The organism is Levilactobacillus mulengensis (genome assembly GCF_003946045.1).
GTDB lineage: Bacteria > Bacillota > Bacilli > Lactobacillales > Lactobacillaceae > Levilactobacillus > Levilactobacillus mulengensis.
Genome location: NZ_RHNW01000002.1, coordinates 1 through 57,139 on the forward strand (window position 1 = coordinate 1; position 57,139 = coordinate 57,139).

At 52.0% G+C, this 57,139-nt stretch carries 56 protein-coding genes, 1 tRNA gene, 1 pseudogene and 2 riboswitches; of the genes and pseudogenes, 32 read left to right on the forward strand and 26 right to left on the reverse strand.

Annotation, left to right across the window (positions count from 1 at the left end):
• Window positions 1-224: 224 nt before the first annotated feature.
• From EKM84_RS02315 to EKM84_RS02325, 3 genes are read left to right on the forward strand one after another with little or no spacing between them, the layout of a single operon-like run.
• Window positions 225-977: a DUF2087 domain-containing protein gene (locus EKM84_RS02315; RefSeq protein ID WP_125763269.1), complete on the forward strand. Its 753-nt coding sequence runs from the start codon at window positions 225-227 to the stop codon at window positions 975-977.
• A gap of 3 nt (window positions 978-980) precedes the next feature.
• The gene (locus tag EKM84_RS02320) at window positions 981-1,310 is read left to right on the forward strand and encodes a GIY-YIG nuclease family protein (protein ID WP_125763271.1); all 330 of its coding nucleotides are present in this window, start codon (window positions 981-983) and stop codon (window positions 1,308-1,310) included.
• Window positions 1,311-1,320: 10 nt separating this feature from the next.
• A complete protein-coding gene (locus tag EKM84_RS02325) occupies window positions 1,321-1,989 on the forward strand; it encodes a chloramphenicol acetyltransferase (protein WP_125763273.1) in 669 nt (222 codons plus the stop codon).
• 45 nt (window positions 1,990-2,034) lie between these two features.
• Here EKM84_RS02325 and EKM84_RS02330 read toward each other — a convergent pair whose 3' ends face one another.
• From EKM84_RS02330 to EKM84_RS02345, 4 genes are all read right to left on the reverse strand, one after another.
• Window positions 2,035-2,298: a helix-turn-helix transcriptional regulator gene (locus EKM84_RS02330; RefSeq protein WP_125763274.1), complete on the reverse strand. Its 264-nt coding sequence runs from the start codon at window positions 2,296-2,298 to the stop codon at window positions 2,035-2,037.
• Window positions 2,291-2,575, reverse strand: a complete 285-nt coding sequence (locus EKM84_RS02335) for a helix-turn-helix transcriptional regulator (RefSeq protein ID WP_125763276.1) — start codon at window positions 2,573-2,575, stop codon at window positions 2,291-2,293. Before EKM84_RS02335 ends, EKM84_RS02330 begins: the two co-directional genes overlap by 8 nt.
• A 499-nt stretch (window positions 2,576-3,074) precedes the next feature.
• Entirely contained in the window at window positions 3,075-4,244 is a 1,170-nt protein-coding gene (locus EKM84_RS02340) for a serine hydrolase (protein ID WP_125763855.1), read from the reverse strand.
• 571 nt (window positions 4,245-4,815) lie between these two features.
• Window positions 4,816-5,988, reverse strand: a complete 1,173-nt coding sequence (locus EKM84_RS02345; protein WP_125763278.1) for a D-alanyl-D-alanine carboxypeptidase family protein — start codon at window positions 5,986-5,988, stop codon at window positions 4,816-4,818.
• A 221-nt stretch (window positions 5,989-6,209) separates the two neighbouring features.
• Window positions 6,210-6,299: riboswitch (TPP riboswitch) on the forward strand.
• Window positions 6,300-6,385: 86 nt separating this feature from the next.
• Here EKM84_RS02345 and EKM84_RS02350 point away from each other — a divergent pair.
• The 6 genes and pseudogenes from EKM84_RS02350 (at window position 6,386) to EKM84_RS02370 (ending at window position 11,111) form a co-directional block, all read left to right on the forward strand.
• Window positions 6,386-6,946, forward strand: coding sequence for an ECF transporter S component (locus tag EKM84_RS02350; protein WP_125763280.1), 561 nt, complete (start codon window positions 6,386-6,388; stop codon window positions 6,944-6,946).
• A 597-nt stretch (window positions 6,947-7,543) separates the two neighbouring features.
• Window positions 7,544-7,882: pseudogene (locus EKM84_RS14545) on the forward strand (ATP-binding cassette domain-containing protein); the annotation flags it as partial.
• 21 nt (window positions 7,883-7,903) lie between these two features.
• Window positions 7,904-8,848, forward strand: a complete 945-nt coding sequence (locus tag EKM84_RS02355; RefSeq protein WP_449820603.1) for an ATP-binding cassette domain-containing protein — start codon at window positions 7,904-7,906, stop codon at window positions 8,846-8,848.
• On the forward strand, window positions 8,845-9,498 hold the full coding sequence (locus EKM84_RS02360; RefSeq protein ID WP_125763284.1) for an energy-coupling factor transporter transmembrane component T family protein: 654 nt from the start codon (window positions 8,845-8,847) through the stop codon (window positions 9,496-9,498). Before EKM84_RS02355 ends, EKM84_RS02360 begins: the two co-directional genes overlap by 4 nt.
• Window positions 9,499-9,519: 21 nt before the next feature.
• Entirely contained in the window at window positions 9,520-10,206 is a 687-nt protein-coding gene (gene tenA / locus EKM84_RS02365) for a thiaminase II (RefSeq protein ID WP_125763286.1), read from the forward strand.
• Window positions 10,207-10,754: 548 nt separating this feature from the next.
• Window positions 10,755-11,111, forward strand: a complete 357-nt coding sequence (locus EKM84_RS02370; RefSeq protein WP_125763287.1) for a hypothetical protein — start codon at window positions 10,755-10,757, stop codon at window positions 11,109-11,111.
• 593 nt (window positions 11,112-11,704) lie between these two features.
• Here the strand turns inward: EKM84_RS02370 and EKM84_RS14110 are convergent.
• A complete protein-coding gene (locus EKM84_RS14110; RefSeq protein ID WP_164511278.1) occupies window positions 11,705-11,872 on the reverse strand; it encodes a hypothetical protein in 168 nt (55 codons plus the stop codon).
• A 297-nt stretch (window positions 11,873-12,169) separates the two neighbouring features.
• Between EKM84_RS14110 and EKM84_RS02375 the strand changes: the two genes are divergently transcribed.
• The gene (locus tag EKM84_RS02375; protein ID WP_125763289.1) at window positions 12,170-12,364 is read left to right on the forward strand and encodes an LBP_cg2779 family protein; all 195 of its coding nucleotides are present in this window, start codon (window positions 12,170-12,172) and stop codon (window positions 12,362-12,364) included.
• Between the two features lie 102 nt (window positions 12,365-12,466).
• Here EKM84_RS02375 and EKM84_RS02380 read toward each other — a convergent pair whose 3' ends face one another.
• From EKM84_RS02380 to EKM84_RS02400, 5 genes are all read right to left on the reverse strand, one after another.
• Window positions 12,467-12,982 (reverse strand): O-acetyl-ADP-ribose deacetylase, encoded by a 516-nt coding sequence (locus EKM84_RS02380; RefSeq protein ID WP_125763291.1) that lies wholly within the window; start codon window positions 12,980-12,982, stop codon window positions 12,467-12,469.
• 4 nt (window positions 12,983-12,986) lie between these two features.
• Window positions 12,987-13,241, reverse strand: coding sequence for a zinc ribbon domain-containing protein (locus EKM84_RS02385; protein WP_125763293.1), 255 nt, complete (start codon window positions 13,239-13,241; stop codon window positions 12,987-12,989).
• A gap of 11 nt (window positions 13,242-13,252) precedes the next feature.
• Window positions 13,253-13,600 (reverse strand): hypothetical protein, encoded by a 348-nt coding sequence (locus tag EKM84_RS02390; protein WP_125763295.1) that lies wholly within the window; start codon window positions 13,598-13,600, stop codon window positions 13,253-13,255.
• Between the two features lie 453 nt (window positions 13,601-14,053).
• A complete protein-coding gene (locus tag EKM84_RS02395; RefSeq protein ID WP_125763297.1) occupies window positions 14,054-15,217 on the reverse strand; it encodes a hypothetical protein in 1,164 nt (387 codons plus the stop codon).
• 108 nt (window positions 15,218-15,325) lie between these two features.
• Window positions 15,326-16,309 carry an asparaginase gene (locus tag EKM84_RS02400; RefSeq protein ID WP_318531071.1) on the reverse strand — a complete coding sequence of 328 codons (984 nt, stop codon included), beginning with the start codon at window positions 16,307-16,309 and terminating at the stop codon, window positions 15,326-15,328.
• 631 nt (window positions 16,310-16,940) lie between these two features.
• Here EKM84_RS02400 and EKM84_RS02405 point away from each other — a divergent pair.
• From EKM84_RS02405 to EKM84_RS02425, 5 genes are all read left to right on the forward strand, one after another.
• Window positions 16,941-17,120 (forward strand): hypothetical protein, encoded by a 180-nt coding sequence (locus EKM84_RS02405; protein WP_125763301.1) that lies wholly within the window; start codon window positions 16,941-16,943, stop codon window positions 17,118-17,120.
• Window positions 17,121-17,169: 49 nt separating this feature from the next.
• Window positions 17,170-17,268: riboswitch (purine riboswitch) on the forward strand.
• 185 nt (window positions 17,269-17,453) lie between these two features.
• Window positions 17,454-18,767, forward strand: a complete 1,314-nt coding sequence (locus tag EKM84_RS02410) for a nucleobase:cation symporter-2 family protein (RefSeq protein WP_125763857.1) — start codon at window positions 17,454-17,456, stop codon at window positions 18,765-18,767.
• 929 nt (window positions 18,768-19,696) lie between these two features.
• Window positions 19,697-20,593 (forward strand): ABC transporter ATP-binding protein, encoded by an 897-nt coding sequence (locus EKM84_RS02415; RefSeq protein WP_125763303.1) that lies wholly within the window; start codon window positions 19,697-19,699, stop codon window positions 20,591-20,593.
• Complete coding sequence (locus EKM84_RS02420; RefSeq protein ID WP_125763305.1) at window positions 20,586-21,803, forward strand: ABC transporter permease; 1,218 nt, start codon at window positions 20,586-20,588, stop codon at window positions 21,801-21,803. Before EKM84_RS02415 ends, EKM84_RS02420 begins: the two co-directional genes overlap by 8 nt.
• A 66-nt stretch (window positions 21,804-21,869) precedes the next feature.
• A tRNA-Ala gene (locus EKM84_RS02425) sits at window positions 21,870-21,942 on the forward strand.
• A 99-nt stretch (window positions 21,943-22,041) separates the two neighbouring features.
• On the opposite strand, the gene EKM84_RS02430 is transcribed toward EKM84_RS02425, so the two are convergent.
• Window positions 22,042-23,043, reverse strand: a complete 1,002-nt coding sequence (locus EKM84_RS02430) for an NADP-dependent oxidoreductase (protein WP_125763307.1) — start codon at window positions 23,041-23,043, stop codon at window positions 22,042-22,044.
• 498 nt (window positions 23,044-23,541) lie between these two features.
• Between EKM84_RS02430 and EKM84_RS02435 the strand changes: the two genes are divergently transcribed.
• A complete protein-coding gene (locus EKM84_RS02435) occupies window positions 23,542-25,371 on the forward strand; it encodes a DUF5776 domain-containing protein (protein ID WP_125763309.1) in 1,830 nt (609 codons plus the stop codon).
• 75 nt (window positions 25,372-25,446) lie between these two features.
• Here the strand turns inward: EKM84_RS02435 and EKM84_RS02440 are convergent, their stop codons facing one another.
• On the reverse strand, window positions 25,447-25,947 hold the full coding sequence (locus EKM84_RS02440; protein WP_125763859.1) for a prolyl-tRNA synthetase associated domain-containing protein: 501 nt from the start codon (window positions 25,945-25,947) through the stop codon (window positions 25,447-25,449).
• Window positions 25,948-26,151: 204 nt separating this feature from the next.
• Between EKM84_RS02440 and EKM84_RS02445 the strand changes: the two genes are divergently transcribed.
• The 4 genes from EKM84_RS02445 to EKM84_RS02460 all read left to right on the forward strand — a co-directional run bounded on the left by EKM84_RS02445 (window position 26,152) and on the right by EKM84_RS02460 (window position 29,280).
• Window positions 26,152-26,577 (forward strand): MarR family winged helix-turn-helix transcriptional regulator, encoded by a 426-nt coding sequence (locus tag EKM84_RS02445; RefSeq protein ID WP_125763311.1) that lies wholly within the window; start codon window positions 26,152-26,154, stop codon window positions 26,575-26,577.
• A gap of 6 nt (window positions 26,578-26,583) precedes the next feature.
• Window positions 26,584-27,741 carry an MFS transporter gene (locus EKM84_RS02450; RefSeq protein ID WP_125763313.1) on the forward strand — a complete coding sequence of 386 codons (1,158 nt, stop codon included), beginning with the start codon at window positions 26,584-26,586 and terminating at the stop codon, window positions 27,739-27,741.
• Window positions 27,742-27,909: 168 nt separating this feature from the next.
• Window positions 27,910-28,329: a GNAT family N-acetyltransferase gene (locus tag EKM84_RS02455; RefSeq protein ID WP_125763315.1), complete on the forward strand. Its 420-nt coding sequence runs from the start codon at window positions 27,910-27,912 to the stop codon at window positions 28,327-28,329.
• A gap of 228 nt (window positions 28,330-28,557) precedes the next feature.
• Window positions 28,558-29,280, forward strand: coding sequence for an MIP/aquaporin family protein (locus tag EKM84_RS02460; protein WP_125763317.1), 723 nt, complete (start codon window positions 28,558-28,560; stop codon window positions 29,278-29,280).
• A gap of 84 nt (window positions 29,281-29,364) precedes the next feature.
• On the opposite strand, the gene EKM84_RS02465 is transcribed toward EKM84_RS02460, so the two are convergent.
• Window positions 29,365-30,354, reverse strand: a complete 990-nt coding sequence (locus EKM84_RS02465) for a nucleoid-associated protein (RefSeq protein WP_125763319.1) — start codon at window positions 30,352-30,354, stop codon at window positions 29,365-29,367.
• A gap of 254 nt (window positions 30,355-30,608) precedes the next feature.
• Here EKM84_RS02465 and EKM84_RS02470 point away from each other — a divergent pair, with 254 nt between their 5' ends.
• The 5 genes from EKM84_RS02470 to EKM84_RS02490 all read left to right on the forward strand — a co-directional run bounded on the left by EKM84_RS02470 (window position 30,609) and on the right by EKM84_RS02490 (window position 35,344).
• Window positions 30,609-31,355, forward strand: a complete 747-nt coding sequence (locus tag EKM84_RS02470; protein ID WP_125763321.1) for an alpha/beta hydrolase — start codon at window positions 30,609-30,611, stop codon at window positions 31,353-31,355.
• A gap of 210 nt (window positions 31,356-31,565) precedes the next feature.
• Window positions 31,566-32,675 (forward strand): ABC transporter ATP-binding protein, encoded by a 1,110-nt coding sequence (locus EKM84_RS02475; RefSeq protein ID WP_125763323.1) that lies wholly within the window; start codon window positions 31,566-31,568, stop codon window positions 32,673-32,675.
• A complete protein-coding gene (locus tag EKM84_RS02480; RefSeq protein ID WP_164511279.1) occupies window positions 32,662-33,477 on the forward strand; it encodes an ABC transporter permease in 816 nt (271 codons plus the stop codon). The genes EKM84_RS02475 and EKM84_RS02480 overlap by 14 nt, the downstream gene beginning before the upstream one ends.
• Window positions 33,474-34,277 carry an ABC transporter permease gene (locus EKM84_RS02485; RefSeq protein ID WP_125763327.1) on the forward strand — a complete coding sequence of 268 codons (804 nt, stop codon included), beginning with the start codon at window positions 33,474-33,476 and terminating at the stop codon, window positions 34,275-34,277. The genes EKM84_RS02480 and EKM84_RS02485 overlap by 4 nt, the downstream gene beginning before the upstream one ends.
• Window positions 34,274-35,344 (forward strand): ABC transporter substrate-binding protein, encoded by a 1,071-nt coding sequence (locus EKM84_RS02490; RefSeq protein WP_125763329.1) that lies wholly within the window; start codon window positions 34,274-34,276, stop codon window positions 35,342-35,344. The genes EKM84_RS02485 and EKM84_RS02490 overlap by 4 nt, the downstream gene beginning before the upstream one ends.
• Before the next feature lie 143 nt (window positions 35,345-35,487).
• Here EKM84_RS02490 and EKM84_RS02495 read toward each other — a convergent pair whose 3' ends face one another.
• From EKM84_RS02495 to EKM84_RS02515, 5 genes are all read right to left on the reverse strand, one after another.
• The gene (locus EKM84_RS02495) at window positions 35,488-36,315 is read right to left on the reverse strand and encodes a hypothetical protein (protein ID WP_125763331.1); all 828 of its coding nucleotides are present in this window, start codon (window positions 36,313-36,315) and stop codon (window positions 35,488-35,490) included.
• Window positions 36,316-36,426: 111 nt separating this feature from the next.
• The gene (gene pstB / locus EKM84_RS02500; RefSeq protein ID WP_125763333.1) at window positions 36,427-37,230 is read right to left on the reverse strand and encodes a phosphate ABC transporter ATP-binding protein PstB; all 804 of its coding nucleotides are present in this window, start codon (window positions 37,228-37,230) and stop codon (window positions 36,427-36,429) included.
• Window positions 37,231-37,242: 12 nt separating this feature from the next.
• The gene (pstA, locus tag EKM84_RS02505; protein ID WP_125763335.1) at window positions 37,243-38,130 is read right to left on the reverse strand and encodes a phosphate ABC transporter permease PstA; all 888 of its coding nucleotides are present in this window, start codon (window positions 38,128-38,130) and stop codon (window positions 37,243-37,245) included.
• Entirely contained in the window at window positions 38,120-38,974 is an 855-nt protein-coding gene (pstC, locus tag EKM84_RS02510) for a phosphate ABC transporter permease subunit PstC (protein WP_225418128.1), read from the reverse strand. The genes pstA and pstC overlap by 11 nt, the downstream gene beginning before the upstream one ends.
• 180 nt (window positions 38,975-39,154) lie before the next feature.
• Window positions 39,155-40,048: a phosphate ABC transporter substrate-binding protein PstS family protein gene (locus EKM84_RS02515; protein WP_125763339.1), complete on the reverse strand. Its 894-nt coding sequence runs from the start codon at window positions 40,046-40,048 to the stop codon at window positions 39,155-39,157.
• Window positions 40,049-40,334: 286 nt separating this feature from the next.
• Here EKM84_RS02515 and EKM84_RS02520 point away from each other — a divergent pair, with 286 nt between their 5' ends.
• Complete coding sequence (locus tag EKM84_RS02520; RefSeq protein ID WP_125763341.1) at window positions 40,335-40,685, forward strand: hypothetical protein; 351 nt, start codon at window positions 40,335-40,337, stop codon at window positions 40,683-40,685.
• 63 nt (window positions 40,686-40,748) lie between these two features.
• On the opposite strand, the gene EKM84_RS02525 is transcribed toward EKM84_RS02520, so the two are convergent.
• Window positions 40,749-40,952 carry a hypothetical protein gene (locus tag EKM84_RS02525; RefSeq protein WP_125763343.1) on the reverse strand — a complete coding sequence of 68 codons (204 nt, stop codon included), beginning with the start codon at window positions 40,950-40,952 and terminating at the stop codon, window positions 40,749-40,751.
• A 964-nt stretch (window positions 40,953-41,916) separates the two neighbouring features.
• Window positions 41,917-42,180 carry a PTS sugar transporter gene (locus tag EKM84_RS02530; RefSeq protein WP_125763345.1) on the reverse strand — a complete coding sequence of 88 codons (264 nt, stop codon included), beginning with the start codon at window positions 42,178-42,180 and terminating at the stop codon, window positions 41,917-41,919.
• A 384-nt stretch (window positions 42,181-42,564) separates the two neighbouring features.
• Between EKM84_RS02530 and EKM84_RS02535 the strand changes: the two genes are divergently transcribed.
• From EKM84_RS02535 to EKM84_RS02545, 3 genes are read left to right on the forward strand one after another with little or no spacing between them, the layout of a single operon-like run.
• On the forward strand, window positions 42,565-44,928 hold the full coding sequence (locus EKM84_RS02535) for an ATP-dependent DNA helicase (RefSeq protein WP_125763347.1): 2,364 nt from the start codon (window positions 42,565-42,567) through the stop codon (window positions 44,926-44,928).
• Window positions 44,925-45,617, forward strand: coding sequence for a hypothetical protein (locus EKM84_RS02540; RefSeq protein ID WP_125763349.1), 693 nt, complete (start codon window positions 44,925-44,927; stop codon window positions 45,615-45,617). Before EKM84_RS02535 ends, EKM84_RS02540 begins: the two co-directional genes overlap by 4 nt.
• Window positions 45,614-46,528, forward strand: coding sequence for a sce7725 family protein (locus tag EKM84_RS02545; RefSeq protein WP_125763351.1), 915 nt, complete (start codon window positions 45,614-45,616; stop codon window positions 46,526-46,528). Before EKM84_RS02540 ends, EKM84_RS02545 begins: the two co-directional genes overlap by 4 nt.
• Window positions 46,529-47,354: 826 nt before the next feature.
• On the opposite strand, the gene EKM84_RS02550 is transcribed toward EKM84_RS02545, so the two are convergent.
• Window positions 47,355-48,401, reverse strand: coding sequence for a lactonase family protein (locus EKM84_RS02550; RefSeq protein WP_125763353.1), 1,047 nt, complete (start codon window positions 48,399-48,401; stop codon window positions 47,355-47,357).
• A 265-nt stretch (window positions 48,402-48,666) separates the two neighbouring features.
• Here EKM84_RS02550 and EKM84_RS02555 point away from each other — a divergent pair, with 265 nt between their 5' ends.
• The gene (locus tag EKM84_RS02555) at window positions 48,667-49,116 is read left to right on the forward strand and encodes a GNAT family N-acetyltransferase (protein ID WP_125763355.1); all 450 of its coding nucleotides are present in this window, start codon (window positions 48,667-48,669) and stop codon (window positions 49,114-49,116) included.
• 48 nt (window positions 49,117-49,164) lie between these two features.
• On the opposite strand, the gene EKM84_RS14295 is transcribed toward EKM84_RS02555, so the two are convergent.
• The 5 genes from EKM84_RS14295 to EKM84_RS02580 all read right to left on the reverse strand — a co-directional run bounded on the left by EKM84_RS14295 (window position 49,165) and on the right by EKM84_RS02580 (window position 54,385).
• Complete coding sequence (locus EKM84_RS14295; protein ID WP_225418117.1) at window positions 49,165-49,962, reverse strand: hypothetical protein; 798 nt, start codon at window positions 49,960-49,962, stop codon at window positions 49,165-49,167.
• 241 nt (window positions 49,963-50,203) lie between these two features.
• Entirely contained in the window at window positions 50,204-50,491 is a 288-nt protein-coding gene (locus tag EKM84_RS02565) for a hypothetical protein (RefSeq protein WP_125763357.1), read from the reverse strand.
• Window positions 50,492-50,764: 273 nt separating this feature from the next.
• Window positions 50,765-52,354 (reverse strand): APC family permease, encoded by a 1,590-nt coding sequence (locus EKM84_RS02570; RefSeq protein WP_125763359.1) that lies wholly within the window; start codon window positions 52,352-52,354, stop codon window positions 50,765-50,767.
• 605 nt (window positions 52,355-52,959) lie between these two features.
• A complete protein-coding gene (locus EKM84_RS02575; protein WP_125763361.1) occupies window positions 52,960-53,667 on the reverse strand; it encodes a VIT1/CCC1 transporter family protein in 708 nt (235 codons plus the stop codon).
• 28 nt (window positions 53,668-53,695) lie between these two features.
• The gene (locus tag EKM84_RS02580; protein ID WP_125763363.1) at window positions 53,696-54,385 is read right to left on the reverse strand and encodes a VIT1/CCC1 transporter family protein; all 690 of its coding nucleotides are present in this window, start codon (window positions 54,383-54,385) and stop codon (window positions 53,696-53,698) included.
• A 373-nt stretch (window positions 54,386-54,758) separates the two neighbouring features.
• Between EKM84_RS02580 and EKM84_RS02585 the strand changes: the two genes are divergently transcribed.
• On the forward strand, window positions 54,759-55,247 hold the full coding sequence (locus EKM84_RS02585) for a Fur family transcriptional regulator (protein ID WP_225418118.1): 489 nt from the start codon (window positions 54,759-54,761) through the stop codon (window positions 55,245-55,247).
• Between the two features lie 750 nt (window positions 55,248-55,997).
• Complete coding sequence (locus EKM84_RS02590) at window positions 55,998-57,080, forward strand: peptidoglycan recognition protein family protein (protein WP_125763861.1); 1,083 nt, start codon at window positions 55,998-56,000, stop codon at window positions 57,078-57,080.
• Window positions 57,081-57,139: the final 59 nt, after the last annotated feature.

Here is a 57,139-nt window from a genome sequence, read left to right on the forward strand (position 1 = left end):
GCATAAAATCTAATTTAAGTTGCTCCAGTTCAAGTATCCCAAGGGCTGAAGCCTATTTGAGTACTTTCAACCTTTAGATATTAAATGACTAAGCGCTGAATCAATTGTCAGGCTTGGTTTGTCGGGCGCTTTATTTATTTGTTTATTACTGGTATACTATTTTTAAATAAATGTTGACAGTTTTGGTAAACATCTGTACACTAAGACCCATTGGAGGCATCATCATGAATTTACAAGACCTTTCCCTCACCGAAATTGAACAGGGATGGCACCAAACCACTACGGCTTACGTCTGCAACTACTGTCAGGCCAACTTTGCCACCGGCCAAGTCTTCCCGGTCGCGGACAAATTCTACCAGGCAGCCCAAATGATTCAACAGCACGTTGCCCAGGAGCACCCGGATGCCGTCCACCTGTTGATCAACGACGCTAGTAAGTACAACACCCTAACCGCCAAGCAACGCGACCTTCTCGCTGCCTTTAGTACCGGGCAAAAGGACGCCGAGATTGCCACCGCGACTGGCGTGGCCGCCGCCACCATTCGCCACCAGAAGTTTACCTTCCGGGAGAAGGCCAAGCAGGCCAAGCTGTACCTCGCCATTTACGACCAGGTCTTTAACCAACCGGCTGTGGCCGACAGTCTGGTGCGCTTCCCGAACCAGGCGGGTACGGAGGACGACCGCTTTGCCATGACGACTACCGAGTACCAACAGCTCGTCGCCAAGTTCTTCCAGTCGACCGAGCCGTTGCAGCTGAAACGGTGGCCCAAGCACCAAAAGGCGATTCTGGCCGTGCTCAAACGCATTACCAGCACGATTTCCCCCGACCAACACTTCACCGAGGTAGGCTTCAACGACCTGCTTCGCCCAATTTATCCGGATTACCCGCTGATTCGCCGTTACCTGGTCGACTACGACTTCTTCGAACGCACCACCGACGGCAGCGACTACTGGCGGAATCCCAGTTACAAGGAGTAGCTCATGAACAAAAAAGACTTGATCCAACAGTACAAAGCCACGCCCACCTTCTACGGCGTGATTCAAATTAAAAATGACCAGACCGGCCAAACCTTTATTGACGTCGCCCCCAACCTCCACAACCGGTGGGGCTACTACCAAACGAACCTGAACGGCAACTTTTACCATGACACGCCGCTCCAAGAGGATTGGAACGCGCTAGGCGCCGACCAGTTCAGTTACAGCGTGCTCTGGAAAAAGGACGCCACCGACGTCGACCATCTTCGCCAAAAACTACGTGACCTCAAAGCCGAGTGGCTCGACAAGCTGCACCCGGCCTATAACCAGCATTAAAGGAGCTTCCATGAAAACATTAAACACCACAACTACCCCTATCGACCTAGCCACCTGGTCACGACGGGAATACTTTTACTATTTCACCAAAATGATGCCGACCGGCTTTACCGTGAGCGCCGACCTCGACGTGACGGCCACCAAGGATTGGCTCGCCGCTCGCGATTTAAAATTCAACCCGGCGTACCTCTACCTAGTCTCCCGGTTGATCACCGAGATGCCCGAGTTCCGGGTGAGTCGGACCGACGACGGCCAACTGGTGCACTACGAGGTGCTCCACCCGAGTTATTCCGTCATGCACACCGACCACACCATCTCGAGTCTCTGGACGGCCTACGACGCCAGCTTTACGCAGTTTTACCAAAACTATCTGGCGGACCAGGCCCAATACGGCGACCTGCACACGCCAATGGCCAAGGCACCCCAGAGTGCTAACACCTACATGATTGGTAGCATCCCCTGGACGCACTTCACCAGCTACACGCCGCTCCCCTTCACGCCGCTGAACACGTTCTTCCCGGTCATTCAGGCTGGCAAGTTCGTCGACGAAAGTGACCACTGGCAAATGCCCCTCTCCGTGACCATCCACCACGCGGTCGCGGACGGCTACCACGTGAGTCAGTTCTTCACAAAATTACAAAACGCGTTCGATCACCCAGAAACTTGGTTGGTCGACTAACGAAAAAGCGTCCCACGAGATTTCTCGTGAGGCGCCTTTTGTGTACTATTGTTCGGCTAAAGCCTGGTGATAGTTCCAATCGTACCGAAGCCAAAACGCAGCGGGCACACCGATGACTGACGTCAATGCGTTGGCAAATTCGGGTGTGATGCGGACTTTACCGGCCAACACCCGCTGGACATAAGCGACAGGGACAGAAGTCTTTTCAGCCAAGACCGCTGGTGTGATTTGTAGAAGGTCGATGGATTCTTGTAGGGTTTCCCCGGGAGCTATTGGCACGGGGACTTTGTAGTTTTCTCGGTTAGTCATTGTCTGACACCCTTTCCTTCAGAGCTAGTTTCCGCTGATAAATGTCATCATACCGGAGCCAAAACGCAGCCGATACCCGCGTAATCGGTGATAATCGCTGCGCAAAAGCCGGAGTAAGTCTAGTCGTCCCAGCCAGCACAGCCGTCACGTACGAAAACGAGGTGTCCGTTCGCTGAGCTAACTGTTCTGGAGAGATACCCAACAGATCAATGGCCCCTTGTAAGGAATCCCCTGGCGCGACCGGCTCGGTGGATTCATGTTGATATCGTTTAACCATCTAATCGCTCATTTCCTGTAGCTGGCCCCATCATACCGGAGCCACCGGTGAAAAGATAGCAAACGTCCCAACAACCAAATCACCCCAATACTAGTTGAACGGAAAAACAAAAACGCCATCCCATTGTTTAAGGATGACGTTTAGTGGTTATTCAGTTCAAATGTAGCACAATCAATCCATCTGATCAGTCCGCCACACAAACGGGTGTCGCTTAATCGGGCTGCATCCGTGTCAGCAACAGCTACCTCTACGAAGCTGAACAGCTCAATCCGATGGGCTAAACCAGTGTGAGCCGCAGGGCTGGTGAAAATGGGCTCAGCCGTGGGAGTTGCCTTAGCGGGTTCCCCGCTTAGGCAACTGCTATCTTTGAGACTCGCTTCTCAGAGGCTCAAAGTAAGTCCGAAGACCGCTTCTCAGGCTTCGGGCGTGCGCCCACAGCGCCACGGCCCAGTTTTCACCAGCCCGGAGGCGCTGCACCAACACAAGTTTAACCCCAGGATTAAGCGTTCAAGCTGCTGTAGCTGTAGGCTTGCTTCATCAGGGATTGTGTTTCCGTGAACTCGTTAATATCATGCAGCACAACGGTAATCACCCGGTGTTTGCCAGCCTGTTGACCGGTCCCCACGAAGCAGTACCCAGCCAGCGGCGTGTACCCGGTCTTCAACCCATCAACGTTCAATGAAGCCTTGTAATATTTCCGACCAGACAGCATGTTGTTATAGTTGTAGCAAAGTTGACCATCAACGTTCTTTGAGCCAACCGCACCATCGGTCAAGATTTGCGGGTAGTCCTGGATCAGGTGCCGCGCAATCAGCGCCACATCCTTAGCGGAAACCATGTTGGCATTGGCTGTCCCGTAGGCGTAACCAAAGGCCTTCAAGTCACTGTTTTCCAAGCCAGATGCCGACACGAAGCTAGCCTTGCCCAGGTTCCAGCTCTTAGCTTGCGCGTTCATCTGTTGAATAAATTTGGCATTGCTACCGGCAACCCATTCGCCCAGGGCAATCGCCGCGTTGTTGGAAGAATCCAGCAGAGCCGCGTCATATAGCTCTCTGACGGTGTAAGTGTGCCCCGTTTGGAACACGAATCCGCCACAGGAAGAACTCTTGCTCATGGCAATCAGGCCCTTACTGCTGGTATCGACGACCTGGTTCCAAGTGGACGCGTTGCCATCAACCTTTTGCAGCACCAGGTACAGCGTCATCAACTTAGAAACGGAAGCGATGGGCCGCGCCGTGTTGGCCTTCTTGGACCAGACGGCCTTCCCCGTCGTGTAGTCCATGGCAATGGCGTTCTTGGCGTATTTCAGGCTAAATGGCGCCTTCCCCTTAGTCAGGTAGCCGTGCCAGATCCAACCCTTCACGGAACCAGACTTGTTGGCCACATAATAGTAAATACCCTTAGAATTACCATGCTTCAAGGTCGCCTTCTGCGTGGCATACCAAGTCGTATTAGGGTAACTCTTCAGCGGAGCAATCTTGCGATTATGCGCCTGATTATAAATGGCCCCCGCCGTGCTCTGCTTGTGGTAGGCCGTCTGGGTCATGGTCCCCGTCGACACCGTAGAATAAACGGCCGCATCGGCAGTCACCTGCAAGCTCAGCCCGGCACCCAATGTCAGCACAAACACAAATGTCAGCACCAGCCACTTGGCTTTTCCTGATTTCATCATATGTAGTCCTCTCCTCATTAAAATCATTATATGATTCACCCTAACACGATAAACGCCGTTCCCACAAGGATTCCGGGATATCTGTAACTTACTTGTTGGGGACGTAACTTTACCGTAATCCACAAGTTGGTGGCTAAATAACTCGGCAGGTTAACGATTAAGGATTGATCAGCAGATACCATCCAAGCCATGAAAAAGGTCCTACCAGGAAGAATTCTCGGTAGGACCTTTTCAAAACCAATTTATCTATATTAAATGCAAACGAGAACCATGAATCTGACCAGCCACCACACAATCCCAGCAGCGGTCAGCCACCTCTCACGAAGCAAAACCACCAATCCTGCGGGCTAAACCAGTGTCAGCCGCAGGGCTGGTGAAAATGGGCTCAGCCGTGGGAGTTGCCTTAGCGGTTTACCGCTTAGGCAACTGCTATCTTTGAGACGTGGTTTCCGGCTCAAAGTAAGTCTGGAGACCGCCTTTCGGCTCCAGACGTGCGCCCACAGCGCCACGGCCCATTTTCACCAGCCCGGAGGCGCTGACAACGACACAAATTTAACCCAACCCAGGATTAGTTGTTCATGCTGCTGAGGCGGTAGGCGTGATCCATCAAGGACTTCGTCTCCGTGAACTCGTTCTCATCATGCAACACAACGGTAATCACGCGTTGCTTGCCACGCTTCTGACCAGTACCCACGAAGCAGTACCCAGCCAGCGGCGTGTACCCGGTCTTCAATCCATCGACCTTCAGTGAGGCACGGTAGTACTTCCGCCCCTTCAACAGGTTGTTGTAGTTGTGGCAGACCTGACCGTTGACCTTCATCGAGCCAATCTTGCCGTCCTTTAAGATACGGGGGTAGCTGGTGATCAGGTGACGGGCGATGATGGCCACGTCCTTGGCGGAAACCTTGTTGGCGTTGGCCTTACCGTAGCCGTAACCGTACCGACGCAGGTCGCTGTTTTCCAAGCCGGAAGCTGAAACGAAGTGGGCCTTGCCCAATTTCCAGGACTTAGCTTGGGCGTTCATCTTCTTGATAAACTTGCCGTTGCTGCCGCTGACCCATTTGCCCAGCGCGATGGCGGAGTTGTTGGACGAATCCAAGAAGGCCGCGTAGTACAGTTGCTTGACGGTGTAGCTGTGATTTAATTTGAAATGGAAGCCACCACAGTCGGCACTCCGGCTCATGGAAACCAAGCCCCGGCTGGTAATCTTGACCTTGTGATTCCAGTTGCTGGTCTTGCCATCGACCTTCTTCAGGGCCAGATATAACGTCATTAATTTAGAAACGGACGCAATGGGCCGCGCGGTGTTGGCGTTCTTGGACCAAACGACCTTCCCCGTCTTGGCGTTCATGGCAACCGCTGCTCTGGCCTTGGTCAGAACGAATGGTGCCTTTCCCTTCTTCAGGTAGCCGTGCCAAACCCAACCCTTCACGCTGTTCTTGCTGTTCTTGACGTAGAGATAAATGCCGGTCGACTTGCCATGTTTCAACGTCGCCCGCTTGGTGGCGTACCACGTCGTGTGGGGGTGCGCCGCTAGGTTGCTGACCTTATGGGTATGCGCCTTGTTATAAATGGCCCCTTTAGCATGTTTCTTGTGGTAGGCCGTCTTCTTAACGGTTTTCGTGCTGACCGTTTTGTAGGCTGAAGCCGCATTGGCAGGCACGACAGCGCTGACAGTACCGCCGACCGTTAAGGCCACGGCAAATGCCATCAGACCGCGTTTGATATGTAAATTCCTCATGAGTTAAACCCTTCCTATCGTATAATAATTAAGCTAACCAACTATTAGAATAGCACTCTTGCCCGACAACGGATAGCCCGATTAACCGCTTTAGACGTGAAAAGGACCCGTCGTAACGAAATTGTAAAAAACGTTTCCATCCTGAATAAATCAACGACTAGGCACGATTATTTTAGGCAATGGTTGCATTTACCCAACAAATTAGTTACGCTAGAGTCAATCACATACGACTGGGGTGCCTCACGGCTGAGATCAAACCCATTGAACCTGCTCTGGTTAATACCAGCGAAGGGATGCGTACTTTTATGCTGTCAATGAACCCCACTAAGCAATTTCTTAGTGGGGATTTTTTTCACAATGAACGCCCCTGTCAAACAATTCTAGGAGGTATCGGGTTATGAAAGCTTGGCACATTAGAGATATTATTTTAGTCACAATTTTAGCAATTTTTATGGGCGTTATTTTCTGGGTCATCAATCCCGTCTACACATTACTGGCAGCGGCCCTCGCGCCATTTGGGCTCCAACCCCTGGCTAACGAAATTTTGCTGGGCGTCTGGGTCATGGCGGGTCCCCTGGCCGGCTTTATCATCCGGATTCCAGGGGCGGCAACGCTGGGCGAATTTCTCGGCGCCGTCGTGGAAATGTTCCTGGGGGGCATCTGGGGCGCTAGCACGCTGATCTCCGGCGCTGTCCAAGGACTGGGTGCCGAAATTGGCTTCGCGTCCATGCGCTACAAGAAATACAATTGGGTCACGCTGGTTCTGACCGCGCTGACCACCACGATTGTCACCTTCGCCTGGGACCTGGTCCGCAGCGGGTATTCCGCCTACCACTTTGGCTTCCTAATTCTCCTGTTCGCGGTCCGCTTCTGCTCGGTCTTCCTCTTTGGTGGCGTCTTAACCAAGCTGATCACCAACCTGCTGGCTCGCGCCCACGTCTTACCAAACGTCAAATAACGGTTGATTTTCCCATGCGCCTTACCGGGAAAAGAAAATTGGCCGACATGGTTTTCAACCAAGTTATCAGTCGTTTAACATTTTTCTAACCTTATTATTTAACCAATCTCTGACCGCACCAAGGGTCAAAGATTACCCAACCGAACACAAGCTTAACAGCTTCGATACCAAATTAATCACAGCTAAACGACTCACGACCACCCATCCAATAAAGTGAGGGTGGTCCCGGATCCAGTAACCACCAACGTTGCTGGTTACCGCCGTATCAGCCGTGAGGTCGGTGAAAATGGACTCAGCCGTGGGATTTTTCGAGTGACCTTCTCGGAAAATGGTGACTTTGAAACGCGTTTCTCAGCGGTTCAAAGCAAGCCTAAAGACCGCTTCTCAGGCTTTAGGCGTCCTCCCCACCGCGTTCCAGTCCATTTTCACCGACCGGTAAGGCGAGTAAAGAGCGTACCCTAGCAACATCATTGTAGAATTGGAGGAATCATTGTGGCCACCGTAACGGTTCATTCACTGACATTTACCTATCCCAAACGTTCCCGGCCCGTCCTCGATGGTCTGAACGTCACCTTTCCCAGTGGCAAGTTTTCCCTATTGACCGGGGTCTCCGGTGGCGGCAAGTCGACGCTGCTCAAACTGATTGCGGGGCTCACCCCACTGCCAACCGCCGGCAGCATCACCTTTAACGACCAGCCGCTGGCCGACATTGCCCCGACCAAGCGGGCAGCCACCGTCGCCATGCTCTTCCAGGAACCCAGCACGCAATTCACCATGGATACGGTGAACAACGAGTTGCGGTTCGCCCTGGAAAACCAGTGCGTTGACACGGCCGTCATCCCCGCCAAAATCACCGCCGCTCTCGACTTCATCGGCATTGCCGATCTGCAAGACCGACTACTGATGCAGCTGTCCGGTGGCGAACAACAGAAGGTGGCCCTCGCCATCATCGTGGCCATGGACAGCGACGTCATTTTGCTGGACGAACCCTTTGCCAGCATCGACCCGCCGACGCGACTGGCCCTGCTCGAAAAGCTGGTCGCCCTGTGTACCAAGCGTGGCAAGACCATCATTTTAGCCGACCACGACCTCAGCAATTACGACCGTTGGGTGGACCATCTGGCCGTGCTGGATATGGGGAAGCTGACCCTGTTGTCGCCGGCAGATACGCAGGCGCGCTTTGCGGCGTTTACCCCCGACAAGCTCCAGCTGACTCACGTTGGCTTACCGAGTGATCAGCCCGTCAGTCTGCAGGGCACGCAACTGCGCCTCGGTCACGGTGAGCGCGAATTATTGGCATCACAAGACCTTGCCTTATTTGCCCATCAAGCGACCCTGATCACCGGCCCCAATGGGAGTGGGAAATCCACCCTGTTCCGGGCACTGGTCCGCCTCGGCAAGTACCAGGGGCGCCTGACCTACGACGGGACCGACATCCAAAAGCTCCCTCGCAAGCAGTACGCCCGGTCCGTGGGCCTCATGTTCCAGGCGGCCAGCTCACAATTTCTCAATGTAACCGTGGCCGAGGAACTCGCCCTTTCCCGCAAGTTTGGCAACCGCGACTATTTCACGGCCGAACGGGTTCAAGACCTCTTAACGCAACTCAACCTGGCCGAGCACACCGAGCAGATCATCTACTCGCTCAGTAGCGGCCAGCAAAAGAAACTGCAATTACTCTGCATGCTGATCATGGCGCCGGCGGTTCTCCTCCTCGATGAACCGCTAAAGGGCCTAGACTTCGCGTCGATTCAAGTGGTCATGCACATTCTCACGACCGTTCAGCGCGACCTGCACCTGACTTTAATCATGATCAGCCACCAACTCAGCGGCCTGGACGACCTCATCACGCTGCACCTCGCCCTGGCCGACCACCATCTCACCTATAAGGGGGCCCCAGCATGAATCCGAGTTTAAAATTAGCGCTCGTCATCCTGATTGCCCTCGAGGTGTCCTTCACCCAGGTGTGGACGGTCAACGTCGCCTTGATCATCATTAGTTTAATTCTGATGTTTGTGGGCCACGTGAAATGGAAACGCCTCCTGTGGCTAACGGCCGTGCCACTCTTCTTCGCCAGCGCCTTAGTCTGGTCATTAGCGCTCCAGGGAACGACCACCCACCACTTTCTCATCGTCATCTTCACGCGGATGTTCGTCTACGTCTACATGGGCGGGCTCTTTACCCAGACGACGGACCCGTTGACGCTGACCCGGTCGCTGGAACAAAACGCGAAGCTGCCGTCAAAATTTGCATATGGCTTTCTGGCCGCCTTCAACCTGATGCCAAAGATTCAGGCGGAGGTCGCCACCATTAAGGCCGCGGCGTTGATGCGGGGACAAGTCCTCCACGTTTGGTCGCCTCAGTTGTATTTCAAAGTGATTCTGGCCGCTATGAACTGGTCGGACCAGCTCGCCGCCGCCATGACCTCCCACGGATTCGTGGAAGGCGCACCCCGGACACACGCCGTCACGATAGCGTTGCGGGCCCGTGACTGGTGGGTCTTCGGCATCAGTCTGATGCTGGTTCAAGTCGGTCTCTTCATCGGTTTACCCTAATTTAGCAAAGGAGTTCCTGTCATGTTTACTGATTTAGCACACGCGGCCACCCAGGCTAGCTGGGACGCCTCCAAACGCCATCCCTTCATCCAACAACTGCAGGCCGGCACCTTACCCGGCGACACGTTCCGTTACTACCTCATTCAAGACCATTACTACCTCCACGAATTTGGGAAACTCCATGATTTAGCCGCCGAACAAAGCCAGGACCCCCGCGTTATTAAACAGCTACGCGCCGGGGCAGAAAGCCTCCGTCAGGGTGAAATTGCGGTGCGGCAAACCTTCTTTGACCGGTTAAATATCACGCCGGAGGAAGTCACCAATACCGCCGTCGCCCCCACGGGTTACGCCTATACCAGTCACCTCTACCGCTCATTGATGACGGCGGGTCCAGCCGGTGCGGTGGTGGGCTTGCTCCCCTGTTACTGGCTGTACGCGGAGATCGGTCAGGCGTTGGCTGGTACCGGGTCGCCGGTTCCCATTTACCAAGCCTGGATCGACACCTACAACGCGGACGACTATACCGGTTCCATGAAGGATCAACTCGCCCTCGCCAACTATGTTGCCACCCCAGAAAATACGCACCAGCTCTTAGACATTTTTGAAAAGAGTAGCTGGTACGAACTAAACTTCTGGCAAATGGCGCTAGACCACGAGGACTGGTCGTTGACGCCTAGTAAGAAATCATCGTCACTATCAACGAATTAACAATTGAAGGACCGGCCACCGGGTCGGTCCTTTTTGCATGGTTGTGAAATTGGTGCAGCTTGTGTATCCCAGATGAGTGTCAAAATTTCACTGTAAGTTAAGTGACCGACGAAACGCTTTAGACGTTAATGAGTCAGCGAATCATCGGTAAATACAGGTTTATGGGCTAAACCTGTATCAGCCGCAGAGCTGGTGAAGAAGATAGGCCGCACTGGTCGATGTCAGTGACCAGAGGCGGGCCAAAGTGACCAGCTGTGTCGATGGTCTTAGTAGAGCGCTTCTTCTCTACTTAGAGCATGGGGCAATCTTTGAGACCGTCCTTTGGCTCAAAGTTGAGGTGGAAGCCCGCTTCTCAGGCTGGAACCGACCCCACAGCAGGGCGCTTTGAGCCCGCCGCCGGGAACGAAATACCACGCCACAGCGTCCCGGCCTATTTTCACCAGCCCGGAGGCGCGTAAACCAACCGTTTAACCCATAAGCAACTGTATTTTCAACCCAGTGAACCTGCGTTATAATGGATACACGCATTAGAGAAAGCAGGTGTCGTCATGAAACGACTGACATTCTTGGAGTTTTTTGGCTACCTGGCACTGATTTTGGGCGTCGCGATTGAAATTTACGCGTTGCTCAAGGATCCAGGTAGTAAGCTAAGCGGTGACAACATGTTCGGTGGCGCTGTCATTTTGGGGTTAGCAGTAGCGTTTATCCATAGTAAACACCTGCCTTTCAACCTGGTACTAATCGGGTTAAGCACGTTGGGGTTTGCTTACTTTACCTTTATTCATACGCAAAATTGGTTCTGGACCATCATTTTAGGCATTGCCGTAGCGGCATTCTTGGTTTACTTCTTTGGGATTCGCAAGGACGTGCGCCGGAATCAAAGCGACTGGTTCCACTTCGACTGATTGCGCTCTGTTGTTCGTTCCCGACGGTGGGCTCAAAGTGGTCTGCTGTGGTCACTAACATTGGCTAACTTAAAAACGCAGTCGCTATCATCTGAGTTAGGTCTCAGGTTATAGCGACTGCGTTTTTGATTTTGATTAATTTCTTTGTTATGGGATTTGCCTTACACGGAACAATCCCGATACTGGCGGCCTCCGAAACGTGCTCCGCGAGCCAGGTCCCTGCGCTTAACGTCGTTGGTTCAGGTCTGGGACCTGACATTGATTTTATACTTTCTTAAATCGTTGGACTAGTTCTCCACGGAACAATCCCGGTCCTGGCGGCCTCTGAAACGTGCTACGCAGGGCAACTGGTTCCGCTTAACACCGTAACGGAAACGACCCAGACCCCGGGTCATTTCCGTTACGCCGCTAATGCTCGCCAGTTAGTCGCCCTGCTCCGCACTCTTTTCTATAGAAAAACAGGCCCGCCCGAAGGCCGACCTGTTTTCCCGCTTGATAAACTACAAGTGACTGTAGTCTTGTAATCACAATGATTACCAAAGTTTTAAGTTGTAACAGCCGGATGATCCGGCCCCGGGGCGGGATTAACCGCGTTATTTGACAGCCACGCGAAATGCACGCGTCTGCGGGGTGCTGATGACCCCCACTGGACTCGAACTCTGATGAGTCGTGGTTCGTTTGCCCATGGTGTACCAGGACATGCCGCTGACCACAGCCAATAAAACGACCGCCGTTAGCAGGCTTCCGATTACGTGTTTCAAATTCATCCTGCCACCCCACTAGTTATGTGTCTTAATTAATTCTAATAACTAGCTTAATGGGTTTATGTTGCAAAACCATGACAGGCTAGCGAAAAGTAAGTAACAATTCCGCCACATCGGGTTACAGGCCCGACTCTGCCAATTGTCATATTGGGTATTAGTTTACGCAATTTTTCCTCTCGGGGCAAGCATTATTGAAAAAAACTTTCAGATATTGGGACTTATTCCGCCGATTTTTGAAAACTTTAGTATAATGAACTTAAGCAGTCATTAGGATTATCATTTGGAGGGATATCTATGAGTCAAGAATTAAACGATTTGGCCGAAGCAATCATCGCCTACCAAAAGAAATACGATAAGACAGACGGAGAGATGGCCTTTGGCTCCCGCATTTCAGTTGAGAAGTTTCACGGCATCAAGACTGGCGAACTGCAACCAACTACTGAAGAACAGAGCTCGTTGAAGGGCTTAATTGCTTCGAAGCCGCACTAATAACCAGCACATTCTATTTAAGATCAAAAACAGCCGTTTCAGAAAAGTTTCGCCAGTCACCTGGCCACCTTTCTGAAACGGCTATTTGTTTATTTCTGAGATTTAATCGGCCAAGCGATTCCAAGCCGTCCGGTACGCGGTGGCCGTGGCATCATCAAACGCCACCAGCCGCACGTGAGTCAGGCCGGAACTGTGGGCCAATTCATCGCCAATCGTTTGGGTCGCGACGGCCGCCGCCTCTTCCAGCGGAAAGCCGTACACACCCGTACTGATCGATGGAAAATCAACCGTGTGACAGTCGTGGGCGACCGCAACGCGTAAACTGTTGCGATAACAGCTCGCCAGCAATTCCGCCTCACCCTGTTGACCACCCTGCCAAACGGGACCGGGCGTGTGAATCACCCAGGTCGCTGGCAATTTAAAACCGGGTGTAATCTTGGCCTCACCCGTTTCACAACCGTTCAACGGCACGCAGGCCGCAAACAACTCGGGACCCGCGGCCCGGTGAATCGCGCCGTCGACCCCGCCGCCACCCAACAACGTGGTATTGGCGGCGTTCACAATCGCATCAACTTTACTCTGGGTGATGTCGCCCCGAATTACCGTAAAATCAGCCATCCACTCACTCCTTTGACCACGGCCAGTGCCAGTGATGCTTCGGCTTGGCCGCCTGGTCATCCCGGTCCTTCAACCGCTTCATCCCCTCGCGGTACGGGTTGGCGTACAACGAGGACAAGTTCAATTTCTGACTAGCCGGCTTGGCTGGCGCTTCTGACTGCCGGTAGGGCCGGAGATCCGTTTGACACTGCGGGCAAACGTCATCGTCTGCCGTCACAGCCGCACCGCAATGCGGACAAAATTTCAACGCTGTTGCCAAGAGTGTGCCTCCTATTCGTGGTGCCGTTGTTGCTGGTGAGCCTGGTTCCGCGCCAGATTTTTCTCGCGCGTTTCGGCAGCGGTCTTGGCCGCTTCGACCTGCCGCTTTTCCCGGTCGATGGCCCGTTGCTTAGCTGCGGCCTGCTTCTGTTCTTCGGCGAGTTTGCGTTTTTGTTGGCTCCGATAGCTAAAGTAGCTCCAAACCCCGACGGCTAGTAACGCCACGACGATTTGAATCGGAACCAGCACCCAATTGACGTTCTTCGCAAAGAAAGCGTCATAGATGATCAACAACACCGCCATCGCGCCAACCACAGAGAGGGTATCGCGAATCCAGCGCGGTAAATTTTGCCATTTCATGTAAAAAAACTCCTTATGTACGGCAGCGCCATTCCGCGCCACCAAATTTCATTGTTTAGTTTTAGGTTTAAACCAATGTTGCCCGCGCCTCCGGGATGGTGAAAATAGGCGCGGCACAGCCGTTCCCGCCGGCGGGCTCAAACGGCCCTGCTGTGGGGCCCGGCTCCAGCCTGAAAAGCGGTCTTCCGCCTCGACTTGAAACCTCACCAAAACCGTGAGTTTCCAAGGTCGACCCATGCTCTAAACTGAGAAAACCACTCAGTTAAGACCATCGACACAGCTGGTCGGTTTGGCCCGCCTCTGGTCACTAACAGCGACCACGCATTTTCACCATCCCTGCTGCTAACATTGGTTTAATCCGTAACTAAACGCTTTGTCACCGACATGAGTTATTCTCATGCCTTAGCTATTTTTATGACTTGGAAACATCTAAAACCTTACACCAAACCCGTTTTACAAGTCACCTTCGACTCGCAACTGGTGCTCCGTGAGGTAGGCGTCGAGGTAGCCGAATGACAGCTCCTCCACGTCGGCGATGCGGTAGGCCTTGCCGACCTGGTCGATTTCATCTTCCGCGACCTCGTGGAAAATGAAGCGTTCGCCGCCGACCTGACTTGGGTAACCGGTCTGACTGTCGTCGCCCTTGAGTTTCACGTGAATAATCGTCCGGAACGTTGCGGCTTGACTCAGCCGTTCGCGGAACTGGTCCACCGTGGCATCAAAGAGCCGCTCGTCGTTTAGTACCGGTTGTAAGGGTTGTTGGCGTGCCCGGTTCAGTAACGAGAAGAGCCGCATCGTTTGCAGGTAATCGGATTCGACCACGATGGCGTTCAAATCACTCAGCCGCATCAGGGTGTAGCCCCCGAATTGCCCCGACATGTCGAGCAGGTTCATGATGACTGAATCGTCCGTCAACACGTTGATCTGCCCCACGAAGAAGAGGTCCTTGTTGTGCTTGGGAATCAGCGCTACCAAGGGATCTTTCCCCGCCAGCTGTTGCAAGGTATCCCGGAATTGCGTCGGGTCCTCGACCGCCACCTGCTCCACGTGTGAGAGCTTTTGCAAATGAGGTGCCGCGATGCCCTGTAGCGTTAACTCCTTGCCTTGAAACTCAATGACTTCAATGTCTGCGGGATTCAGGATCATGGCCGGTTGGTCAGAATAATCAAATTTATTGATCAACTGCACGCCGACCTCTTCACTCGCCACGCTGGTCACTAAGCCTTCATAAAAATGTTCATCATTTTTTAAAACCAACATGATCACCAGGTGATCGACCCACGCGTGGCTCAAAACCTGCCGCCGCAAATCGCGTTGGTTGTCGAATTTCATGGTCAGCCCGCCGGCTTGAATGAAGCGCTCTTCTTGCGCCGTCTTCATCCGAAAGGACATGTTATCCAGATCATCACTAGAAAATTCGACCTCATCGATCACGTTCAGCGCCAGAAAGACTGCCCCGTCCGGCAACCCAAAATCATCGTAGGTTGCGAGGATGATGCCCGTCTCACCGACCGTCGTCACGTAACCGGTATAGACGACCTCCTGGTTCGTTTGGTAAACGTTGACCAGTAAGCGTTGGGCCAGTGCCCGGTTTAAATCATTCACAATTGAATTCACATGACGACCCCCTTTTTATTATACGTTGTGCATGAATAGGTAAAACGTATTTATCTGAAAATCTTACCATATATTGACAGAAATAGCCCGTCAGTAGTCGCGGCCCATTTAGGAAACGGCGGTGCTCAAGAATTGTTTGAGCTCGGCGCCCTGTAACCCAGCGCTCAGGCCCACTAATAGCTTGATCCGTGCTTTCTGCCCGTTCAGCCCCTGACACAGCATCAGCCCCATCTTGCGCAGCTCAATGCCACCGCCCTCGTAGTCATAAATGTCCTCGGCGACGCCATTATAACACCGTGACACCAGAACTAAAGGAATCTGCCGGTCTAACAGCCGTTGCACGGAAGCTAGCGTTTTCGGCGGTAAATTCCCGGCACCCAGGCCTTCGATGACCACTCCGGCCGTCTCGTCGTTATCGAGAAAATCAAACAAGCTCCCGTCCATCCCGGCATAGGCCTTGATCAGGTAAACGTGGTCGATGACGTGATCAATATTGCAGGTATCTTCCCGAATTAATTTCTGGAAATAAACCGCGTGGTCCTTGGCAACGATTCCAATCGGGCCAAACGTGGGCGTCCGGAACGTGGCCACGTTAGTCGTATGGGTCTTGGTCACGTAGCGGGCCGTGTGAATCTCGTCGTTCATCACGACCATCACGCCATTTCCACGTGAGGCGTCGTCTGCGGCTACTTCAATGGCGGATTGAAAGTTGTACAGGCCATCGGAGCCAACCTCATTAGAGGAGCGCATAGCCCCCGTCACAACAACGGGGATCGTGCTGGGGAGGGTCAGGTCTAAGAAGTACGCCGTTTCTTCCAGCGTATCCGTCCCATGGGTGATGACTACGCCATCGATGCCATCCTGCTCGGCCTGGTCGATGCGCTCCTTGATCTGTAGCATTTCCACCGGCGTCATGTGTGGAGATGGTAAGTTAAACATTTCATCGGTAAACAATTCCACCCGGCCGGCCAAAATCGTTTCCTGTTGAGCAATCGGGTTCTGCGCGTTCGGCACAACCTCCCCCTGATTATTTTGCGACATGGAAATCGTTCCACCCGTATGAATGGCTAAAATTTTCTTCACAGTTGTCAACTTCTTTCAGTATTAGTTAATTTCATTGAATATTTTGAATTTCATTGGTTATCCCCGGAGTAATGTTACGGTAAATTTGGTTCGGTCACGCTCATGGCAGCCATGACCAACCTTTCACAGTTTGGCCAAACGTGTCATAATAATCTACTCGCCAGATTTGACTGGATATTGGTCCAATCGGATTACTCCAGCACAACACCATCTACCGCCTACCGCAGCCACCAAACCGACGTGTGGCAGAACAATCCACTCGGCGGGCTAAACCAGTATGAGCCGCAGGTCTGGGAAAACTGGGCTGGTCGTGGGAGTGACCAGAGGCGAGCCAAGGTGCCCGGCTGTGTCGATGGTCTTGGCTGGGGTTCTGTCCCAGCCTAGCTCCATGGGACAACCTTTGAGACCGCACTTCGGCTCAAAGTTGAGGTGGAAGCCCGCCCTTCGGCTGGAACCGACCCCACAGCAGGGCGCCTTGAGCTCGCCGTCGGGAACGGACGCGATCAGGCCCAGTTTTCACCAGCCCGGAGGCGCTGCCAAAGATCAAAAGGTTCGAACCAAGCCCACCAAGTAGATTCGTTATCCACATTGTACCGTATTTGCGATAGAATTAAGTTAGAATTCAGAGAGGATGTTAAAAATGTCCAGAAGAGAAGACGAAGAAAAAGGTTACATCCCAGGCGTCCACGTCCACCCCAAAAAGTACAGCTCATCCGGGGGCATCGCCGACTGGGGCCCGCTCCTGACTTGGTTCAACGGTCTAGTCAAATCTTTGTGGAACTGGCTCAAAGGACTCTGGTCGAAACACAAGGCCTCCTAAATCGGTATTGTCATTTTTATTTTCTCGTGGTAAAGTAAGTGACATTCCATTAAAAAAATAAGTGATTGCCTATATAATGCCAAGATAAGGTTGGCGAGTTTCTACCCAGAGCCGTAAACTCTGGACTATAAGCAAATTGAGGACGAAACTCTTTTTGCCGATGAAAAGAGTTCGTCGGCGAGTTTTCAGCAGCCCCCTTTTTGCAAAGGGAGCTTTTTTGTTTTCAAAATTAGCTTGGCGGCGTATGGACATCACGAGAAGGAGGAAACATTCTTGCAGTCCACAAAGTCCGCATCATCCGTTTCGTCATCAGAAAAAGGGCCGTCATTACCCATGTGGCGGGCCGCCATTCTCGGTTTCCAGCATTTATTAGCCATGTACTCTGGTGACGTCATCGTTCCCCTACTGATTGGGGGCGCGCTTCATTTCAACGCCATGCAAATGGCCTACTTAATCAGTGCGGATATCTTCATGTGTGGGGTTGCAACCCTGCTCCAACTCAAACGCACCCCGCTGACCGGGATCGGCCTACCCGTCGTCCTCGGCTGTGCGGTACAGGCCGTCACACCTCTGAGCGCCATCGGAAATCAATACGGCGTCGGCGTCATGTACGGCGCCATCATCAGTGCCGGCATCTTCGTCTTTCTCAGCGCGGGCTGGTTTTCTAAAATTAAGAACTTCTTCCCACCCGTAGTGACCGGCTCCCTCATCACCATCATTGGCTTCACGCTGATTCCGGTCGGCTTCCAAGACCTGGGTGGCGGGGACGCCACGGCCAAGAGCTTCGGGGATCCCAAGATGTTACTGGTCGGCTTCCTCACGATGGGCATCATTTTAGGGCTAAACGCCTTTGCTAAAGGCTTTCTCAAGTCCTTGGCCATTCTGGCGGGTATCCTGATTGGGACCTTCATCGCCGGCGCCATGGGCATGGTCTCGCTAAAGGCAGTCGGCCAAGCCAGTTGGTTCCACCTGCCCCAATTTTTCTACTTCGGCACGCCCAAGTTTGAGTGGTCATCCATCGTCACCATGATTCTGGTCTCCCTGACCACCATGGTTGAATCGACCGGCGTCTTCTTTGCCTTAGGCGATATCACCGGCAAGAAGATTGGCGAACAGGATTTGAAACGCGGCTACCGTGCGGAAGGCATCGCCGTCATTCTCGGTGGGCTCTTCAACACCTTCCCCTACTCAACCTTCTCCGAAAACGTTGGGGTCGTACAACTATCCGGTGTGAAAACGCGCAAGCCCCTATACTTCTCAGCCGCCTTCTTAATGCTGCTGGGCCTGTTGCCCAAGATTGGCGCACTGGCCACGGTCATCCCCGATGCCGTCCTGGGTGGCGCCATGATTGTCATGTTCGGGATGGTTGGGGTCCAAGGGATTCGGATGCTCCAACAGGTTGATTTCCAAAATAACAACAACCTGTTGGTCTCCGCCATCTCGATTGGCCTGGGCTTAGGCGTCACCGTCTATCCCCAGATTTTCCAAGCCCTGCCCCAATCCTTACAAATCGTGATGAACAACGGGGTCGTCATCGGGAGTTTCTCCGCCGTCCTCTTGAATATCATCTTCAACATGCGGCCAAAACGCGCCGTAACGACCGCCCAAGCGCAGGTCAACAGCGACGCCCAACCTCAAAATAAATAAGTTGTTGCTCAAACGACCGACTGGGTTCCTTTGCCCGAGTCAGTCGTTTTTTTGCGGTTAAATATAATTAACATTATACTATATTCATATGTCAAATAACTTTCTTCCAATCGACATCCATGATAAGCTATTAGCACGTCTTATTTTTTCAGACAATGACCCACTGTGTGACAGGAACCTTACAAACGGTTAAGAGTCCTTTAGTTTTTCCCCTGCATCTGCGTATAATATAAGCATGTTCGAGATAGGATCAGTCAACAATCTCGTCATTTCAACTAGTAGTCAGCAGTTGGAAAAACTAGATTCAGCGAACCATATGCCGAATTCATTTGAAGCTAAGCCTCATAGTCTCTATGACAGCCTTTCAAGACTGGCACAACCAGTTACACATTGGCTGTGGCTAAACCAGTGTCAGCCACAGGGCTGGGAAAACTGGACCGGTCGTGGGAGTGACCAGAGGCGGGCCAAACTGCCCAGCTGTGTCGATGGTCTTAATAGAGTGATTTTCTCTATTTAGAGCATGGGACAACCTTTGAGACCGGTTCTCAGGCTCAAAGTTGAGGTGAAAGCCCGCCTTTTGGCTGTAACCGGCCCCACAGCAGGGCAGTTTGAGCCCGCCGTCGGGAACGGACGCGACCAGGCCCAATGTCACTCTGCTGCCCAAGTACAGAACGAACCACACGATTGGGGCTAAACCAGTGTTAGCCGCAGGGCTGGTGAAAATGGGCTCAGCCGTGGGAGTTGCCTTAGCGGGTTTCCCGCTTAGGTAACTGCTATCTTTGAGACTCGGTCCATGAGGCTCAAAGTAAGCCCGGAGACCGCCTTTCGGCTCCGGGCGTGCGCCCACAGCGCCACGGCCCATTTTCACCAGCCCGGAGGCGCTGACAAGAAGACATTTAACCGCAAAACAATTGATAGGAGAATTTGCCATGCTAAGCATTCAACATATCAGCAAAGAATTCGGCCCAGTCAAAGCCCTGAACGACGTCAGCTTTGACGTTCCCGACGGCCAGATACTGGGTTTGATCGGCCAAAATGGGGCCGGCAAGTCGACCACCTTTCACAGTATCCTGAACTTTATCGACTACGGCGGCAGTATTCAGTGGCAAGGCCACACCCTGTCCGCCGAGGATTTCGACCACATCGGCTACCTACCAGAAGAACGGAGCCTGATGACCAAGCTGACGATTGAACAACAAATCGTTTACCTGGCTCGACTCAAAGGTCAACCGGCTAAAGTTATTCGGCCCCAAATCGACGACTGGCTTCAACGGTTCGACGTCAAAGGAACCCGCAAGAGTAAGATCAACGACCTGTCCAAAGGGAATCAGCAAAAGGTCCAACTGATCTGTACGCTGATTCACCAGCCCGACCTGTTGATTCTGGACGAACCCTTTAGTGGGCTGGACCCGGTCAACGCCGACCTCCTGAAGCAAGCCATCGTGGCCGCCAAGGAACGTGGCGCGGCCATCATCTTTTCCAGCCACGACATGGAACACGTCACGGCCGTCTGTGACCGCCTCGTGATGCTCCGGAAAGGCAATGTCGTGTTGCGTGGGACCCTTGAGGACGTGCGTGAACAATTTGGCAAGACCGAGCTATTTGTCACGACCGATTGGTCCACCGAGCAGCTCGCAGCCTTGACCGGCGTCGCCAGCGTGACCCACCGGCACGGCAACCGCTACGTCCTGCATTTGACGGACGCCGCGGCCGGTCCCGCCATTTTCGACGCGCTGACACAGGGCCATTACATTGAAGAATTTAGCCAACAGCCACCGACCCTTGATGAAATCTTCCGTTTGAAAGTGGGTGAGGAACATGTCTAAGACCTGGGTCGTTACGTTTGAAACCTACCTGCGCCAGATTAAATCCTGGAGCTTTCTGTTCATGATTCTGGGTCCATTTGTCATGATTGCCCTGACCGTCGGCATTAGCTACGTCAGCGCCAATAGCAGTCGCAGCAGTCAACAGGTCGCCATCATTAGCGACTCGAAGGTGCTTCGCCAAAGCTACCTGCAACAGCATCAGGACGGCATCAATACCAAAATCACTACGACCGCCGCGGCCAAGAAGGCCCTGAAAGCCAACCACCTGGCCGGATACCTAACGTTAAGCACCAGCGGCGAACACCTGCGCGGGGACTATCACGGGAACAAAGCCATGGGCAACGGGCTGAAGGCGCAGGTCCAAAACTTCCTGACGCAAAATCAGACCGTGCAAAATTACCAGACCGCTAAGCTGAGTCCCAAGCAGAAACAGGCCCTCACCCAGACGCCGGTGCTTAAGCAGCACGTGGCCACCAAGGACGGCGCCACCAACCTGGCGAAGATTATCTCCTTCTGGATTCTAATCACCATGATCTACATTATCCTGATTACCTACTCTTCCATCACGGCCCAAGAAATTGCGTCGGATAAGGGCACGAAAATCATGGAAATTATCTTCTCAAGCACCACGGCGACGAGCTACTTTGTCGGTAAGATTCTGGGAATCTTATTGGTCATCGTCACGCAGATTGCCATCTACCTCCTCGGGGGCTGGGCCGGCTACGGATTGGCCATGCACAACGCGGGGATTAAACGCCTAGTCAGTGCGAACCAATCGCTGGTCGACAGCGTCATTCACAACATCGTCAACTTGAATCTCCTGTACGTCTTGCTGGGGGTCATCATCTACACGATTCTGGCCGCCTACAGTGGCGCGCTGGTCTCCAAGGCCGAGGATGCTTCCAAAGCGGCACAACCCGTAGTAATGCTGGGAATGCTGGGCTTCTTTGCCGCCTTCCCGTTCCAAAATAATTTGGACGCGTTGGCCGTAAAGATTCTGTCCTACGTGCCCTTCTTCTCCTCATACTTCATGCCGATGCGGGTCATCAACGGCACCGTCAGCCTGACAGAACAGCTGGCCTCGCTGGTCGTCTTGCTGATTACGATTGGCCTGTTCGCCCTGTACATTGGCCGCCAGTATCAACGGTTGATGTTGCAGACCGACAGCGAAAACATGTGGCAGCACCTAATTCACAGCTTTAAGCACTAAATGCAATAGCCATTTAGCCATTAACATTTTACGGCAACGTGCTATAATTAATGGCGTAAGTGGTATGGGCCTTTAGCTCAGTTGGGAGAGCGCCTGCTTCGCATGCAGGAGGTCGTCGGTTCAAATCCGGTAAGGTCCATTGAATGGGTTTCATTTGGATAGCATTTAAATTAATAGAGGGTGAGCTGAAAAATCAGCTCACCCTCTATTTCTATTAGACGTTACCGCCAATCGTTTTTTAAAAGCGAATAACCACTTTTCCCTTCGGATGGCCGTTTGCCAAATAATCTAACGCTTTATTGATATCCGTCAGCTTAAATTCAGTTGGGTCAACCGCCGGCACAGTCTGGTTGTCTTCAACAAGTTTGGTAATTTTCTTCAATTGTTCGCCATCACTTCTCACGAAAATAAACCGATAGTCAGCGCCTGCTCGTTTGGCCTTCCAATCAATCCCGCTACCGGCAATCCCGATTAAAGCCGTTTTCCAAAATGGCATCTGATGATCTTTAGCAAACTGGCGATTAGGCGTCATGATCAAGGATAATAGTCGTCCACCCGGTTTCAACACCTGAAGTTCATGATTAAGCTCTGTCTTCCCGACCGTATCAATCACGTAATCAACGGGTTTGAGATGCTCCCAATAATTCTGTTCACGATAATCAAAGTACTGTTCGACACCCATATCCATTACGGATTGTTTTGCGCGCGCATTTCCACTAACCATGACTCTCAAGCCCAGTTCCTTAGCAATTGGAATGGCCATCTGTCCAAACGACCCAGAGCCACCTGGAATCATCACGCTTTGTCCGGGTTGCGCGCCTAGTTCTTCGGTCAAGCCCTGATACGCGGTCAAGCCGGTTAAGGGCACTGCCGCACTGTGTACAAAATCTAAGCCAGTTGGTTTCAGCGCGACGGCATGATAATCAATCACAGCATATTCCGCAAAGGCCCCAATCTTTTCTAAGGGCAACCGTGAGTAGATTTCATCACCAATTTTGAAGTCTTTCACATTTTTACCGACTGCTTCAACAACGCCCGACAATTCGTTTCCCGTCGTCACTGGCAAGTCATAGTTCTGCAGCAACTTCAGATAGCCGATGCCAATTAACTTTTCCAAGGGATTGACGGCCGCTGCCTTTACTTTAACTAAGACTTCATCCTCAGTCGGCGTTGGTACGGGGATGTCCTTCACAACTAGTTTAAAATTCTTGTCATATTTCAGTAATTGGGCAGCTTGCATCTTATCAATTCTCCTTTTTATTAGCGAGTAATATCGTTCTGTCTTTTTTAGTTGAAAACATCTTATAATAATTAGTTACAATAGTCAAATAAAGTTACTTTTATAAAGACGAATGCCATCTTCACCGTTACCGGTTGGGCCTACTCCAACGCCAACAACTTCCGTAAGGGCGACACCCTGCGGTATAAGGTCACCGGTGGCTACATCACCGGTAATTCCCGCTTTATCAAAGTAACTAAATAGTCCATCATTAGGCCTCCAAGACTGGTTCGATTTACCAGTTTGGGGGCTTTTTGAGCGAGTCAAAAAGTTCTAAGCTTCCCAAACGCTTCCAGTCCAGTCTATATATCTAGCCATACCGTACTAGCTGTGAGTGTCCGTTTATCATTCATTTTCCGCACAATATCACTGTTTTTTACTAAAAAGCGTTTGCAAAGCGAATTGATTAAGTGATAAACTAATACTGTCAGTATATAAACGATTATTGGAGGGACCATTATGCACCACACACTACGGACTGTTTCCATCGCCAGCTTGTCATTAATCCTGTTCACCGGATTAACCGTGCCAACAATCGGTGAAGCAGCCACAACAACACAAACCACCTCAACCAAGGCCACCAACGGCACAGTCGCCATCGATGCCGTCAATCTTCCCTATAACGTCATCATTAACCAACAAGGTGAGTTACAGAAGGTTCCTTGGTATCCCAGTGAAAGCTCTCAGAACTTGAGTGCCACGACCATAAATGGCAGCGGCTTCAGCAGCACCTTTCAGACCGACAACAAGGCTGATTCCGTGGCCCAATTAGTCCCAGGATTCTTGACCGACCTCACCCGTTCACCCATGGCCCTCACCGACAACGAGACTTTCGGCCAATACCTATTAGCTTCTGGGAAGTACGATAAGCATCCTTCCGAAGACCAGCTCATTGCTGGTCTCCAAGGAGAATATGCCTTCTTCTCTTGGCTATTTAAGGTGACCGCACAATACGACCAAGGAACGAAGATTTTCTCAGAAATCCAATCGGAATACAATGACAGTGCCCGAGACAACCTGGCTAAGGCAGCTGAATTGAGCAGTGATAACTCACTATCGACCTATGATGGCTTTTTTAAGAATGAAGAAAACTTTAAGCGCAGTGAGAATTCAATTGCCAGTCAACTATCTATCTACCACATGACTCAATACTCTTCTGAAGAACTAACTAAGCTGGTCCCTGATGGCGCCGCACAAGCTATCGCCACTGCACTGAAGACCCCCATGGCAGATATGATTACCAATACCGATGCCGGTAATACGACGATTAACGGTCTGGTTCCAGCCTCCCAAGCCTTCATGGGGTTCTTTGCCTTCAGCGAACCTAAATCCACAACGACCACGATCCCCTCGACTTCGAATACAGCGACCACTAGTGCTAGTGCGCCGGTGACCGTTCACTACGTCGACCGGGCTGGCAACCAACTCAAGCCCACCAAAACACTGACTGGCACTCTCGGCAAAGATTATCAATCTGAGGCGCTTACCATCCCCGGCTATACGTTGACCAAGACGCCAACAAATGCCGCCGGAACGTTTAGCACCACGGCGCAGTCGGTCACCTACGTTTATGACACTGATTCTGCCAACACCGCCGCAGATAAACTGGCCGCTAAGAAGACCGTCGTCTATGGTATTAAGAAGATTGGCTTGTACAGCAAACCAACCTTCAGCACTAAGACGCGTCAAACCTGGTACGCTAAGAAGGGGCGGATAAATCGGCCCATGTTTAAAGTCATCGGTTACACCACTTCCAAGAACGGCATAAACCGCTACAAGGTGAAAGACTTGAATCATCAAGGGACCACCGGTTATATCACAACCAAGGCGGCTTACGTGTTGCCCGTCTACTACGCAACCAAACACAACACCATGACGGTGATCAATCCCAAGGGGGTCAATGCTTACAGCCGGAAGAATCTGACTGGCAAGGTGAATCATTATAAGCAAGGAAAAGTGCTCAAGGTGACTAATATTGTTCACCACAATCTCACCACCCGCTTTGTCCTCAGCAATGGCACCTACATCTCCGCCAACAAGAAACTGGTTATCGCTGGTAAATACACGATGCCTAAACGGGTTCAAGCCAAGACGGCCGTCAACCGTTATGGCACAGCCAACTTGACGAACCGCAATCGGCATTATCCTAAAAAGGCGCATGCCACCTTCACCGTTAAAGGCTGGGCCTACTCCAACGCCAACAACTTCCGTAAGGGCGACACCCTACGCTACAAGGTTGCCGGTGGCTACATCACCGGGAACAAACAGTTTGTGCGCGTCATTCACTAACATCAGACCAACCCTAATAGGGCGCGAGCTAAGAAATCAGCTCACGCCCTATTTTGTCATCTTAATTGAGATGCCCTAGTCCTCTAATTCAAGAATCTGGTAATCGTATCCTAAGTTTTTAACGAACTGCAGGACGTCATCACTATCTACAAAAATCGTGCTGGTGCTGGTGTTGATGTTGGGGTGGAAACTCATGCGCTTCTCACTCAAGATAGCCTTGTCAAAGTAAACCTTCACGTCATGATCTTTATTGTTCAGCAGCCCAAAGATGGAGACGATACCGGGTTCCAAGCCCAACTTCTCAAACAGCAAATCATCATGGCCCATCTTGGCCCGTTTAGCACCGGTCAGCTCCTCAAATTGATGGAAGTCGAGCCGCTTGGCATCGTCCATGACTAGCAAATAACATTCGGTTTTCTTCTTGTTCGTCAAAAACATGGTCTTCGTCCGGACACCTTCAATGCCCTCGATGAATTTGTCGGCTTCTTCAGTGGTATGGGCAACCGCGTGATGAACGATTTGGTACTGAATGTTCATCTTTTCTAAGGCTTCTTCGACTTGTTTGGCAGGTTCCACAACACTCATCCCTTCGAATTCCACATTTTGTGACAGCGGTTACATTTTAACCTATCATTCATTTTAGCATTAACCTTTAGCGTTGAACACACATCGCGGCCATTTAATTTCAGCAATGATGCCTAGGTCACAATAGACTAACACGCAAATTAACCCTTACAAAACTATACAGTGTGCTGTACACTTTAATCATGAGGTGATGAAATGATTGATGATGGTATGGTTGCGCGCCAGTTGTTACAGCTGGCCCGTCGAATCAAGCAACGGCGAAATCGACACATTCAAGATTTAGATTTAACGACCGGACAGGGGGATGCCCTAAAGTACTTCGCAGAAAATCCTAACCAGACAATTGCGACGTTCAAAGACTACCAGGGCATCACCCATCAGACGGCCCGAGTCATCGTCCAGCACATGGTGGCCTTAGGAGTGGTCACCTTAACAGCCAATCCGCAAGATGGCCGGTCAAAATTAGTGGTGGTCACGCCGCTGGGTTTATCCAAATATGCCCAGTTAACGAAGCATGGCTGGCAAACGAGCGAAGAACTCTTCGCTGGCTTTACCGCTGCAGAGCAACAACAATTTTTAGCATTGGCTCAACGCGCTAACGCAAACTTAGAAGGGAAATGATTTGGCGTGCACACGCGCTTATATAGTAAAGATGTTTTATTAGTTTTAGTAGCGAGTTTCTTTTATTTAATGAGTCCCATGTTGATCAATCCGGTCATCGCGGGCTTTTCAGCAAATAGTGGGGCCAGCGGTATTTTAGCCGGAGTGATTGCCGGGGCCATGAACCTGACCGCCCTCGTGTTACGGCCACTGTCGGGTAACTTAACCGATCAGATGTCAAAATACAGCCTCACCCTCATTGGCGGTATCTCCCTTTTGGTGGCCAGTCTAGGCTATACGTTCACCACGAATGTCGCTTTAATTTTGCTTTTTCGTGTGATTAGTGGTCTAGGTTATACCCTGTGTTCCGTTTGCATGGCGACCTGGATAGCCGATCTCTTACCTGCCGACCGAATTGGTTCCGGCATGGGGATTTACGGCCTATCGAGTGCCCTCGGCATGGCTGTGGGCCCAGCATTCAGTGTCTACTTATACCAACAGTACAACTACCAAAGTGTCTTTTGGGTCGCCTCCTTCTTTAGCGTTTTAATGTTGATCGTCATTCAATTCGTCAACAATCGGGGACTTCCTAGTCAGCCCCACACAACACAGGCAACGGCAGCTAAAAAGTTTCAACTAGTTCAGCCTAAGGTCGTCCCTTTGGCAATCATCTTACTCTTATTCTCCTTACCCTATTTCGCTACGGAAACCTACATCGTGAGCTATATTGCCCATTGTCACTTTGCCGTCCCGGCAGGCGCCTTCTTTCCCGCTTACGCCATTATCTTGTTAGTAATGCGCCTGCTGCTACGCGATGCCTTTGACCACATCCCGTTTAAAAAATTCTTCTGGTTATGCTTAGGCTTTAACCTATTGGGCATCATTGGTCTCACCGATTTAAATAATTGGTTGATGTTGTTCCTGGGCGCGTTTGGCTTTGCGGCTGGTTATGGCCTAATGTTCTCAATTTGCCAGGCGAAGGCGCTGACACTAGTCCCCATGTCGGATCGCGGCTTAGCCAATAGCACCTTCTACATTGGTGTGGATATCGGGATGTCGGGTGGGCCGGTGCTAGCCGGAATCATCACGGCTGCCTTGCCCTGGACGTGGCTCTACCCGGTCATGGCACTGTCGTTACCCGTGACGGTGGTCGTTTACCTGGCTAATCGACGACTATTAGCCTAACTGTGCACATGAATCCTTAACATAATAATTTTGGCGTATAATAACGCTTAAGATAAACTATCTTGTGGTTGCTTAACCGCGAATATTAGGCACTGAGGGGGTATTCAGATGGTCAAACGCTGGTCCTGGCGACTCACTCCAAATTTCATTTAATTTAAGGAGAACGTCATGATAACCTATAGTCTTACCCGCACCACATCAATCACTGATCAAGAAATCTTAGACCTGTACCGCAGCGTTGGCTGGTCGGCCTACCTGCAACAACCCCAGAACACCCTGGACGCGCTTGCCAACTCCGCGGTTTTCTGGGCCACGACAGACGACCACCTCATCGGCTTGATTCGTGGTGTCACGGATGGCCACACCATTTTGTACATCCAAGATCTGCTAGTGGACCCAGCCTATCAGCAACAACACGTCGGGACCACGCTCATGAAAAAGATGCTGGACCACTACCAAAACATTGGCCAGACGGTCCTCATCACTGATCCCGAGGAACGAACCCGTAAATTCTATGAATCCCTAGATTTTCTAGAAATCGTTCCCCAAACCTATGGCCGTGCCTTTGTTCTGGAACGGCGATTCTAACGACTTATTTGACCACCGATTCTTTAAGCGTCGGTGGTTTTTCGTTGTCAGAAATGTAAAGTCTTAATCATTTCCAACTTTTATCAATATAAATTGAAACTTATCGTGAAAGCGGCCCGCGATAGGCGTATGATAGGAATACTGCTATTTTTCAACGTCCCACCAGTGGTCGGTGGGCGGTGAATTGGCAGTCAGCTATCTTATACTTATGTGGAGTTGAAATTATTTATGCATGATTCATTATTCATTCGGTGCATTGCCGAATTTATTGGGACGGCCATCATGGTTGCCCTGGGTAACGGTTCCGTTGCCAACGTTGAGCTCAAGGGTACCAAAGGCTATCACGGCAGTTGGCTGTTGATTGGCTGGGGGTATGGGATTGGGGTCATGATTCCCGCTCTCATGTTTGGGACCATCTCTGGTGCCCAGATCAACCCAGCCATGACGATTGCCTCGGCCGTCGTCGGCAACTTCCCGTGGCAAGAAGTGCTGCCCTACGTGGTGGCCCAATTGCTGGGCGCCATCATCGGTCAGCTGGCCGTGGTGCTCGCCTACAAGCCCTACTACGAGAAAACAACGGACACGGAAGCCATCCTGGGAACCTTTTCCACGATTGACGCCGCCAACAGTAAGCTGAACGGCTTCATCAACGAATTTCTCGGGACCTTCCTGTTGGTGCTGGGGGCCGTTGCCATGACCGCTGACAAATTGGACCCCCGCGCCGACTTCATTGGCCTGGGCTTCCTGGTCATGTGTCTGGTCGTTTCCCTGGGTGGTCCCACCGGTCCGGCGTTGAACCCGGCTCGTGACTTGGGTCCCCGCCTGCTCCACGCCATCTGGCCCTTCCCGCACAAAGGGAGCTCGCAGTTTGAATACAGCTGGGTGCCAGTCATCGCGCCAATCGCCGGGGCCATCTGTGCCACGGTTCTCTGGCAAACGGTTTTTAACTAAGGGATACTCAAAAGGTCATGTTCGCGTTAAACATGACCTTTTTCGCCCCTAATTTTTCAAGCAGCCGGATAACTACGCCGCCACCTAAAACTGACTCTTCAAACTCCCAATATTCTTAATCACCACCGAAGTACTGCCATCCGGATTCGTTTCAAACGCAATCGCATCCCGGTTCTTCAACAAACTAATCGGCACGTTGATTTCAATCCCATTATCTAGCTTGATCTTTTGGCGCTCATATTTCTTTTCAAAATAATCCGCGTTGGGGACGGTAACGACTGGTTCAATCGCCTTTTTGGCCAGTTGGTCTTTGAATTCTGCTTTAGCTTCTTCTTTCTGGTCAAACACCACGTCGGCGATATAATCATTATCGATGACACCATCCGTCTCGATACTGTCGTGAATCGCCTGTTGCGTCTTGGACGTGATGGTGAAGTCATCCCCGTCATCGTACTGTTCCGAAATTTTTTGAATTGATTTTTTAATCTGCTTAACGTTGTTCGAAACTTTGACGGGAACCGCCGCAACGTTAAGAAAATCCCGCGACATCAGCCACTTACCACTGGCACCCGTGTACTGCTGTTCACGTAACTGAACTTTATCGCCATCAATCAGGAGCATGTTCTTGACCCCCTGACTAGGCGATGGCAGGATACTATTGTTTTGAACGATGTTATTAACCAAAGCATCCTCGTCATACTCAACGTTATGGATATAGCGCTGGGTGTAATCCAACTTGGCAATCCCAATCATTTGGCTCAAGTCCTCTAGTTCGACGTTAAAGAATAACAAGTCGCCACCGGGAATTTTTTCATTGAGCTTGATACTGTCAAAATAATCCAACGCAAATTTTTCCGTCAGTTTTTGAAAATCGTCACGCCCATTCCAGAACTGTTCGAGCATCGGAATCCGTGATAGCGCCAACTCTACATATTCACTTTTTTCAAATTTATCAATCACTTTTTCAACGTACTTGGAAATTTCAAGGTTATCCTTAGCAATCTCTTTTTGCGACAAAATAACGTTGCCGGAGTCCTTATCCAAGATATGGTCAATCACATTTAGAATTCGCATTACTTTTCCTCACTATGCATACCGGTATTGAAATACGGTTTAGTTGCTGGTAAAAACCATCTAATATCATTATATCAGTGTTGACTACGAAAGCTATCGTCACCAGCCACCCCTGAGGATTTGGCAGCTATGAAATCTGAACTGAACACTGCGCTCGAGACAGTCATTATAATTACAATTAAAAAAGTTTCGCAAAATGAAGCATTTCCGACTATCCTAGAGAGGTAAGCAGGATGAAAATGGAGGTCTTCAAGATGGAATTTAACGTCACGCGTGATGGATTAACTTTAGCAGGCATTTACGAACCGGCGCCGCAGCCCAACGGCACGGTTGCCATTCTCATGCACGGCTTCACGGGCGACCGCGGCTACACGCCCACGGCCTTGCTGGTTCAGCTGGCCCAACGTTTGCGCACAATTGGTGTGGGCACGGTGCGCTTTGACTTTAACGGCCACGGCCACAGCGATGGCGACTTCGCCAACATGACCGTTCTCAACGAGATTGCGGATGCCCAGGCCGTGTTGACCGCCGTGCAGACACGACTCAAGCCACAGCGGATCGACTTGCTGGGTCACTCCCAGGGTGGCGTGGTTGCCAGCATGCTCGCTGGTTACTACCCCGATGTGATTCACAAATTAGCGCTGATGGCACCCGCCGCTACGCTGAAAGACGATGCCATTGCCGGGCACACCCGCGGCTTGGTTTACGACCCGCACCACATCCCCGCCCAACAACCCATGGACAACGGTATGACACTGGGCGGCTTTTACCTCCGCACGGCCCAACTGCTGCCCATCTACGAAACTGCGCAGGCCTTCACCGGTCCCGTCTGCCTGATTCACGGGGACGCCGACCAGATTGTCGCCCACCGCGCTTCCGAACGGTACGATGCCGTTTATCAAGCCAGCACCCTGCACCTCATCCCCGGCGCCAGTCATCGGCTAGACGGTGACGCCCGCGAGGCGGTCCTGCAGCTAGCCACCAACTTCATTCAAGAGTAATTATCGAACGCGCGCAGTCAACAACTGGACGCGTTTTTTAGTGGCCATTTTTGGGGGTAGTCATCACCCAGCTGGTCGTTGATTACCTCCCCTAATTATCATGACCAACCTGTTTCTTTTTTCGTTCCCTTTTCCCGAAAAACCCGCTATAATCAGTTAGGTTACACCAGATTTCGTTTAAAAAATTCTAAGCATAGAGGAGGTAGCCTGATGACGCAACCGATTATTACCTTGCGCAATGTCACCAAACGTTACGGGACCCATACCATTCTAAAAAATATCAATTTGACACTGGAGTCCGGGAAATTCTATACCCTGCTTGGCCCGTCAGGCTGCGGTAAAACCACGATTCTCCGGACGATTGCTGGCTTTACCGATGCCACTGACGGCGACGTCTTATTCGCGGGTGACCGCATCAACGACGTTCCCGCCAACAAACGCAACGTCAACACGGTCTTCCAAGACTACGCGCTCTTCCCCCACATGACCGTGGCGGAAAACGTGGCCTTCGGGTTGACCCTAAAAAAACGCCCCAAACCAGAAATTGCCGAACGCGTCGCCCAAGCCCTGAAGCTGGTCCAGCTGGCCGATTACGGCGACCGGGAGATCAGCGCGCTCTCCGGTGGACAACAACAACGAATCGCCATTGCCCGTGCCATCGTGATGGAGCCACAAGTCCTGTTGCTGGACGAACCGCTGTCCGCTCTGGACGCCAAGCTCCGGCGACAAATGCAATACGAACTGCGCGACCTGCAGCAACGATTGGGCATCACCTTTTTATTCGTGACTCACGACCAGGAAGAAGCCCTCGCCATGAGCGATGAGATCTTCGTCATGAGTCAGGGGGAGGTCCTGCAGAGTGGCTCCCCCGTCGACATTTATGACGAGCCCATCAACCATTTTGTCGCCGACTTCATTGGGGAAAGCAATATCTTACCCGGTAAAATGATTGCCGACTTCCAGGTGGCCTTCGGGGGGCATCAATTTGAATGTGCCGACGCCGGTATCCCGGTCAACGAGGCCGTGGAAATTGTGATTCGCCCCGAGGACCTCACGCTGACCGACCCGGCCAACGCCAAGCTGACCGTGACCATCGACACCCAGCTGTTCCGGGGCGACTACTACGAAATCGCCGCCACCGACAGCCTGGGCAACGACTGGCTGATTCACTCCGTCAATCCCGCTGAAGATGGCGAGAGTGTCGGCATCACCTTCCGGCCGCAGGACCTCCACGTCATGCGGTTCGGGGAAAAGGAAGCCGAATTCGACGCGCGCCTCGAGACCTACGAAACGGAGGATGAGTCCCATGACGAACCGTAAAACGTGGCTGTACTTCATCCCCTACGGCCTGTGGCTCGCGCTCTTCGTGATTGCCCCGGTCGGCCTGATCATTTATCAATCCTTCTTTGACCTCGGTCACCACTTCACGGTGGCCAACTACAGCACTTATTTTCAGTCGGCCACCTATCTCAAGATGACCCTCAACTCCGTCTGGTACGCCTTCTTGATCACGCTGTTCACGGTGCTCATCAGTTACCCCACGGCTTATTTTCTCCATCAATTAAAACACCGCCAGTTCTGGCTCCTGCTGGTGATTCTACCGACCTGGATCAACATCCTGCTCAAGGCCTACGCCTTCATCGGCATCTTCAGTCAGGCCGGTCTCGCCAATCAGTTCCTAACGTTCATTGGCATTGGCCCGCAACAGATTCTGTTTACCAACGCCAGCTTCATTTTCGTGGCGACCTACATTCAGATTCCGTTTATGATTCTGCCGATTTTTAACGCCCTCGACGACCTCAATCCGGCGTTTATTAACGCCAGTAAGGACCTGGGGGCCAGCGCCTGGCAGACCTTTCACCGGGTGATCTTCCCGTTAACGCTGCCGGGTGTGAAGGCCGGCGTCCAGGCCGTGTTCATCCCCTCGCTCTCCCTCTTCATGTTGACGCGCCTGATTGGCGGCAACAAGGTCATCACGCTGGGGACCGCGATCGAAGAACACTTCCTGACGACCATGAACTGGGGCATGGGTTCCACTATTGGCGTCGTCTTAATCGTCGCCATGATCATCGTCATGACCCTGACCGGCGACCAGAAGCCGAAGGGAGGGACGCCACGATGAAACGCCATTTAGCCAACACCTACTTAGTTCTGGTCTTCCTTATTTTATACGCGCCTATCCTGTTTCTCATCGTCTACTCCTTCAGCCAGGGCGATACCATGACCAACTACCACGGCTTCACCTGGCGCCACTACCAAACGCTGTTCAGTGACGCGCGCATGCTGGCCATCGTGGCCAACACGCTGCTGGTGGCCCTGCTGTCCTCGCTGATTGCCACATTGATTGGCACCCTGGGCGCACTCAGCATTAACCGCACGACCAAACGTGTGACCCGTGAATCGCTACTGACCCTAAACAACGTCTTGATGGTCTCGCCCGATGTCATCATTGGGGCCAGTTTCCTGATTTTCTTCACGATGCTCAAGATTCCCTTGGGCTTCGGCTCCGTACTGATGAGCCACATCGCCTTTGAAATTCCCATCGTGGTCCTGATGGTGCTACCCCGGTTGCGCGAAATGTCCACCTCCATGCTGGACGCCGCCCAAGACCTCGGCGCCACGACCCGGCAGCTCCTGTCGCGGGTCATCATTCCTTTCATCTCACCGGGAATCTTCGCTGGCTTCTTCATGGCGCTCACCTACTCGCTGGACGACTTTGCCGTGACCTTCTTCGTCACCGGTAACGGCTTCTCGACGCTGTCCGTGGAAATTTATTCACGAGCTCGCCAAGGCATCAACCTGGAAATCAACGCGCTGTCCGGCGTCATGTTCCTCTTTTCTCTGTTGCTGGTTGGCGGCTACTACTGGATTCAACAGGCCAGCCAGAAACGCAAACACCGTAAGCGGGAGGTGGTCTCATGAAACGCTTAGTGACCATGGTCGTGGGTCTGCTCGCCATTTGCGGCCTGCTGGGCTACACCAGCAATCGCCTGGAACGGTCCAGTGGAAGCACCGGCGACAAAGTCCTGAATCTGTACAATTGGGGCGATTATATTGACCCGAGCCTACTGACCAAATTTCAAAAGGAAACCGGCTACCACGTAAACGTCGAGACCTTCGACAGCAACGAGGCCATGTACACCAAAATCAATCAGGGGGGCACCCACTACGACCTGGCCGTGCCAAGTGAATACATGGTCGCCAAGATGAAGCGCGCCCACCTCTTGAAGCCGTTGGACCGAAGTCGGCTGACCGGTTGGCAGAATTACGATTCACAGTTCCTCAACCAGCCGTTTGACCGCGGCAATCGGTACTCCATGCCCTACTTCTGGGGCACGCTGGGCATCATTTACAATGATAAATTCGTCAAGGCCAGTCAGGTCCAGCACTGGCAAGACTTGTGGTCCCCGAAGTTTCGCGACAAGATCATGCTGATTGATTCGGCCCGCGACATCATGGGGATGTCCCTCGTGACACTACACAAGTCGATGAATACCACGGACCCGGCAACGCTGCTGGCGGCCGAGCACAAGCTCAATCAGTTGGCGCCCAACGTGAAGGCCATCGTGGCCGATGAAATCAAAATGTACATGACGCAAAATGAGGCGCCACTGGCCGTCGACTGGTCCGGGGAGGCGGCGGAAATGCTGGCCAACAATCAGCACCTCCACTACGTCGTGCCGAGCGAGGGCAGTAATCTGTGGTTTGACAACTTAGTCATCCCCAAGACGGCCCAGCATACCAATGCCATCTACGCCTTCCTCAACTTCATGAGTCAGCCGAAAAACGCGGCGCAGAACGCGGAATACATCGGCTATGCGACGCCGAACCGCAAAGCCAAGGCACTTCTGCCCAAGTCGGTGCGTGATGACCGCCAGTTCTACCCCACGCAAGCCACCATCGACCATCTGCAGGTCTACCGCGACTTGTCGCCAACCAAGGTCGAGCTTTACAACGACCGTTATCTAGAATTTAAGATGCACCACTAGGTTGTCCTATCAGCGGGTATCGTCACCGACTGACAACTTACTAGCTGATACTAGCTTTGCTAATGATTCGAAAAAACTACGATTATCTGTACGCTTACAGATAGTCGTAGTTTTTTGATGCAACTTATATATGCGTCACTATTTTATCCTGGGTAAACCGTTGATTCGCTTAAGAAGTATTGGGTCTTGCCGACCTTGTACCCCGCAGCGATTTCGACCGAGTTCAGAACGTTCTTAGACTTGGCGTTGTAGAACATCGTGCCGTAGAACTGGTTGAGGCGCTTAATTGTTACCTTGTAGCGGTAATTGCCCTTCTTGCTGACCTTGCTCCCGATGGCCTTAGGCACGGCGCCCTTGGTGTAAAGGGTCAGCGTGCTTTTAGACTTCGACGTCTTGGTAATCTTCACGGAAGTCGTAGGCTTTTTATCCACGCCGTTCACCCGGAAAGGACTGCTCTTGTAGTATTCCAGGTAGCCATTCGGCGTCACGTGGACCCGCGCCATTTTGGCCTTGGTATCGTTCTTAGGGTATTTCGTGCCCTTGTACAGGTTGCCGTCGGCCTTGTAGTTCCGTAAAGCCCCGTCCGGATAGGTCTTCTGGGTGGCGTAGAAACCTAAGTACTTCGGCACTGACACGTGTTTAAAATTCTTGGTTGTCGCCGGAATTGATTCCGTCATGGTTGGCGATAGTTTGTAAGACTTACGAATGTTATAGCTCAATTGATTGATGTCGAGGCCAACCCAGGTCTTGCCATTGCTAGCACTGATGGCTTGAATCTGAACGACGGTGCCCTTAGGAATCGTCAGGGTCCCCTTCTTCACCGAATTCTTGGTCACAATCTTTCGTTGCGTCTTTAGAAATTTATGCGTGGTGACACCTAGATACTGCGTACTGGCCTGCGCCGGTAAGGTACTGACCCCACAAATACCGGCGGCGATTAACCCCGCCACGATCCATTTACCTTTAATCAACTTGTCCATCCTCCCAAAATAAGGTTTGCACTTATTATACGTCAACCAGGGAAAAGACGGCACTAAAAAAAGCTCGTGAATGGGCGTCTCCGCACCCACTCACGAACTTCTTTAACCGAAACTTCCAGCAATATAATCTTGGGTCACTGGAATTTGCGGATTGCTAAACATGGTCCCGGTCGGCGTGTACTCCATCACGTGACCGAGGTGGAAAAAGGCACATTGGCTGCTGACCCGCGCGGCCTGTTGCATGTTATGGGTCACAATGATGATGGAATACTTCTTTTGTAATTCCAACAGCGTTTCTTCCACCTTCACCGTCGAGATGGGATCCAGCGCGCTACAAGGTTCATCGAGCAGGAGCACGTCGGGTTCCATGGCAATCGAACGGGCAATGCATAACCGTTGCTGTTGCCCACCGGAGAGGGACAGGGCACTCTTATCCAAGCTATCCTTGACCTCGTCCCAGAGTGCGGCACCCCGCAAGCTCTTCTCCACCCGTTCTTCCAATTCTGCCTTATTCTTCAGGCCATTGGCCCGCAACGCGTACACAATGTTTTCCCGAATCGACTTGGCAAAGGGGTTAGGCCGTTGGAAGACCATCCCGATGTGCCGGCGAATCTCGTAAATGTTTACGGTCGGTTCATTGATATCCACATTGTGGTACCAGATCTTCCCCGTCACCGTGGCAATCCCATCGTTCATGCGGTTCAGCGACCGCAGATACGTGGACTTCCCGGAACCAGAAGCCCCAATCAACGCGGTGATCTGGTTCTTTGGAAAGGCCAGATCGGCGTCATGCATGGCGTGGTTGGCGCCATAGAAAACTTGCAGGTTCTCGGTCTTCATGGCTAGCGATGTCTTATCATCAAAGGTTTGCACCGCTGTTTCTTCAAATGAATATTGTTTTAACATGGCTGCTCCCCCCTATTTGCTAGCCGTGACGCGCCGGTACAGGAAGTTCCCCAGTAACCGGGCACCCAGGTTGAATAACAGAACGGCAATGATCAACACAGCTGAGGCGGCGGCGGACAGTTGAGCCGCGTTGTTGGCCAGCCCTTCCGTGTTAACCTTCCAGATGTGGACCGCCAACGTTTCCGCTGGCCGGAAAGGATTCAACGGACTGGCTGGATCCATGGGATTCCAGTCGCCGAAGTTGGTCACAGGGGCACTTTGACCGGCCGTGTAAATCAAGGCAGCGGCTTCCCCGAAGACCCGCCCAGCACTCAACACAATCCCAGTCACGATTCCTGGTAAGGCCACTGGCAAGATGATGCCAATTTCCGTTTTCCATTTGGATAAGCCCAATGACAGGCCCGCTTCCCGTTGACTCCGGGAGACGGCGCTCAAGGACTCTTCAATGTTCCGCGTTAATAACGGGAGGTTGAAGAACGTCAGCGCGATGGCCCCAGAGATAACGGAGAAGCCAATTTTAAATTTCACTACGAACAGCAAGAAGCCGAACAGCCCTACAACCACGGAAGGCAGTGAGCTCAGAACTTCAATCGCCGAACGAATTAAACTCGTCCGCCAGTTGTCCTTAGCGTATTCTGCCAAGTAAATCCCGGCACCCAAGGAAATGGGCACGGAAATCAACATGGTCAGGATCAACAGATAGAAGGAGTTAAACAGCTGAACACCAATTCCGCCAGCACCACTAAAGGCATCCGTCGTCCCCGTCAGGAATGACCAGCTCACGTGCGGCAGTCCTGAAATCAGGATGTAAGCCAGTAAGAAGACCAAGATACCCACGACCGTCGCCACGATTAAATTAATCACGACCGTCGCCAAAAAATCAGTTCGTTTAGCGTTCATGTTTCAGTTGCCCCCTCTTAGCAATGACCCGCACGAGTGCGTTGAAGAATAATGACATCAGTAACAGGATCAAAGCCAAGGACCATAAGGCGTTGTTTGGCAGCGTCCCATCAATCGTATCCCCGATACCAGTGGTTAATTGACTGGTTAATGTTGAAGCGGGTGAAATTAAGTTTTTAGGCATAATCGCAGCGTTCCCGATAACCATTTGTACGGCTAAGGCTTCCCCGAAAGCCCGGGCCATCCCAAAGATCACGGCGGTCAAAATTCCCGGCGTTGCTGAACGCAGGATGACCCGCGAAACAGTTTGCCAACGCGTTGCACCCAATGCCAAGGAAGCTTCCTTGAAGTGCCGAGGCACTGCCCGTAAACTATCGACCGTCATGGACATAATTGTTGGTAAGACCATGACAAACAGCACGAAGGTGGCGGAGATGATCCCGAACCCGGAACCACCGACCACGTGGCGCATGAATGGCACCACCACGGCCAGGCCAATGAACCCGTACACAACGGAAGGAATCCCAACCAGTAATTCAATCACGGGTTGTAAGAGTTTCCGGCCCTTGTTTGGTGAGATTTCGGTCATGAAGATGGCCGTCCCAACGGCAAAGGGTGTGGCCACAATCGCAGCGGCAAAGGTCACCGCGAAGGACCCGACAATCATAGGTAAGGCCCCAATATGGCCCTGATCAGGCGCCCAGTTAGTCCCAAACAAGAACTTGGTCAGGCTGACGTGGTTCTGGGTAAACGTGGCGACCCCTTTAGACGTGATGAACCACAGCATTGACGCCACCACCAAGATGATGACCCCAATACAGAGGTAACTGATACCCTTACCCATCCAGTCCTCACGTGTGGCCCGCGTGGCGTGATGCAAGCGCGCTGACCAGTCGTTGGACTGCGATTTCTGTTTCTTAAGTTGAAAATTTGTTTGCTCCATCTGTTGACTCCCCCTTAAAAAAAGTGAAGGTGCTACGACCGCACCTCCACCCATGTGACTACGACAATTTGTTCGCGGCGCTTAGTTCTGGGTCACAGTCCCCTTAGCGTCCTTAGTAACTTTCATATCATGGATACTGATGTAGCCCATGTCTTTAACCAAACTGTCTTGAACAGTCTTGGAATCCATGTACTTCAGGAAAGCAGCAACGGCCTTGTCAGGCGTGCCCTTCGTGTACATGTGTTCGTAGGACCAGATCTTCCACTTGTTGTTTTCTACGTTGTTGTCCGTTGGCGTAACGTTGTCAATGGAAACAGCTTGTAACTTGTTCGTGAAGTATGAGAAGGCCAAGTAGCTAATGGCACCAGGCGTCGTGGCAACAATCTTTTGAACGGCACCGTTAGAGTCTTGTTCTTGTGACTTCACAGCGGTTGCGCCCTTGAGAACAGCATTTTCAAAGGTTGCTCGCGTCCCACTACCTTGCGCACGGTTGATGATGACGATCTTTTGGTCTTTACCGCCAACTTCTTTCCAGTTGGTAATCTTACCCGTAAAGATTTGTTTTACTTGCGCCATCTTTAAGTTCTTGATGCCGGCATCCTTGTTCACAACGGGTGCCATCCCAACAACGGCAACCTTGTGGTCAGTCAATTTGTCTGCCTTGATACCTGCTTTTTCTTCAGCGAAGATATCTGAGTTCCCAATTGAAACGGCCCCAGCTTGCACTTGGCTTAACCCAGTTCCGGAACCCCCACCTTGAACAGTCAAGTTAACCTTGCTGTTCTTAGCTTGGAAGTTGGCGCCGGCCTTGGCAGCCAATGGTTGTAAGGCGGTTGACCCCACAGCCGTGACCTTGCCAGAAAGTGCTTCACTACTGCTACTCTTGCTGCTAGTCGAACTGGTTGCCTTACCACAGCCCACTAATAGTAAACTGATTGTTGCAATCCCCATCGCTAACTTTGTTCCCTTATTCATCTCTGTCACTCCATGTCTTTTTAAGATATAGTAGAACCACCACAACGTAAGCTAAGTCGCAAATGTTTCGTGGTGCCTCCCCTTAACTTACAAGGCCAATTCTACGTGGTGAATTTATGTTTTTCGTCGCAATCGTGTAAATTTTCGGTAAATATTGCCAAATCTTCTATAAATCCATTTATATTGAGATGCTTAACCCCCAAACACGATTAATCAACTAATTACGGGTGATTAATTGCGTAATATCAAGAGAATGGCTAGAATTAAAGGTAAGAGGTGACCAGAAGTGGCAAATAAAAATGCAAAAGCCGCACGGCACGCCATCATCGTTGATATGAACGACTTTTTGATGGACTACGCTGCCAACAAGTTAGGGAAACAACCCGACTTGGCTGAAAAGGTAGCAGCTGCCGCAAAGAATGATCTTTCAGAATTAGACAACCTATTTAAAGACAACGGTGTCGGTCGACGGACCAAGTACCTGGACCTCGCTGCGGGCTTTCTCCGCGACGAAGCCGATGCTGACGATGAAGACACCAGTCACGACTTTACCGCTGCTAGCGACGCCTTGGCTAAAGAAGCGATGGCTTACCTTAGCAGTCACACCAACGAGTTCGACCGCTGGGAAGAAGAATAAGATTTTGACTGAAACACAAAACACCCCACGAAAAAAATTCGTGAGGTGTTTTTATTTTACATTTTACTTCCACTGCCAGAGGTCAGCCTTCATGTTGGTCGCAATGATTTTGGCCAGTAGATCAACAAACTGATCGGGCATGTAGGCGGTCGTATCCAGTGTCGTTGCCTGGCCGTTGACCTTGGTGATGGTCAGGCCTTGATGTTCCAACGTCAGCCCGTACTTGGGGGCAATCTGGCAGAGCCGTTCGACTTGTTCTTCGTTCACGGGGGATCCTCCTTGTCTGGTGTCTTTAACACGAGCTTAGCCAATCCTCCTGGCCACGTCAAGTTGGTTTTCGCTGGTCTTTGCTGTCGCCTCCGGGATGGTAAAAACTGACGGTGCCTTTCGTTCCCGACGGTGGGCTCAAACTGCCCTGCTGTGGGGAACGGCTCCAGCCTGAGGAACGGTCTGGGGCCTCGCCTTGAAACCTCGCTATGGTTCGCGAGTTTCCAAGGTCGTCCCGTGCTCTAGGCTGAAGATCCCTCAGCCAAGACCACCGACACAGCTGAGCAGTTTGGCCCACCTCTGGTCACTAACACTGGTCAATAATTTTTACCATCCCCGCGGCTGACACTCACCCAGCCCCAACTTGACTGACGATGACCGGTCCTTATCATTTGTCTTCTTAACTATCTTCCACCCCAATCGCTAACAAATAAGCCCCATGGCTACCGAATAAGTCATGAGGCAAAAAGTTTAATTTTAAATACCAATCATTGTCAGCTACTAGGCATAGAAATGAACTCGCCAATGTAAGTGACCAGAGGCGAGCCAAGAGTCCCAGCTGTGTCGATGGTCTTAAAGTTTAGAGCATGGGACGCCCTTTTAGACTGGTGTTCTTCCAGGCTCAAAGGCGAGCTGGAAGACCGCCCCTCAGGCTGGAAGCGGGCCCCACAACAGGGACTCTTGCCCCCCTCGTCGGGAACGAACCTAACACCTGGTGCAAAACAATTGGCAACACAACTCCTTCTCACAACCACCGTGTAAGCCGTGAGGGCGGCGAAAATAACTTCAGCCGTGGGAATGCCCTTAGTAGCGTTCTTGGCTGCTTAGGGCATTGGCGTCTTTGAGACGTGTCCTTGCGGCTCAAAGCGAGGGCGAAGACCGCTCTTTGGCTTCGGCCGTCCGCCCCAGCGTTTCGAGTTATTTTCGCCGCCCGGTAAGGCACTGACAAAGACTAACTTAACGTTTAATAACAATACTTGTCTTTGGCCAATTGCTGATGAATGGCGGCGGCTAATTGGGCCTCGTCCGGACCATCCGTCACCACCTGGACAAAGTCACCCCCATGCTTCGAAAGCTCCGCGACCTCCTGGGCCAGCTTGGGATTCAGGTCCGTGTTGCGCACCCGAATCGTAGCCGTTCCTGTGTAGCGCTGACAAATTTTCTGGAGCGCGGCACTTTCGTCTGTTGCAGGCATTTCTTGATATAATGGGAATCCGATTGTTTTCATCTGTAATCACCTCTGAATTAATTGTAAGCGATTACATTGGCTTTGCCAATACCTTTTACCATTTTTCACAAAGTCACTGACCGAACCCTTCTCGTAGCCGTCGCTCTAGGAAAAATCACATGGCACTTTGACCCATGACTTGGAGCTGGGGATAAAATCCTAGACTTTTCGCACCCGTTTATCTGGCCGAAACGTGCGACAAAAGGCAGCCGGTTCCGCTTAAAACTGCTAACCAAACAATCCAAAACCAGGATTATTCGGTTAGCAGCCTTAATGCTCGCCGGCTAACCACCTTTTGTCTCACTCTCCATGACTTTCCGAACACGCGTTCAAACCTGGGTTAAAGTGTGGTATGATATTGCCAGAAATGGAGGCGATGGCGGCATGACCACCAAACTTGGCGTCCGGGAATTAGTGGAGTTCACGCTCCGTACCGGCGACCTCAGTGCCACTTCCGGCAGCCAAAACACGGCCTTACTGGGCGCACAGATCCACCGTCGTCTACAGAAACAACGCGGTGAAAATTATCAAAAGGAATATTATCTCGATAAAGAACTGACCCTAAACGGCGACGACTACCTGCTTCACGGCCGAGCCGACGGGGTCACCCTGACCGAAGACGCCACCAGCATCGAGGAAATCAAGACGTCCGAAACCGTCTTTGAGCAGCTGAGCGACAACACCCTGACCCTCTACTGGGCCCAGGTAAAGATTTATGCTTACCTTTTAATGGAAAAGGAATCTGATTTAGATCAAGTCACGTTGACCCTGACCTACTTTCAAACTAACACGGAAACCACGACCCAAACGGACCAAACCATTACCCGTGAGGAGGCTGCGGCCTTCTTTGATAAGGTCATCACGGAGTACATTACCTGGCTCAAATTCCGGTCGGACCTGCGCGAGCGGCGAGACCCCACCATTCAAGCGCTGACCTTCCCCTTTGGTCAGTACCGACCGGGCCAACGCGAGCTCGCCGTGGCCGTCTACAAGACCATTCTGACGAGTAAACGCCTCTTCGCCGAGGCCCCAACTGGGACCGGGAAGACCATTTCCACGCTGTTTCCGACCATCAAGGCGATTGGTGAGGGTGTGATTCAACGCATCTTCTACCTCACCGCCAAGCAGAGCACGCGCCGGGTGGCCGAGGAAGCCGTCGACCTGATGGCCAGTCAGGGACTGAAGCTCAAGAGCATCACCCTGACGGCGAAGGATAAGATCAAGTTTCCCGAGGAAGCCGACCTCCAACCCGACGAGAATCCCTACATGTTGGGCTATTACGACCGATTAAAGCCGGCTCTGTTGGACCTCATTCAACACAATGACCAGCTCACCCGCCCGGTCATCGAAAAATACGCGCGCAAACACACGCTGGATCCGTTTGAATTTCAGCTGGATGCGAGCCTCTTTTGTGATATCATCATCGGCGATTACAACTACCTCTTCGACCCGCAAGTCCACCTTCAGCGCTTCTTTGCGACCGAGGACCCCGATAACTTTTTCCTGATTGACGAAGCCCACAACCTGGTCAGTCGGTCCCGCGATATGTACTCGGCGGAAATCAATAGCCAGCCGCTGGACCGCTTAATCGAAACCAGTCGGGACCTGGCACAAGCCACGCCCAAGCTGCGACGGCGGCTCCAAGACCTGCGCGCCACCTTTAGTGACATTGCCCAGCCATTGATCGACGACGGCCAGACCGACAGTACCTTTTTGATGCCACCGGAAAACTTCGACCACGACCTCAGCCGGTTGGTGGAAGCCATTCACGACTGGCTGGTCGACCAGCCACAGACGCCCTTCACCCAGGCGATACTCGACTACTACTTCGCCGCCATCAGCTACCAACGCATCGGCGAGTACTATGACGACACCTACCGCATGCGTCTCGAGTTGGACAACGGCAACATCATGCTGAAGGAATTGTGCCTGGACCCCAGCGCCTTTCTCGCCGACAGCCTCGCACTGGGCCACGGCGCCGTGCTCTTCTCAGCCACCCTGTCGCCCATGGACTACTACCAAAACGTGTTGGGCGGCGACCAGGACAGTCTGGCGTACCAGCTCGACTCCCCGTTTGAACCCGCGCACCAAGAAATTCTAGTCACGACCTACATTCAAACGACTTACAAGCAGCGCAACGCCAATCTCGCCAACATCTTACTGGCAATTAAAAACTTGATTGACGGCAAAACCGGCAACTATCTGATTTTTTTGCCTTCCTATAGTTACCTGCTCGACGTCAGCCAGGCCTTTCATCTGGCCTACCCGCACGTCAAAACCGTCTGTCAGGAATCGCAAATGGCTGAGGCCAACCGGACGGCCTTTCTTGCCAGCTTCACGGCCAATCCCAGTGAGACGCTGGTTGGCTTCGCCCTGCTCGGCGGGATTTTCTCCGAAGGCATCGACTTGAAGGCCGACCGGTTGATTGGCGTCGGCATCGTCAGCGTCGGTCTGCCCGGACTCAATCCGGAGACCAACCTGTTGCGCGACTACTTTGACGAACGTTCCCACCGCGGCTTCGCTTACGCCTACCAGCTCCCCGGCCTGAACAATGTGTTCCAGGCGGCCGGTCGTCTGATTCGCGGGTCCAAAGACGTGGGCATTATTTTGCTGATGGATCAGCGATTCGCCAGCCCCCGCTACACCAACCTGTATCCACGCCACTGGCAACATTTCCGCCGAATTTATCGGCCCGAACAGCTCAGTCCCGCGATTGAAAATTTCTGGCATCAGGAGGTGCCCCAATGAAAACCAAACTCACTTTAGAAATGGAAGCGACCCTCTACGCGTACTGCCGAGAAGCCGGCGCGTTTGCGGTCGAAGAGGTCACCATGCCCGACGACGCTGGTATCGTGGACACCCTGAGCTACCAGGAACTGCCCGACAAGTCCATCGAGTGGCGCTGCTACGAGCTGAAGGTCACCAAGAGTGATTTTCACTCGAAGGCCAAGCTCTCCTTCGTCGGCCACTACAACTACTTCGTCCTGCCGCTCAAGCTCTACCAAACGGTTCAGGACGAGATCCCCCCCCGCATCGGCGTCCTGATCTACCGGCCCTTCGATGCGGAAATGTTGGCGACCGCGACCGAAGCGCCCAGCACCCCGGGCTACCTGACCGTTGCCCGGCCACCTCGTCATCAGGACCTCCAAGTTCCCGCTTCGGAGCTGACGACCCGCTTCATTGCCTCACAGGCACGGGAGGTCGGCAAGGCCAAGCAGATGGCAACCGGTCTCAAACAATATTCCACCGACCGGCTCTACCAGGAATTGAAGAAACGCCATCAACACTATGATATCTACGATCCGGATGCTAACTTCTATGACCAGTTCATCGAGGACACCCAGTCGACGGCGGTCACGGCCCTTCAGAGCGAAATCGATGCGCTGAACCTGGAACGCCACGACCTCCAGCAACAGTTAAAGGAGCAGCGGTCATGATCTACTTTCCTTACTTTCGGGGCCGGCAGTACGATCTCCTGGCTCTAAAAAACATTGCCCAACAACACATTCTGCCTCCGAACATTATTCCGATTATCGAACCCGTCCGGGACATCCGGGCCCTGCCGCAAACCGTAGCCGCCTTCGTCGAGCACGACCAACCACTGGTAGTGATTGCCAACCCGACCGTCAGTGACTACGCCTTGACCCAACAAAAGCTCCACGATTGGCGACCCTACGCGGATAATCCCCAGTTAATCGTCGGCCATATTCTGACGCCCACCATCATCCCCGCGAATCTTCAACCAGCCGCGGAGCACCGGACGTTGCTGGTCGGTCGCCAATACGATGAACTGGTTGCCGCCCAACATGCTGGCTGGCTCAACGACCCGAGCTACCTGTTGGTGCCGCCTGAAGCACGCATTCGCCAGCTCATCACTCGGCCCACCATCAGCCTCTTTGACCACGCCTGGCTACCGGAGCACGAGCGCAGTTACGCCGACATTACCGATGGCTTCTTCAGTGACGACTGGGTGCTCGCCACCCTCAACGGTTATCACGGTGTCAGTGACTACACGATTGGTGGCGCCCACTACAGCGAGCACGGCTACCCGGCCCGTGCCGTCACCCTGCACCTGACCTACTTTCAGGGTGACCAGTTGCGCATCCACCGCTTCGTTTCCGATGACCGCGAAGACTTCCGCCATCCCAAGGAGAAATTTTTCCAGGCCGTCGCCAAGTTGGCCGCCTGGTTACCAGACCACCCGGACGTCCAAACGCCGGCGGCTCTGGCTCTGGCGAATTACCATACCACGCAACATTTCCCGGGACTGGGCGTGGTGAAGCGGCTCAGCCTGGAGCACCATCTACAGACCATGGCCGCTTACTTCAAACTACATTATCCAGAATGAGGTCTTGTTCATGGATTGCCGTTCCCGGCGGCGGATTCAACCTGACCTGCTGTGGGGAACGGTTCCGGCCTGTGGGACGGTCCTACGCCTCGCCTGAAAGCCTGGAAAACCACCAGTCTCCCAGGTCGTCCCGTGCTCTAAACTGAGAAAACCACTCAGTTAAGACCACCGACACAGCTGTCCAGGTTGATCCGCCTCTGGTCACTCACACTGTCCAACTCTTTCTTGATTTGCGAAATCAGACCACATCACGACTGGTTAACGTCACTATCTGTTGGATAAATTTTCTCACAATGCGTCACTAAATTTCTTGGAGCAACCGCTTTAGCCGCCAGACCGGTGAAAATCAGCCACACTGCTCAATGTCAGTGACCACTTCATTCCTGATTTGCGACGTATGACCCGTCTACCAATCGTTAAAGCACGTTTCCACATAATGTAGAAAAATTCATACCACAGTAGAACATTGCCAACGAATCGCTTAGTTGCACGGAAAAACACGTCAGCCGCAGGACTGGTGAAAATGAACCCGCGAGGACAGTGTTAGTGACCAGAGGCAGATCAACTTTCCCAGCTGTGTCGGTGGTCTTGGCTGGGGAGATTTTTCCCAGCCTAGCCCACGGGGCAACCTTTGAGACCGCTTTTCAGGCTCAAAGTTGAGGTGGAAGCCCGCTCCCCAGGCTGTAACCGACCCCATAGCAGGGAAGGTTGAATCTGCCGCCGGGAACGACACTTTCGGCCACCGCGTTCCGGCTCATTTTCACCAGTTCAAAGGCATAAAAAATAGCGCCTGGGAAAAATTCCCAAGCGCTATTCGTTTAATTATTTAGAATTTAGCTGGTAAGACGCTGACACCTTCTGGGACCATGAAGTCCTTTTGGGCCAACGTTAACTTCCCGCTCTCGGCGTCGCGACTGAACAACGAAGCGTTGTCGGAGTTTTGGTTAACGACCAGCAGTAAGCTTTGGTCTGACGTCCAGTTGAAGTCCCGTGGGAAGTCACCTTCCGTGGAGATCCGTTGAACCAGCGTCAACGTGCCATCATCAGCGGTGGCAAAGACGGCCAGGGAGTTGTTCCCCCGGTTGGAGACGTAAATGAACCGCCCGTCCTTGCTCATGCGAATGGCTGCGGCACCGTTGTGCGTCGTCCAGTCGGCTGGAATCGTGGAGATGATACTCTTCACAGCCAGCTTGCCGGTTGCGGCGTCGTAGCTTAACGTGGCCACGTTACTGCTCAGTTCACCAACGAGGTAAGCGACACCCTTTTGATCATCGAAGACGATGTGCCGTGGGCCGTAGCCGGCTGGCATGTCGAGTTGACTGACGGGAGACAATTTACCATCATCAGAAACGTCATAGACGTAAACCTTGTCGGACCCTAAGTCACAAACGACTAAACGGTTGTCCGGCGTCAGGTCGGCGAAGTGTGGGTGGGGACCGTCAGCTTGTTCGGGCGCTGGGCCAACGGGGTCCTGGTCAACGACCTTATCCGTTTCCTTCAACGTCCCATCAGCGGCGATAGCGTAAACCGTCACAGCGGCCGTGTGGTAATTGGCCGTGTAGACCAACTGCCGAGCTTCATCAACCGACACGTAGGCTGGTGAGGCACCCAATTCCAAGACCTGTTGAATGGCCCGTGGCTTTTCTTCAGATACATCATAGATGATCAACCCACCGTGGGTCGTGCCATCCGTTTCTTTTTTGTTGATGACGTACAGGCGCTTAGCCGCAGCCTTTGCGATGTAAGTCGGGCTCCCAGCTGATGCTAACCATTCGCAGTCCATTAACTTAGGCGCTGCGGTGTCTACGGTTACCCGGTAAATCCCACGACTAATGCGCTTGGTATAAGTTCCAATGTAAAAATCTTCCGTCATGTGTGCTGCCCCTTTCAACTTGCCAATATCACTCTTAAGTATAGCACAGCTGGCTAGTAAAGGCCGGTGAAGTCATTTAACCCCGGGAGTTGGCAAATATCTCCGAAACTTAGTTGCAACCGACCGCCGACATTAGTATGATGTAATGTAACCACCCGCTTAAAGAATAAGTCGTTTGACGGTTGGCTCACCCTGACTGGGACCGCTTATCTCTAAGCCAACGTACGTACCTACAGAATGACTGCCAAGAAAGGACTCACCGCACATGTCTAGTTTCGAAGGGTATCATCCCCTTTTGACACCGCAATTTCGTTTCGACTGGCTCACCCAATTTAAGTTAAAAAATGTGGCGGATCTCACCGCTAACGACCTGGGGGCCACTGCCGACTGGGTCAACGCCACCATGCACGACACCATGGACCGTTCCGCCCTCACCTGGGGCATCGAACGGCGCCGGACCCACAAACTCATTGCCTGGGGCGGCTTCAGTGACCTCGACCTGACCGCCCACACCGGTAAAATCGGCTTCAACGGTAAGCGGGTCCCCGCCACCGAACAACAGGAAATCGTCGACCGACTGGTTCATTTCGGCCACGAAGAACTCCAACTGACGGACATGACCCTGACCAGCGCCGGCAAATTAGACGACGCCGTGCTGGCCGCTGCTGGCTTCGTGCAAACAGACGGCCAGTGGCGTTGGACGTCCCGCCACTAAAAATAAGTGTAAACAAAAGCCCATTTCTACGCGAAATGGGCTTTTTTCTTATTTCGAGGCAAAAACTAATAATCCTGTGCCACCAGTAGTACCAGTTGGCGTGCCAATCTTACCGGCAATCTGCCACCGTTGCAGGTCCTTTTGCTGTTGAGCAGTCAACTGTCCATCCACCGCCTGCTTGACCGCGGCCGCGTTGGTCGGGTCACTCACATGAAACCGCACCAGGTAAAAGGCACTGTAGCTGGCGTTGTTAGCGGTCAACAGCTGATCAAAATCACCGTTGGCGCCATCAATCTGTTCCGTTAAAATGGGCTGGTTGTCCGTTGAGGCAAAGACCTGATTAACCGCGGCCATCAGGTCACTGTCGTAGGCCGCGTGCGGGAACAACTTCATTAGGCTGATATCGGCTGGTTGTAGTCCGGCCGTCTTGGTGGCCGTGGCCCAGTTCATCGTCGAAGTCGTTGCCGCGGCGGGCGTACTGGCTGCGGACTTCAAGTAGCCGCGCCAGATCCACCCACCGTGCTGACCATCGGCGCTGTTTACGTGATAGTAAATTAAGTATTTCCCGGTAGCCACGTCGTACAGCTTTTCATGGGCATTCGTGTACCACGTCACATCCGGCAAACTGCTGTTGTACCCATACCAGGTGCCCAAGTGTTTGGAGTAACGACTCCCCTTAACGGCGGTCAGCGCGTACCGCTTCATGCTAGCACGCCAAACTAACCGAACGGACTTGGACCGACTGGCGGAATATTGAGACTTGGCCGAAGCCGTAACCGTCCCGAAACCGCCGACCAAACTGACACCAACACCTAACGCAATGATTCCCTTAACAAATTGTTTCACGTTCAAACCTCCCCGATTCTTCTTTTAGTTTAGGCAGGAAATGATTTAAAGTCCACTACCTTTTTCAATCGTTGTGCAAAATTAAGTAATCACTGTATGGAAATAGGTGACTACCAGGTTCCCCGGAAGCCATCTTGTTAAATAGCCCTAAAATTGACAAAATTTTCAAAAATAAAAGAGCCCTACCTATTGGCAAGACTCCGTTCAGTCATTCTTAGATTTACAAGCTGAGGATTGGAAATTAAATACCTAAAGACTTGAAAAGGTCTTCCTCGTTGTGAGTGGTTGCTAATTTTGTAGTTCCATTAACAACGTCATCAATTTCCTTTTGGATTTCAGGGCGTACATCAGACTGTAATCGCGTGAGTGTAGAGTGGTCATCCATTTGTTTCTGTTCTCTAGTAACAAACAACAATCTAGCAGAAGCTATTCGATTTCGATCCAGTGTTTTTAATACTCCGAATACTTTTACAGTTTTAGCTTTCTGTGAGACATGTAATACCATAATTGATTTCATTTTTGGCTTCATGAGTACTCCTTCTCACATAGGTTCAGTCTAACCTCCAAGCAGATCAATGGACATGCAAGTCACCGGGTTAAACCCATGTCAGCCGCAGGACTGGTGAAAATGGGCTCAGCCGTGGGAGTTGCCTTAGCGGTTTACCGCTTAGGCAACTCCTATCTTTGAGACGTGGTTTTCGGCTCAAAGTAAGTCCGAAGACCGCTTCTCAGGCTTCGGACGCGCGCCCACAGCGCCACGGCCCATTTTCACCAGTCCGGAGGCGATGGTAAGACGTTTCGTTTAATCCTCAGTGACGCGCTGGTTTAGCTCTTCTGCGATGCTAAACGACTCGCTGTAATAAGCGTCGTGCACGCCCAGGTAGTAACACCCCAGGCTCCCCAGCGCCACCACCACAAAGTCCAACGGATATGGCAACCAGCCAACACCGCCAAACTCATGGCTACCAACCAGCGACATCATCGTCAGCCAAATCATTTCGGCCAACAACCAGCGGCTCCCTTTGAGACTCGCCCGTAACGCGCGCCAGCCAGCCGGTTGCCGCACCTCGTAGTACACGTAGAACACCAGACCCAGCGCAATCACGCCAAAGACCTCAATCGTCGTGGGCCACTTGGCCCAGTAGATCGCCAGACTGGCTAAAATGTAAGCCAGCGGTGCCCACCAATGCAGGCCGCGCAACCGAAACGGCCGGACAAACTTCCTGCCTTGATGCCGCAGCGCTGCCACCGTGACCGGTCCCGTCAGATAAGCAATCAACGTGGACGTGGAAATCACATTTGACAAAGCACTCCAGTTCCGAAAACCCGCGACCAGCACGACACCCAGGAACATGTCGACAATCATCGCTCGCCGTGGCGTTTGATATTTCCGATTGATTTCACCCAAGCGCGTCGGCATGTGCTTGGTCCCCGTCATCGCGGCCAGCGCCCGACTCGTGGTGGCCACGAACGAGACCCCGGTCCCAAATGGTGAGACGAAGGCGTCCAGGTACAGCAGCGTCGACAGCCAGCCCAGATTCAAAAGAATCGCCAGGTCTGCGAACGGTGACTGGAAGTTGACCCCCTGCCACCCGTGCGCCAGGTTGCCAGCGGGAACGGCGCCGATGAAGGCCACCTGTAGCATCGTGTAGATGACGGTGCTAATCCCAAAGGCAATCACAATGCCCCAGAGAATGTTGCGCTCTGGGTGTTCGATTTCATTGCCCATATTAATGGTCGTTTGAAAGGCATTGTAGGAGAAAATAATTCCCGCAGCGGTCGTGGCCGAGAAGATCGACGCACTGCCGCCTGGCATGAAGCCCGCCGCCTGGCTGAAATCGTGGGGATCAAACCCGGTCCAAATCAACACGATAATCGTCAGCGTGGGAATCAGTAATTTAAAGATTGAAATAAAACTGGTAAAACGTGTCAGTAATTTAACCGACCAAAAGTTTAGCAACGTAAAGGCTAGGATAAATAGAAAGACAATGACTAACCCTTCGTTGGTAATATTGCCATTTTTCAAGAATCCCCGGGTCCAGTTGGCCCATGACCACGGCCAGGACGCCATGTACTGCACGGCCGCAACGGCCTCAATCGGGATAATGGTTAAGAGTGACAACCAGTTAGCCCATCCGGCAACGAACCCCAACAAGGGCCCGTGGGAGAAGGCCGCGTACTGGCTCATCCCCCCGCTGGTCGGAAACATGGTCCCCAACTCGATATAATTCAGGGCAATCAGGCCAATGACCATGGCCCCTAAAATCCATGATAAAACTGCGGCCGGACCGGCAATCTGGGCGGCCATCCCCGCGCCAAACAGCCAACCCGAGCCAATGATGGCACTCAGCGTTAACATGACTAGCGAAAACAAACTCATCTTGCGCTTCAAGCCAAATTCCTCACTTTCAAAAAATAATCACTCAAAACAGCGCAAGGCAGCTGGCCAGACTGACCAACCCCCAAAACTAATTTTGATATGTTCGACTAATTTTACACTTGCTATCTGGCAATGCAATAAGAAAGTGCAAAGTCTTTGCTTAGAAGGCGCTGACGCCTGTCTCATTGGCAAACAAAACAAAACAGGCAGCGGACATATCGCCAATGGATAGTCGCACTGCCTGTCGTTAAGTTATCAGTAAATAGCTGTCTAATAAACCTAGGTAAATCGCAAATAACAATTCTTCAGTCAACTACTTGATCTACCCAACTAGTAGGACTGACCAAACGTTTATCTACTATATCAGCCATCGCCATCACGCGACCAATAAGCTAACGGGTTAAACCCGTGTCAGCCGCAGGGCTGGTGAAAATGGGCTCAGCCGTGGGAGTTGCCTTAGCGGGTTTCCCGCTTAGGCAACTGCTATCTTTGAGACTCGGTCTATGAGGCTCAAAGTAAGTCCGAAGACCGCACCTCAGGCTTCGGACGTGCGCCCACAGCGTCACGGCCCATTTTTCACCAGCCCGGAGGCGCCAACAACGGCAAGTTCAACCCATTTAGAAGAATTGGCCGACGTAGTAGTGGATAAACATCGTGATGATCCCCACGATTAAATTCCGAATAATAGCCGTCTTAACCAGCCCATGCCCCAGCTTAGCGCTAAGAAACCCGGTCAACGTCACCGAGATCAACACGGCCACGATGGTAGCGGGCCACTGCGTCGCTGCTGGAAACAGGGTCATGGCCGCCAAGGGGAAGATGCCCCCCAGACTAGCCGCAAACAATGAGGAGAACGCGGCGTCCCACGGGTTCATGTAATGGCCCAGTTGGATATCATCCTTCACGTTGACCACCGTCTTCAGCGCATCCTTGGCCATTAAGTCTTGGGCAATCGCCAGCGACGTTTCAGTGGACACGCCGCGGTCTTCGTAAAACTGTTGCACGGCCGCCTGCTGATCGTTGTAGTTGGATTTTAACAGCGCCGCTTCCTTGGCGACAGCGGCCTTTTCCGTGTCCTTTTGCGTGCTGACCGAGGCGTATTCTCCGGACGCCATCGAAAACGCACAGGCTAACAGGTCCGACAGCCCGGCGATGAAAATGGTAAATTGGTTCGTCGTCGCGGCCGCCACACTGAACAGCACCCCAACGACGGTCAGGATCCCATCGTTTGAGCCCAAGACGCCGGCCCGTAAAGTGTTTAATTTTTCTTCCATGGTCTGCTGTTTCTTTTGCTTTTTCACTTTTAATTCTTGATTCGCAACCATTGTGTGTAACCTCCCTTATGCCTGACGCTTACGCAAATAACCGACCGATGCCGTACGTGACTAACATGGTTAAGATCCCCGCAATCACGTTTCGAGCGGTCCCGTTACGCCGGTTGGCATTCCCCAAAACCGCCGCCACGTAACCGGTAATCGACAACGCCACCACTACGGCCAGGAAGGTCCCGATGATCCGCCAATTCTTGGGTAATAAGCTGATGGAGACTAACGGTAGAATCGACCCGGTTGGAAATGAAATCATCGACGCAATCGCCGCGGAAAATGGATTGGTATACTCCCCCACGTTAAAGCCAAACCGTTCCCGCACGGTCGTCTTCAAAGCATCTTCTGTCATCATTTCCTTGGTCGCCTGTTCGGCTAATTCCGGTTGAATACCGCTGGCCAGGTATTTATCCCGGACAAAGCCGTACTCGCCTTCATAATCTTCGTCCAAGGCCACCGTTTGCGTTTCAATTGCCTTGCGTTGCGCATCCTTTTGCGTGTTGACCGAGACATACTCGCCCATGGCCATCGACACCGTCCCGGCAATCATGCCGGCAATCCCTGAAATAAAGATGGCGTAACTGCTGGTCGCCGCGCCGGCCACCCCCACAACGATCCCGGCTACTGACAGGATGCCATCGTTGGCGCCCATGACGCTCGCCCGTAACACGTTGATTCGCTGCGCCAAGGTTGCTGGCTTCTTTGCTTTCTTCATCATATCCGCCCCCAGATAGTTTTTAACACTCACGTTTCATTTTAACACTAACAGAAATAAAAGTTTGGGATAGCTAACACTTTCTGATAGATTAGAATCGTTATTAACTGTAACCAAAATCCATTGTACTCACCTCATTAGGAAATGTAAACTTAAATTAGCCATTTTCTTAAAATAAACGCGATTCATTCTAAATAAGTCTTTTTACTGGAACTCCTGGCTAAATGTGGTTTAATAGAGTCAAACTAGATTGATTCCAAAAAAGGATTTACTGTTTCTATGGAAGATGGTTATAATGGTCAGGTCGAGTTTTTTCCCGGGTGAATACGCCCCCGACCTGCCTAACTGGCTTATCACATATAAGGAGGGACTACCCTTGGCTGGTCAGCAACAGCTTTTAACGCACGCATTACAAACTTTAAAAGAACACCACGTCCGGGTCACCCCGCAGCGGCAGGTCATCTTGACCTACCTCGTGACCCATCACAATCACCCGTCCGTCGACACGATTTTCAGTGCCCTGGCGACCGAGCTACCGAACCTCAGCATGGCGACCGTCTACAACACCTTAAACCTATTGGTGGACCTGGGCATCGTCATTGAATTGCCAAATGACAACGGCGGGATTCGCTATGACTTCTACGGACGGCCGCACTACCACGTCATCTGTGAAAATTGCGGTAAGATCACCGACGTCTTCACGCCCGACTTTTCTAAAATTGAAAATGAACTGAACCAACAGGCCAGTGAGCAGACCGGCTACCTTGTGACGAGCAATCACGTGGAGGTTTACGGGTTGTGCCCTGAGTGCCAGCAGAAGCTCCACATCGATCCGCAACGCCAGACCTGGGCGCAACAGAAATAACCTTTCCTTGTGTCTTTAGGGTTCGTTCCCGGCGGTGGGCTCAAACTGCCCTGCTGTGGGGAACGACTGCGGCCTGAGGAGCGGTCCTCCGTCTCGCCTGGAAACCTCGCTGAGTTTCGCGAGTTTCCCAGGTCGTCCCGTGGTCTAAGCTGAGAAAATCACTCAGCCAAGGCCACCGACACAGCTGGTCAGTTTGGCCCACCTCTGGTCACTGACACTGGCCAGGCTATTTCTATTGGGCCCGGTGTCGTGTGATTCTGTTCTATTAGAATGGATTCCATTCCATTCTATACAAGATTACATCAACTTATACAAACTACTGACGACCACTTGGCCCGGGCGACATTGCCTAGGCTTTTTCTTTGGCCGGTCGCTTTGATTGCGTGCTACGGCGCCTAGGGTTACCGGATTCTGGGGACGCACCTTTAGCTTGTTAGCCCTTTCAACCGTTGACTTTGCTAACTTTCACAATCATTTTCATAGAAAGTGCCCGCAGGCCCGGCGTGGCAATGTTACAGCCACATTACAGGTGACGCTAAGTTTTAATCTATTTGCAAACACCCCGAACAAACGCCGCCACCGTCGATATAAGCCGCGTAATATTACGCATAAAGCCCCGTCTGACGGTTGTCGTGGCTGCTGATAATGTATATAGTTGATAACGAATATTAAGCAAGAACGACTGAGCAACTGGGAAACCGGTTGTCGTAAAAATAACGACGAAAGATTTGAGGGATGATCACGGTGAAAATGCATAAAATCGTTTTAACTGCACTGGCTACTCTGGGAGCCGCCGGCGTTTTAAGCTTGTCTACCACGACAGCATCTGCTAGTTCTAAGGTCAATAGTTACATTAGTAATGAGAAAATTACACCAGCTAAGGTAACCAAGTCCATCTGGGGAGGTTTCCCAAAGAACAAGTACCGTCACGGCAAGGCTAAGCCTGAAGGGGTCGTGATTCACGAAACGGCCAACCCTTCTTCAACGATTTACAACGAAATTGCCTACATGAAGCGTAACTACAACAACGCCTTCGTTCACAGTTTCGTTGATGGCTCCCGGATCATCAACATCGCCAACACCGACTACTTAGCTTGGGGGGTTGGGTTCCCTGGGAACGCCCGTTTCGTCCAATTTGAACAGGTCGAAGTTCACAGTAAGTCCGCCTTTGCCCACGAGATTGCCAACGCCTCTTGGTACACGGCTTACCTGTTAAACGAATACGACTTGAAGCCAAACAACGCTGCCTATGATGGCAAGGGAACGGTCTGGTCGCATGGTTCAGTTGCCAAACATCTTGGTGGCTCCACCCATACCGACCCGGTTGGCTACTACGCTAGCGCCGGAAGCAAGTACTTCGGTCAAAAGTACACCATGAGCATGTTCTACGACATGGTTCAGAAATACTATAACGCCATGAACGTTAAACACACCAAGTTGGTGAGCGCTAAATATACTTCAGTGAACAAACAAGCGAAGTTAAGCAGCAAGTACAAGAAGTTTAACCTCTACAATCACGTGAAGAACGTCAGCAAGAACGCCAAGCGTCAAAAGTGGTCCAAGATTTCTCCTAAGGTTGGGAAGACCTACTACATTGACATGCAGGCCAAGAAGAGTACCGGCCAAACTTGGTACCGTATCAGAACTTCCAAGAACGCCAAGACCCGTTACTGGGTTTACTCCGAAAATCTGACTGGCGTGAAGAACGTGCCAGCCAAGACGACGACCAGCTCAAGTTCCAGTGCCAGTTCCGAAAGCACTGTGCCAACTTCCGCTACCTCTAGTACCGGTGCCAGCACGACTGAAACTAGCAGTGTTAGCAGCAGTAACTAATTAAATGTGACATCCCTGAACGGTCCCCCTTCATTGGCGGGACCGTTTTTTCGTGTGGT

Excerpts from the sequence above, each read along its gene's own strand:
- EKM84_RS02515 (WP_125763339.1), bottom strand. The coding sequence starts at position 40,048 with ATGAATAAGGGAACAAAGTTAGCGATGGGGATTGCAACAATCAGTTTA.
- EKM84_RS02435 (WP_125763309.1), top strand. The coding sequence starts at position 23,542 with ATGCACCACACACTACGGACTGTTTCCATCGCCAGCTTGTCATTAATC.
- EKM84_RS02490 (WP_125763329.1), top strand. The coding sequence starts at position 34,274 with ATGAAACGCTTAGTGACCATGGTCGTGGGTCTGCTCGCCATTTGCGGC.
- EKM84_RS02565 (WP_125763357.1), bottom strand. The coding sequence starts at position 50,491 with ATGAAGCCAAAAATGAAATCAATTATGGTATTACATGTCTCACAGAAA.
- EKM84_RS02540 (WP_125763349.1), top strand. The coding sequence starts at position 44,925 with ATGAAAACCAAACTCACTTTAGAAATGGAAGCGACCCTCTACGCGTAC.
- pstA (WP_125763335.1), bottom strand. The coding sequence starts at position 38,130 with ATGAACGCTAAACGAACTGATTTTTTGGCGACGGTCGTGATTAATTTA.
- EKM84_RS02390 (WP_125763295.1), bottom strand. The coding sequence starts at position 13,600 with ATGAAATGGCAAAATTTACCGCGCTGGATTCGCGATACCCTCTCTGTG.
- EKM84_RS02485 (WP_125763327.1), top strand. The coding sequence starts at position 33,474 with ATGAAACGCCATTTAGCCAACACCTACTTAGTTCTGGTCTTCCTTATT.
- EKM84_RS02480 (WP_164511279.1), top strand. The coding sequence starts at position 32,662 with ATGACGAACCGTAAAACGTGGCTGTACTTCATCCCCTACGGCCTGTGG.
- EKM84_RS02320 (WP_125763271.1), top strand. The coding sequence starts at position 981 with ATGAACAAAAAAGACTTGATCCAACAGTACAAAGCCACGCCCACCTTC.
- EKM84_RS02465 (WP_125763319.1), bottom strand. The coding sequence starts at position 30,354 with ATGCGAATTCTAAATGTGATTGACCATATCTTGGATAAGGACTCCGGC.
- EKM84_RS02530 (WP_125763345.1), bottom strand. The coding sequence starts at position 42,180 with ATGAAAACAATCGGATTCCCATTATATCAAGAAATGCCTGCAACAGAC.
- EKM84_RS02535 (WP_125763347.1), top strand. The coding sequence starts at position 42,565 with ATGACCACCAAACTTGGCGTCCGGGAATTAGTGGAGTTCACGCTCCGT.
- EKM84_RS02555 (WP_125763355.1), top strand. The coding sequence starts at position 48,667 with ATGTCTAGTTTCGAAGGGTATCATCCCCTTTTGACACCGCAATTTCGT.
- EKM84_RS02340 (WP_125763855.1), bottom strand. The coding sequence starts at position 4,244 with ATGAAATCAGGAAAAGCCAAGTGGCTGGTGCTGACATTTGTGTTTGTG.
- EKM84_RS02445 (WP_125763311.1), top strand. The coding sequence starts at position 26,152 with ATGATTGATGATGGTATGGTTGCGCGCCAGTTGTTACAGCTGGCCCGT.
- EKM84_RS02330 (WP_125763274.1), bottom strand. The coding sequence starts at position 2,298 with ATGACTAACCGAGAAAACTACAAAGTCCCCGTGCCAATAGCTCCCGGG.
- tenA (WP_125763286.1), top strand. The coding sequence starts at position 9,520 with ATGTTTACTGATTTAGCACACGCGGCCACCCAGGCTAGCTGGGACGCC.
- EKM84_RS02335 (WP_125763276.1), bottom strand. The coding sequence starts at position 2,575 with ATGGTTAAACGATATCAACATGAATCCACCGAGCCGGTCGCGCCAGGG.
- EKM84_RS02315 (WP_125763269.1), top strand. The coding sequence starts at position 225 with ATGAATTTACAAGACCTTTCCCTCACCGAAATTGAACAGGGATGGCAC.
- EKM84_RS02430 (WP_125763307.1), bottom strand. The coding sequence starts at position 23,043 with ATGCAAGCTGCCCAATTACTGAAATATGACAAGAATTTTAAACTAGTT.
- pstB (WP_125763333.1), bottom strand. The coding sequence starts at position 37,230 with ATGTTAAAACAATATTCATTTGAAGAAACAGCGGTGCAAACCTTTGAT.
- EKM84_RS02455 (WP_125763315.1), top strand. The coding sequence starts at position 27,910 with ATGATAACCTATAGTCTTACCCGCACCACATCAATCACTGATCAAGAA.
- EKM84_RS02470 (WP_125763321.1), top strand. The coding sequence starts at position 30,609 with ATGGAATTTAACGTCACGCGTGATGGATTAACTTTAGCAGGCATTTAC.
- EKM84_RS02380 (WP_125763291.1), bottom strand. The coding sequence starts at position 12,982 with ATGGCTGATTTTACGGTAATTCGGGGCGACATCACCCAGAGTAAAGTT.
- EKM84_RS02575 (WP_125763361.1), bottom strand. The coding sequence starts at position 53,667 with ATGGTTGCGAATCAAGAATTAAAAGTGAAAAAGCAAAAGAAACAGCAG.
- EKM84_RS02345 (WP_125763278.1), bottom strand. The coding sequence starts at position 5,988 with ATGAGGAATTTACATATCAAACGCGGTCTGATGGCATTTGCCGTGGCC.
- EKM84_RS02475 (WP_125763323.1), top strand. The coding sequence starts at position 31,566 with ATGACGCAACCGATTATTACCTTGCGCAATGTCACCAAACGTTACGGG.
- EKM84_RS02405 (WP_125763301.1), top strand. The coding sequence starts at position 16,941 with ATGTCCAGAAGAGAAGACGAAGAAAAAGGTTACATCCCAGGCGTCCAC.
- EKM84_RS02590 (WP_125763861.1), top strand. The coding sequence starts at position 55,998 with ATGCATAAAATCGTTTTAACTGCACTGGCTACTCTGGGAGCCGCCGGC.
- EKM84_RS02325 (WP_125763273.1), top strand. The coding sequence starts at position 1,321 with ATGAAAACATTAAACACCACAACTACCCCTATCGACCTAGCCACCTGG.
- pstC (WP_225418128.1), bottom strand. The coding sequence starts at position 38,974 with ATGGGTAAGGGTATCAGTTACCTCTGTATTGGGGTCATCATCTTGGTG.
- EKM84_RS02420 (WP_125763305.1), top strand. The coding sequence starts at position 20,586 with ATGTCTAAGACCTGGGTCGTTACGTTTGAAACCTACCTGCGCCAGATT.
- EKM84_RS02355 (WP_449820603.1), top strand. The coding sequence starts at position 7,904 with ATGGACAGCGACGTCATTTTGCTGGACGAACCCTTTGCCAGCATCGAC.
- EKM84_RS02375 (WP_125763289.1), top strand. The coding sequence starts at position 12,170 with ATGAGTCAAGAATTAAACGATTTGGCCGAAGCAATCATCGCCTACCAA.
- EKM84_RS02550 (WP_125763353.1), bottom strand. The coding sequence starts at position 48,401 with ATGACGGAAGATTTTTACATTGGAACTTATACCAAGCGCATTAGTCGT.
- EKM84_RS02410 (WP_125763857.1), top strand. The coding sequence starts at position 17,454 with ATGTGGCGGGCCGCCATTCTCGGTTTCCAGCATTTATTAGCCATGTAC.
- EKM84_RS02370 (WP_125763287.1), top strand. The coding sequence starts at position 10,755 with ATGAAACGACTGACATTCTTGGAGTTTTTTGGCTACCTGGCACTGATT.
- EKM84_RS02580 (WP_125763363.1), bottom strand. The coding sequence starts at position 54,385 with ATGATGAAGAAAGCAAAGAAGCCAGCAACCTTGGCGCAGCGAATCAAC.
- EKM84_RS02350 (WP_125763280.1), top strand. The coding sequence starts at position 6,386 with ATGAAAGCTTGGCACATTAGAGATATTATTTTAGTCACAATTTTAGCA.
- EKM84_RS02460 (WP_125763317.1), top strand. The coding sequence starts at position 28,558 with ATGCATGATTCATTATTCATTCGGTGCATTGCCGAATTTATTGGGACG.
- EKM84_RS02360 (WP_125763284.1), top strand. The coding sequence starts at position 8,845 with ATGAATCCGAGTTTAAAATTAGCGCTCGTCATCCTGATTGCCCTCGAG.
- EKM84_RS02415 (WP_125763303.1), top strand. The coding sequence starts at position 19,697 with ATGCTAAGCATTCAACATATCAGCAAAGAATTCGGCCCAGTCAAAGCC.
- EKM84_RS02545 (WP_125763351.1), top strand. The coding sequence starts at position 45,614 with ATGATCTACTTTCCTTACTTTCGGGGCCGGCAGTACGATCTCCTGGCT.